Annotated in this window: 55 protein-coding genes and 1 tRNA gene (2 of these 56 running past the window's edge); 23 read left to right on the top strand and 33 right to left on the bottom strand. The window is 55.8% G+C overall.

The annotated features are described in order from the left end of the window. The 8 genes from ACR0AH_RS15575 to ACR0AH_RS15540 all read left to right on the top strand — a co-directional run. On the top strand, positions 1-268 hold the 3' portion of the coding sequence (locus ACR0AH_RS15575; protein ID WP_170424878.1) for an OsmC family protein. The gene continues 188 nt to the left of window position 1, outside the view; the window shows 268 of its 456 coding nt (coding positions 189-456); the start codon falls outside the window, past its left edge; the stop codon is at positions 266-268. Positions 269-303: 35 nt separating this feature from the next. Next, positions 304-1,377 carry a C4-dicarboxylate TRAP transporter substrate-binding protein gene (locus ACR0AH_RS15570; RefSeq protein ID WP_170392798.1) on the top strand — a complete coding sequence of 358 codons (1,074 nt, stop codon included), beginning with the start codon at positions 304-306 and terminating at the stop codon, positions 1,375-1,377. A gap of 30 nt (positions 1,378-1,407) precedes the next feature. Then, entirely contained in the window at positions 1,408-1,959 is a 552-nt protein-coding gene (locus tag ACR0AH_RS15565; protein ID WP_480592635.1) for a TRAP transporter small permease subunit, read from the top strand. After that, positions 1,956-3,260, top strand: coding sequence for a TRAP transporter large permease (locus ACR0AH_RS15560; RefSeq protein WP_170565456.1), 1,305 nt, complete (start codon positions 1,956-1,958; stop codon positions 3,258-3,260). Before ACR0AH_RS15565 ends, ACR0AH_RS15560 begins: the two co-directional genes overlap by 4 nt. A gap of 10 nt (positions 3,261-3,270) precedes the next feature. Beyond that, complete coding sequence (locus ACR0AH_RS15555) at positions 3,271-4,137, top strand: dioxygenase family protein (protein ID WP_170392795.1); 867 nt, start codon at positions 3,271-3,273, stop codon at positions 4,135-4,137. Between the two features lie 21 nt (positions 4,138-4,158). Then, entirely contained in the window at positions 4,159-4,965 is an 807-nt protein-coding gene (locus tag ACR0AH_RS15550; RefSeq protein ID WP_480592633.1) for an amidohydrolase family protein, read from the top strand. A gap of 68 nt (positions 4,966-5,033) precedes the next feature. Further along, a complete protein-coding gene (locus ACR0AH_RS15545; RefSeq protein ID WP_480592631.1) occupies positions 5,034-5,339 on the top strand; it encodes a hypothetical protein in 306 nt (101 codons plus the stop codon). Then, positions 5,336-6,460, top strand: coding sequence for a cytochrome-c peroxidase (locus tag ACR0AH_RS15540; protein ID WP_480537054.1), 1,125 nt, complete (start codon positions 5,336-5,338; stop codon positions 6,458-6,460). Before ACR0AH_RS15545 ends, ACR0AH_RS15540 begins: the two co-directional genes overlap by 4 nt. Positions 6,461-6,530: 70 nt before the next feature. On the opposite strand, the gene ureG is transcribed toward ACR0AH_RS15540, so the two are convergent. The 9 genes from ureG to ACR0AH_RS15495 form a co-directional block, all read right to left on the bottom strand. Continuing rightward, entirely contained in the window at positions 6,531-7,160 is a 630-nt protein-coding gene (gene ureG, locus ACR0AH_RS15535) for an urease accessory protein UreG (RefSeq protein WP_170392791.1), read from the bottom strand. Continuing rightward, positions 7,157-7,810 (bottom strand): urease accessory UreF family protein, encoded by a 654-nt coding sequence (locus tag ACR0AH_RS15530; RefSeq protein WP_170392790.1) that lies wholly within the window; start codon positions 7,808-7,810, stop codon positions 7,157-7,159. The genes ureG and ACR0AH_RS15530 overlap by 4 nt, the downstream gene beginning before the upstream one ends. After that, positions 7,794-8,246, bottom strand: a complete 453-nt coding sequence (locus ACR0AH_RS15525) for an urease accessory protein UreE (RefSeq protein WP_170392789.1) — start codon at positions 8,244-8,246, stop codon at positions 7,794-7,796. Before ACR0AH_RS15525 ends, ACR0AH_RS15530 begins: the two co-directional genes overlap by 17 nt. A 28-nt stretch (positions 8,247-8,274) precedes the next feature. Beyond that, the gene (locus ACR0AH_RS15520; RefSeq protein WP_170392788.1) at positions 8,275-8,499 is read right to left on the bottom strand and encodes a DUF1127 domain-containing protein; all 225 of its coding nucleotides are present in this window, start codon (positions 8,497-8,499) and stop codon (positions 8,275-8,277) included. Positions 8,500-8,620: 121 nt separating this feature from the next. Beyond that, positions 8,621-10,330: an urease subunit alpha gene (ureC, locus tag ACR0AH_RS15515; protein WP_480592629.1), complete on the bottom strand. Its 1,710-nt coding sequence runs from the start codon at positions 10,328-10,330 to the stop codon at positions 8,621-8,623. Beyond that, entirely contained in the window at positions 10,330-10,635 is a 306-nt protein-coding gene (locus ACR0AH_RS15510) for an urease subunit beta (protein ID WP_480592627.1), read from the bottom strand. Before ACR0AH_RS15510 ends, ureC begins: the two co-directional genes overlap by 1 nt. Beyond that, positions 10,632-10,793, bottom strand: coding sequence for a peptidase M23 (locus ACR0AH_RS15505; RefSeq protein WP_170392785.1), 162 nt, complete (start codon positions 10,791-10,793; stop codon positions 10,632-10,634). The genes ACR0AH_RS15510 and ACR0AH_RS15505 overlap by 4 nt, the downstream gene beginning before the upstream one ends. A 14-nt stretch (positions 10,794-10,807) precedes the next feature. Beyond that, complete coding sequence (locus tag ACR0AH_RS15500; protein WP_480592625.1) at positions 10,808-11,110, bottom strand: urease subunit gamma; 303 nt, start codon at positions 11,108-11,110, stop codon at positions 10,808-10,810. A 1-nt stretch (position 11,111) separates the two neighbouring features. Beyond that, entirely contained in the window at positions 11,112-11,879 is a 768-nt protein-coding gene (locus ACR0AH_RS15495) for an urease accessory protein UreD (RefSeq protein WP_480592623.1), read from the bottom strand. 443 nt (positions 11,880-12,322) lie between these two features. Between ACR0AH_RS15495 and urtA the strand changes: the two genes are divergently transcribed. The 5 genes from urtA (at position 12,323) to urtE (ending at position 18,287) form a co-directional block, all read left to right on the top strand. After that, positions 12,323-13,603, top strand: a complete 1,281-nt coding sequence (gene urtA, locus ACR0AH_RS15490; protein WP_170392782.1) for an urea ABC transporter substrate-binding protein — start codon at positions 12,323-12,325, stop codon at positions 13,601-13,603. A 62-nt stretch (positions 13,604-13,665) separates the two neighbouring features. After that, positions 13,666-15,618 carry an urea ABC transporter permease subunit UrtB gene (urtB, locus tag ACR0AH_RS15485; RefSeq protein ID WP_480592622.1) on the top strand — a complete coding sequence of 651 codons (1,953 nt, stop codon included), beginning with the start codon at positions 13,666-13,668 and terminating at the stop codon, positions 15,616-15,618. A gap of 3 nt (positions 15,619-15,621) precedes the next feature. Continuing rightward, positions 15,622-16,851 (top strand): urea ABC transporter permease subunit UrtC, encoded by a 1,230-nt coding sequence (gene urtC, locus ACR0AH_RS15480; protein WP_170597608.1) that lies wholly within the window; start codon positions 15,622-15,624, stop codon positions 16,849-16,851. Beyond that, a complete protein-coding gene (urtD, locus tag ACR0AH_RS15475) occupies positions 16,848-17,588 on the top strand; it encodes an urea ABC transporter ATP-binding protein UrtD (protein WP_170392779.1) in 741 nt (246 codons plus the stop codon). Before urtC ends, urtD begins: the two co-directional genes overlap by 4 nt. A gap of 3 nt (positions 17,589-17,591) precedes the next feature. Next, a complete protein-coding gene (urtE, locus tag ACR0AH_RS15470) occupies positions 17,592-18,287 on the top strand; it encodes an urea ABC transporter ATP-binding subunit UrtE (protein WP_480592620.1) in 696 nt (231 codons plus the stop codon). A gap of 265 nt (positions 18,288-18,552) precedes the next feature. Here urtE and ACR0AH_RS15465 read toward each other — a convergent pair whose 3' ends face one another. The 8 genes from ACR0AH_RS15465 to ACR0AH_RS15430 form a co-directional block, all read right to left on the bottom strand. Then, complete coding sequence (locus tag ACR0AH_RS15465; RefSeq protein ID WP_480592618.1) at positions 18,553-19,974, bottom strand: AMP-binding protein; 1,422 nt, start codon at positions 19,972-19,974, stop codon at positions 18,553-18,555. Beyond that, a complete protein-coding gene (locus tag ACR0AH_RS15460; RefSeq protein WP_480592616.1) occupies positions 19,967-20,812 on the bottom strand; it encodes a hypothetical protein in 846 nt (281 codons plus the stop codon). Before ACR0AH_RS15460 ends, ACR0AH_RS15465 begins: the two co-directional genes overlap by 8 nt. Continuing rightward, on the bottom strand, positions 20,809-22,140 hold the full coding sequence (locus ACR0AH_RS15455; protein ID WP_480592615.1) for a hypothetical protein: 1,332 nt from the start codon (positions 22,138-22,140) through the stop codon (positions 20,809-20,811). The genes ACR0AH_RS15460 and ACR0AH_RS15455 overlap by 4 nt, the downstream gene beginning before the upstream one ends. Next, a complete protein-coding gene (locus ACR0AH_RS15450) occupies positions 22,137-23,237 on the bottom strand; it encodes a BtaA family protein (RefSeq protein WP_480592614.1) in 1,101 nt (366 codons plus the stop codon). The genes ACR0AH_RS15455 and ACR0AH_RS15450 overlap by 4 nt, the downstream gene beginning before the upstream one ends. Then, positions 23,230-25,686, bottom strand: a complete 2,457-nt coding sequence (locus tag ACR0AH_RS15445) for a PEP/pyruvate-binding domain-containing protein (protein WP_480592613.1) — start codon at positions 25,684-25,686, stop codon at positions 23,230-23,232. Before ACR0AH_RS15445 ends, ACR0AH_RS15450 begins: the two co-directional genes overlap by 8 nt. Further along, positions 25,683-26,594 carry a UbiA family prenyltransferase gene (locus tag ACR0AH_RS15440; RefSeq protein WP_170733692.1) on the bottom strand — a complete coding sequence of 304 codons (912 nt, stop codon included), beginning with the start codon at positions 26,592-26,594 and terminating at the stop codon, positions 25,683-25,685. The genes ACR0AH_RS15445 and ACR0AH_RS15440 overlap by 4 nt, the downstream gene beginning before the upstream one ends. Continuing rightward, positions 26,591-27,829, bottom strand: coding sequence for a hydroxymethylglutaryl-CoA reductase (locus tag ACR0AH_RS15435; RefSeq protein ID WP_480444234.1), 1,239 nt, complete (start codon positions 27,827-27,829; stop codon positions 26,591-26,593). Before ACR0AH_RS15435 ends, ACR0AH_RS15440 begins: the two co-directional genes overlap by 4 nt. Positions 27,830-28,254: 425 nt before the next feature. Next, positions 28,255-28,935 (bottom strand): TetR/AcrR family transcriptional regulator, encoded by a 681-nt coding sequence (locus ACR0AH_RS15430; RefSeq protein ID WP_480592610.1) that lies wholly within the window; start codon positions 28,933-28,935, stop codon positions 28,255-28,257. A gap of 29 nt (positions 28,936-28,964) precedes the next feature. Here ACR0AH_RS15430 and ACR0AH_RS15425 point away from each other — a divergent pair, with 29 nt between their 5' ends. After that, the gene (locus ACR0AH_RS15425) at positions 28,965-29,909 is read left to right on the top strand and encodes an alpha/beta hydrolase (protein ID WP_480592609.1); all 945 of its coding nucleotides are present in this window, start codon (positions 28,965-28,967) and stop codon (positions 29,907-29,909) included. Between the two features lie 89 nt (positions 29,910-29,998). Here the strand turns inward: ACR0AH_RS15425 and ACR0AH_RS15420 are convergent, their stop codons facing one another. After that, on the bottom strand, positions 29,999-30,328 hold the full coding sequence (locus ACR0AH_RS15420; protein ID WP_480592607.1) for a hypothetical protein: 330 nt from the start codon (positions 30,326-30,328) through the stop codon (positions 29,999-30,001). Positions 30,329-30,429: 101 nt separating this feature from the next. On the opposite strand from ACR0AH_RS15420, the gene ACR0AH_RS15415 reads away from it, so the two are divergent. Continuing rightward, positions 30,430-31,527 (top strand): GlxA family transcriptional regulator, encoded by a 1,098-nt coding sequence (locus tag ACR0AH_RS15415; RefSeq protein ID WP_480439367.1) that lies wholly within the window; start codon positions 30,430-30,432, stop codon positions 31,525-31,527. Here ACR0AH_RS15415 and ACR0AH_RS15410 read toward each other — a convergent pair. From ACR0AH_RS15410 to ACR0AH_RS15370, 9 genes are all read right to left on the bottom strand, one after another. After that, positions 31,505-32,437, bottom strand: a complete 933-nt coding sequence (locus ACR0AH_RS15410; RefSeq protein WP_480592605.1) for a 3-hydroxyacyl-CoA dehydrogenase NAD-binding domain-containing protein — start codon at positions 32,435-32,437, stop codon at positions 31,505-31,507. The genes ACR0AH_RS15415 and ACR0AH_RS15410 overlap by 23 nt on opposite strands. Next, complete coding sequence (locus ACR0AH_RS15405; RefSeq protein WP_480592603.1) at positions 32,437-33,177, bottom strand: SDR family NAD(P)-dependent oxidoreductase; 741 nt, start codon at positions 33,175-33,177, stop codon at positions 32,437-32,439. Before ACR0AH_RS15405 ends, ACR0AH_RS15410 begins: the two co-directional genes overlap by 1 nt. After that, a complete protein-coding gene (locus ACR0AH_RS15400; protein WP_480592601.1) occupies positions 33,177-34,595 on the bottom strand; it encodes an aminobutyraldehyde dehydrogenase in 1,419 nt (472 codons plus the stop codon). The genes ACR0AH_RS15405 and ACR0AH_RS15400 overlap by 1 nt, the downstream gene beginning before the upstream one ends. Before the next feature lie 10 nt (positions 34,596-34,605). Further along, positions 34,606-35,538, bottom strand: a complete 933-nt coding sequence (gene kce / locus ACR0AH_RS15395; RefSeq protein ID WP_480592599.1) for a 3,5-dioxohexanoate:acetyl-CoA acetone transferase — start codon at positions 35,536-35,538, stop codon at positions 34,606-34,608. Further along, entirely contained in the window at positions 35,538-36,305 is a 768-nt protein-coding gene (locus ACR0AH_RS15390; protein ID WP_480592597.1) for an SDR family NAD(P)-dependent oxidoreductase, read from the bottom strand. Before ACR0AH_RS15390 ends, kce begins: the two co-directional genes overlap by 1 nt. Before the next feature lie 32 nt (positions 36,306-36,337). Further along, positions 36,338-37,864 (bottom strand): choline-sulfatase, encoded by a 1,527-nt coding sequence (gene betC / locus ACR0AH_RS15385; RefSeq protein WP_170776218.1) that lies wholly within the window; start codon positions 37,862-37,864, stop codon positions 36,338-36,340. Next, positions 37,861-38,982 carry a ring-hydroxylating oxygenase subunit alpha gene (locus ACR0AH_RS15380; protein WP_170733699.1) on the bottom strand — a complete coding sequence of 374 codons (1,122 nt, stop codon included), beginning with the start codon at positions 38,980-38,982 and terminating at the stop codon, positions 37,861-37,863. The genes betC and ACR0AH_RS15380 overlap by 4 nt, the downstream gene beginning before the upstream one ends. A 190-nt stretch (positions 38,983-39,172) precedes the next feature. Continuing rightward, entirely contained in the window at positions 39,173-40,483 is a 1,311-nt protein-coding gene (locus tag ACR0AH_RS15375; protein WP_480592595.1) for a sensor histidine kinase, read from the bottom strand. A gap of 53 nt (positions 40,484-40,536) precedes the next feature. Continuing rightward, positions 40,537-41,205: a response regulator transcription factor gene (locus tag ACR0AH_RS15370; RefSeq protein ID WP_480592593.1), complete on the bottom strand. Its 669-nt coding sequence runs from the start codon at positions 41,203-41,205 to the stop codon at positions 40,537-40,539. A 139-nt stretch (positions 41,206-41,344) separates the two neighbouring features. Between ACR0AH_RS15370 and ACR0AH_RS15365 the strand changes: the two genes are divergently transcribed. From ACR0AH_RS15365 to ACR0AH_RS15345, 5 genes are all read left to right on the top strand, one after another. Then, positions 41,345-42,433 carry a tricarboxylate transporter gene (locus ACR0AH_RS15365; RefSeq protein ID WP_480592591.1) on the top strand — a complete coding sequence of 363 codons (1,089 nt, stop codon included), beginning with the start codon at positions 41,345-41,347 and terminating at the stop codon, positions 42,431-42,433. A 78-nt stretch (positions 42,434-42,511) separates the two neighbouring features. After that, positions 42,512-44,542: a tripartite tricarboxylate transporter permease gene (locus ACR0AH_RS15360; RefSeq protein WP_480592589.1), complete on the top strand. Its 2,031-nt coding sequence runs from the start codon at positions 42,512-42,514 to the stop codon at positions 44,540-44,542. 92 nt (positions 44,543-44,634) lie between these two features. Beyond that, positions 44,635-45,723 carry a 4-oxalomesaconate tautomerase gene (locus ACR0AH_RS15355; RefSeq protein ID WP_480592587.1) on the top strand — a complete coding sequence of 363 codons (1,089 nt, stop codon included), beginning with the start codon at positions 44,635-44,637 and terminating at the stop codon, positions 45,721-45,723. A 51-nt stretch (positions 45,724-45,774) separates the two neighbouring features. Further along, positions 45,775-46,011, top strand: a complete 237-nt coding sequence (locus ACR0AH_RS15350) for a hypothetical protein (RefSeq protein WP_170391780.1) — start codon at positions 45,775-45,777, stop codon at positions 46,009-46,011. After that, the gene (locus ACR0AH_RS15345; RefSeq protein ID WP_170392732.1) at positions 46,008-46,988 is read left to right on the top strand and encodes a D-2-hydroxyacid dehydrogenase family protein; all 981 of its coding nucleotides are present in this window, start codon (positions 46,008-46,010) and stop codon (positions 46,986-46,988) included. Before ACR0AH_RS15350 ends, ACR0AH_RS15345 begins: the two co-directional genes overlap by 4 nt. On the opposite strand, the gene ACR0AH_RS15340 is transcribed toward ACR0AH_RS15345, so the two are convergent. Continuing rightward, entirely contained in the window at positions 46,957-48,021 is a 1,065-nt protein-coding gene (locus tag ACR0AH_RS15340) for an AbrB family transcriptional regulator (RefSeq protein WP_170625052.1), read from the bottom strand. The two genes, ACR0AH_RS15345 and ACR0AH_RS15340, sit on opposite strands and share 32 nt — an antisense overlap. A gap of 78 nt (positions 48,022-48,099) precedes the next feature. On the opposite strand from ACR0AH_RS15340, the gene ACR0AH_RS15335 reads away from it, so the two are divergent. From ACR0AH_RS15335 to tcuB, 3 genes are read left to right on the top strand one after another with little or no spacing between them, the layout of a single operon-like run. After that, entirely contained in the window at positions 48,100-48,780 is a 681-nt protein-coding gene (locus ACR0AH_RS15335) for a GntR family transcriptional regulator (protein WP_480592585.1), read from the top strand. 11 nt (positions 48,781-48,791) lie between these two features. Continuing rightward, the gene (gene tcuA, locus ACR0AH_RS15330) at positions 48,792-50,186 is read left to right on the top strand and encodes an FAD-dependent tricarballylate dehydrogenase TcuA (RefSeq protein WP_170565291.1); all 1,395 of its coding nucleotides are present in this window, start codon (positions 48,792-48,794) and stop codon (positions 50,184-50,186) included. Further along, complete coding sequence (gene tcuB, locus ACR0AH_RS15325) at positions 50,176-51,246, top strand: tricarballylate utilization 4Fe-4S protein TcuB (protein ID WP_480592583.1); 1,071 nt, start codon at positions 50,176-50,178, stop codon at positions 51,244-51,246. Before tcuA ends, tcuB begins: the two co-directional genes overlap by 11 nt. A 226-nt stretch (positions 51,247-51,472) precedes the next feature. Here tcuB and ACR0AH_RS15320 read toward each other — a convergent pair whose 3' ends face one another. The 5 genes from ACR0AH_RS15320 to ACR0AH_RS15300 all read right to left on the bottom strand — a co-directional run. Continuing rightward, positions 51,473-54,565: a hypothetical protein gene (locus tag ACR0AH_RS15320; protein WP_480592581.1), complete on the bottom strand. Its 3,093-nt coding sequence runs from the start codon at positions 54,563-54,565 to the stop codon at positions 51,473-51,475. Between the two features lie 834 nt (positions 54,566-55,399). Next, positions 55,400-55,474 (bottom strand) — tRNA-Phe (locus ACR0AH_RS15315). A gap of 79 nt (positions 55,475-55,553) precedes the next feature. Then, a complete protein-coding gene (locus ACR0AH_RS15310; RefSeq protein ID WP_170402469.1) occupies positions 55,554-55,736 on the bottom strand; it encodes a DNA gyrase inhibitor YacG in 183 nt (60 codons plus the stop codon). Further along, positions 55,733-56,755 carry a ribonuclease E/G gene (locus tag ACR0AH_RS15305; RefSeq protein ID WP_480592579.1) on the bottom strand — a complete coding sequence of 341 codons (1,023 nt, stop codon included), beginning with the start codon at positions 56,753-56,755 and terminating at the stop codon, positions 55,733-55,735. Before ACR0AH_RS15305 ends, ACR0AH_RS15310 begins: the two co-directional genes overlap by 4 nt. Then, a protein-coding gene (locus ACR0AH_RS15300; RefSeq protein WP_480592577.1) for a Maf family protein crosses the window boundary here: on the bottom strand, positions 56,752-57,134 show its 3' portion. 196 nt of this gene lie beyond the right edge of the window; 383 of the gene's 579 nt are visible here — the last part of the coding sequence; its start codon lies off the right edge, out of view; it ends in the stop codon at positions 56,752-56,754. The genes ACR0AH_RS15305 and ACR0AH_RS15300 overlap by 4 nt, the downstream gene beginning before the upstream one ends.

Here is a 57,134-nt window from a genome sequence, read left to right as displayed (position 1 = left end):
GCACAAGAATGCGCACCGCTTGGGAATTGATCTTGGCACCGTGACAATCGACGCGAAATGCAGGCTGGATCGGCGCGGTGTCCTGATGGAAGAGGAGATCGATGTTCCGTTTCCCGAAATCGAACTCACTGTGAAGTGCGATACGCCCGCCAGTCAGGAGGATCTGACACGCGTGGGCGAGGAGACAGCCAAGTATTGCGCCATCGCAAAACTGTTTCAAGCGGCAGGCACGGACCTGACCGTCAACTGGGTCAAAACCAACCAATAAAAATCGACAGGACCCGACTTTCTGGGAGGAGAGAAATGAAAAACTGGACTAAACGCAGCCTAATGGGATTTGCTCTGGCAGGCACCATGGCGTTGCCTCTTGCAGCAGAAGAGACCATTTCCGCCGTCGTGATTGATGGCTATCCCGATCGGGCCTTGTGGGTGAAAGAATTCACCAATTTCTTCATTCCAGAAGTGGATAAGCGGCTGGCCGACTCCGGCAACTACAAGATGAACTGGCAAGAGAACTATGGCGGTTCGATCGTAAAGCCGAAGGGCGTGCTGGAAGGGATCCAGCTTGGCCTTGGCGACATCGGCATTGTCACAACTATCTTCCATTCGTCCAAGTTGCCCAGTCAGGGGATATCGGGGTCGACCCCCTTCGTGTCATCGGACTCTCGCGCGGTAGCCAAAGCCGTGGATGAGATCGCGCGCGAATACCCAGCGATGCAAAATGAGTTCGCTGCGCAGAACCAAGTCTATCTGGCGACCGGTGTAGTGCTCGATACTTATCAGGTTTTTTGTACAGAGCCGGTCTCGGCTGTTTCTGATCTGGAAGGCCGAAAAGTGGCAGGGGCGGGACTGAACCTCCGATATCTCGAAGGTATCAAAGATGCAGCGGGGGTTCGCGGTGGCCTGACCGATTTCTACAATATGCTGCAAACCGGCCTTGTTGATTGTGCGATGCTGTGGCCTGAAGCCGCCAAGACCTTCAAGATCGCCGAAGTGGCTCCCTACATGCTCAAAGCTGACTTGGGTGCCGTGAACTCCAAGACGATCACGGTGAATTCTGACTATTGGGCAAAGTTGCCGGATGAAGTCAAAGGCGTTCTGCAGGCCGTCGCAATTGACTACCGTGATCATGTGGCCGGCATAGCTATGGACCGGGCTGCGGCCTCAAGGGACGCATACACCGAAGCCGGCGGGACGATTGTCGAAGTTTCGGACGAAGACCGAGCGGCCTGGGCCAACGCAATGCCAAATGTAGCACAGGAATGGGCAGCCACGCTGAATGAGAACGGTGAACAAGGCGACGCGATACTGGCCGCTTATCTCGGCAAGCTGCAGGACGCCGGTTTTACCGGAGTGCGTGACTGGACGGCCGAGTAACAGTCTGGCGATCCACGAAAGGGGCCTTTCATGCTGAAGACCGCAGTTGCTGGCTTGTCGCGGGTCGCCAATTCGCTTGCTATCGCCGCCAACGCATTGGGTACGCTTGTCGTCCTTGCGTTGGTGGTCATTCTGAATGTCGACGTCATTGCGCGCGGTCTGTTTTCGGCACCTCTGCGTGGCACCTATGAAATGGTGCAGTTTTCGGTCGTGATGATCGTTTTTTTGCAGCTGGCCGACGTAGTCAGAGTGGATCGGCTGACGCGCTCGGACGGGTTTCTGAACCTGCTACACCACCGCCGTCCTGGGCTAACGGCCAACCTGAGGCGCATTATCAATGCCATCTCCGCAATCTTCATGGGTCTGATTGCTTATGTAACCTTTCCCGAGTTCCTGCATATGTGGGAGACACAGGATTACTTCGGAGTTCCGGGTCTTTTCACTCTGCCATGGTGGCCGGTCAAACTGGTCATCGCGAGCGGTACTGCGCTTGCCTGCGTGATCTTCCTTCTCAAGGTTGTCACGGCGCAGGACCGCCCGCATCTAATTCGTGCACCTGAACATGACGAGGCCGCAGAATGACGCCGATTGAGATTGGCCTGATCTCGGTCATAGCCATCGTCTTTCTGATTTACGCAGGCGTTTACATTCCCATCGCATTGGGCGTGGTCTCGTTCGTGTCGATCTGGCTAATGCGGGACAATTTCACGCTTGCGCTCAACCTGCTGAAAGTGGCGGTCGGCGACAGCGCGATGGAATACAGCTTTGCAACCATCCCATTGTTTACTTTCATGGGGCTCATTGTCTCAAAAGCCGGGTTGGGCAGGGACATCTACGAAGTCATGACCATGCGATTTCGCAAAGTCAAAGGCGGTATCGGTATGGCAACCGTTGGAGCCAACGCCGTCTTTGCCGCAGTGACTGGGTCGTCAATAGCCTCCGCATCCGTGTTCACCAAGGTCTCGGTCCCGCAGATGATGGCGCAGGCTTATAACCCACGCTTTGCTGTTGGCGTGGTCGCCGGGTCTTCGGTTTTGGGGATGATCATCCCGCCCTCGGCGATGCTGATCATCTATTCCTTTGTCGCCGAGCAATCTGTGGGGGACATGTTCCTTGCGGGCGTTATTCCGGGGATCATGCTGGCGATCGCTTATGTAGGCGCAATTTGGGTTATGGGCCGTTTCACCCCAGCATTCGTCGGTGGCCGCGTTGTCGAAGACACCGAGTGGATGTCAGGGCGCGAGATAGCCTCCAAAACACTGCCGACACTGTTCATCATTACCATCGTCCTTGGTGGTATCTACACAGGTTGGTTGACTGCCGTAGAAGCAGGGGCCGCCGGAGCTCTCGTTGCGCTAATCATCGCGGTTGCCCGTAAGTCGATGTCTCCACGCGCATTCTGGGACGCGTTGCTGGAAACCGGTCACATCACAGCCGCGATCCTGTTCCTGATCACAGCCGCTTCAATCTACAGCCGCATGCTGGGGCTGGCCGGGCTGCCCAATCAACTGCAGGATCTGCTTGCGGGGAATTCCGCATCTTTCTGGTCGATCATGCTGCTCTATGTTCTGTTGATGCTATTTCTGGGAACATTGCTCGACACCGCGTCGATCATTCTGATTGTGGTACCGCTGTTCCTGCCCATGGCCGAAGCGCTTGATATGTCGCTGATCTGGTTTGGCATTATCACCGTGGTCGGGGCTGAAATCGGTCTTTTGACACCACCTTTGGGTATATCCTGCTTCGTTATCAAATCCACGATTAACGATGACCGCATATCACTTAAGGACGTGTTCATGGGCGCGCTTCCCTTTGCGTTCGTGATGCTGATCGTTCTGTTCATTCTGATCGAGTTCCCGATCCTCAGCCTTGCCCTGATTTAAGGAGGACAAGATGCGCTCTGTCACCAAAGACAATATCACCGACGTCTTCATGGGGTACCTGTCCAAAGATACTGATCCACGGATGCGTGAAATCATGGGCTCCCTAGTCAAACACCTCCACGACTTTGCGCGGGAAACCAACCTGACGCATGACGAGTGGCGGGCCGGGATTGCGTTTCTGGAAGGCTGCGCTGCGGTGGAAACCGAGGATAGGCATGAATTCGTGCTAGCCTCGGACGTGTTGGGCCTGTCGTCATTGGTTGATATGCTGCATTCCAGTGCCGATGCGACCAGTTCGTCCGTTTTAGGTCCATTTCACGTCTCGGGCGCCCCCCCGCTGCCAATCGGTGGCGATATGAAGCGTCACTACGGCGGGCCGGTTCTACTTGCAGAGGGCGTGATCCGCGATACCGAAGGTAACCCTATTGCCGGGGCAGAACTGGATATCTGGCAAACGGCACCCAACGGCCTCTACGCCAGTCAGGATGAAGAACAGGACACCTATTCTTTCCACGGGCTGATGTCAGTTGGCGATGATGGCAGATATGCGTTCACCACAGTTAAGCCAGTTGAATACACCGTGCCGTCTGACGGGCCAGTTGGTGATATTCTGCGCGCTTGTGGTCGCCATCCATGGAGGCCCTCACACTTGCACTTTATCGTCAAAGCCCCCGGGTATCGCTCACTCGTGACGGAGATTTTTCCGGACAATGATCCCTATTTAGATCAGGATACTGTCTTTGGCGTTCGGGACGATCTGGTAATGACATATGTTGAACGACCTGCATCAGAATTTCCCGATGGCATGGAGCTTTCTGGTAAGATTGCCGAACCTTTCTTGCACGTGAATTTCGACGTGACGCTTGCCAGGGTCTGAATGATATTGAGGAGGCTTGAGGTGCTGAAACATATCTCCATTTTAAGTGCAGCGTTATTTTGCAGTACCGCCGTCGCAGAACAGCGACCGATCTTTGACGCACATATTCACTACAGCCACGATGCCGTCAAACTGGTTCCACCTGAACAGGTGGCCGAAATCCTTCGAGATGCAGGCGTGCGTAAAGCGCTGATTTCCAGCTCGGATGACAATGGCACTCAGCTATTGTTGGCCGTGGCACCGGACATCGTTGTTCCGGCGCTTCGCCCTTATCGTCGTCGCGGTGAGATCAACACCTGGATGCACGATGAAACTGTAATCGAGTATCTGGAAACAAACCTGGCAAAAAACAACTACGAGGCCATCGGCGAGTTTCACGCTTACGGAGATGACATCAAAACGCCGGTCATCCAACGTATGATTGCACTGGCGAAAGAGCGGAACCTAATCCTGCACCACCATGGTGATCGCGAGGCCGTTGATTTGATCTTCGAAACATGGCCGGAAGCTCGGGTATTGTGGGCCCATTCTGGGTTTGACGATCCAGCCAGTGTGGTCGATGCGCTAGACATCTATCCCGGGCTATGGGCCGATCTGGCATTTCGTTCGGACATGGTTTCGCGAGGCCGTGTCGACCCGGATTGGAGGGCTGCGTTCCAAGCCCATCCCGATAGGTTCATGGTCGGTACGGATACGTTCGCACCTGAACGTTGGTACTACGTAGGCCCTCATGCCGATTTTTCGCGTGAATGGTTGGATTTGCTGCCGGACCAGATTGCAGACAACATTGCCTATGCTAACGCAGAACGTTTGCTGGCATCAAAATGACCCACTGCGCTGCTTGGTTTCTTATATGGTCCAGCGCGGCGGTTGCTTGTGAAGCGACGGGGCAACGCATGAATTCGGAATTTCAAAACGCACCCAAGGTTTATCTGACGGTCGACGAAATTCCGTTGGCCCAACCGTTTTCGGTGTTGGTTTCAGTTTGTAGTGAAACTGCTGTGGGCCAAATGCGTGTGGATGCAATCATGCCCGCTCATCAACATGGTATGAACTATACTCCCAAGGTTACCGCATTGGACGGCGGAGTGTTCCGAATTGATGATATGTTGTTTCACATGCCGGGTTTGTGGGAGCTGCAAATCGATGTCGACGTCAGTGGCCAATCGGTTTTCTACACGTCAGAAATTGCGCTGAAATGAAGCTGTGGATGACAGCTGCGCTAATTTTTCTAACCGGGGCAGTACGTGCAGATGTCTTGTTGACCGAAGACGAAATTGAACAGACGTTGTCCTTTGGGCCGTGGCCACCATCCTTCCAGTCGGATCCAAGCAATAGGTTTTCCAAAGACGCCACGGCAATCAAGCTCGGACAGGCTTTATTCAACGATCCGGTGTTATCAGTCGATGGTGCATTTTCCTGTGCAAGTTGTCATGATCCTGATCAGGCATTTACGACGCCGGAGGCGCGGGCACTCGGTCGTGATTTGTTAAATCGAAACACACCATCACTGCGAAACCTTGCCGGGCTGCGCTGGTATGGTTGGGGCGGCAAAAGCGATAATCTTTGGGCAGCCAGCCTGCATCCGATCATCGAAGAACAAGAGATGGCGCATAGTGCCGAAAGCCTAAAGATAGCTATCTCTGAAAGTACCTACATTGATGATTTTGAAGCCATATTTGGTCACCTCCAGGATCAAAGCCCTGAACTTTTTCTGGTAAATACTGCAAAAGCTCTTTCTGCTTACTTGGAGACCTTAGCCACCGACCGGACGATATTTGACGATTTTCGCGATGCTTTGGAGCGCCGAGATATTGCAGCGGCTAAGGAATACCCCGAAGCAGCTCAGCGAGGTCTTCAGCTCTTTTTAGGGCGCGGAAAATGCGTATTTTGCCACAACGGTCCGAGGTTTTCCAACAACGAGTTCCATGACGCTGGTGTGCCATATTTTCTGAATGAAACCGAGGTTGACCAAGGTCGGTTCGGAGGATTGAACAATTTACTCTCAAGCCCCTACACACTGGACAGCGACTGGAACGACGATCCGGAAAAGAAAGGTGCCTGGGCCGTGCGAAATGTACGCAGGAGCCATTCTGATTTTGGAACCTTTCGGACGCCCAGCCTGCGGGGAGTGGCTGAAACCGCTCCTTACATGCATAACGGCAGCTTAGATGATCTGAAATCTGTGATACGGCATTACAGCAAAATTGATACTGAAAGGCTGCACGCCGACGGTGAAGCCATTCTTTCGGAATTGAATTTATCTGAGCAGGAGATTGCAGACTTAGTTGCGTTTTTGGTCACGCTCTCCAAGGATTCTTAATAAAGCACTGGTGTAAAGGGCTTGGGAATGGGCTAATTGGCGAGCTATCCTAGCCTCTTCGTCTCTGGGACTAATTCGCTTCCGAAATTCTTAAACCTCCGCCTTTCACAAGCAGATCCACAATTGCGTCGACCCCGCTTCTGTGACGAAGTGACGAAAACAAGAATGGCCTTCCTTTACGCATCATTTTCGCATCACGTTCCATAACCTGCAGCGAAGCGCCAACATGCGGTGCAAGGTCGGTCTTGTTGATTACGAGGATGTCTGATTTCGTAATCGCCGGCCCGCCTTTCCTGGGTATTTCTTCGCCTGCAGCGACATCTATCACGTAGATGGTCAGATCCGCCAGTTCCGGGCTGAATGTGGCTGATAGATTGTCGCCTCCGCTTTCAATCAAAACAATATCGAGATCCGGATGACGTGTCTGCATCTCGGCGACGGCGGCCAAATTGATCGAGGCGTCTTCGCGAATTGCTGTATGCGGGCAACCGCCAGTTTCGACGCCGATGATCCTGTCCCGCGGCAGGACCTGCATGCGCATCAGCGCTTCGGCATCTTCCTGAGTATATATGTCGTTGGTAATAACACCCACCGAACAGACATCGCGCAGCGCTTCAGACAAGGCGGCGGTTAACGTGGTTTTTCCGGCTCCTACCGGGCCTCCAATACCTACGCGAAGCGGGCCGTTCATACTGGTCATGTGCGGAAAATCCTCGAATATTGTGTTTCGTGTTTCATGGCCGCAATGTCCCCCAAGAACGCAGTAGAGCTTAACTCGTCCAGACTCGCCCTGTTTGCGCTTTCAGCAATCTGGGCACACAGCGGCGTCAGCTGGCGGATCAACCGCTGAGCATCGGTCTGCCCCAGTGGCACAAGGCGCGTCGCACAGGCGACAAGGTTGCTTGCGAATGCTTGCAGAAACATCTTGGTCGTCAGCAGCAAAGGAAGGTTTTGTAGTCTTGCAGCCCGTCCAATCGAGACGGGGTAGGTGAACTGCCCAAGGTCCAATTCCCAAACACCTTTGGTGACATTTCCGAAGGCCTGTCCCAGCAACTCGGTTTCCATGAGCCTTTCGGATGTCGCGCAAAAGGCGCGCGCCGCGATATCGACGTTGATCAGTTCTTCTTTGTCATGCGCGTTGAAGGCCGCCACAACGAACACAGCATCATTCCACCCAGAGCCATGTTCAAGCACATCTGAAATCCAGGCTTCAGTATCCCGAGAATTCGCGACAGTTCCCCCGTCAATCGCAGCTTCAAGCCCGTGAGAGTAGGCAAACCCTCCAACAGGATAGGCAGGGGACAACCATTGTGTCAGCGTCAGGATGTCGGCGTCAGTGGGTGTGGCCATGGGTCCTGCCGTGGCCATAGGCCCCGCCTTCGGGGTTGAATGGTTCATTCACCTCTCGCACCTTTGCTCCGATTTTAAGAAGCATATCACGGATGACGTGATCGACTTGGATCAACAGGCGGGTCTTTTCGATCTGACAAGGCGTGTGCCGATTGCCGATATGCCAGGCGATACGTGTCAGGTCCGGTGCTTTTACCTCCAGCAACACTTCCGGTGCTGCCTGTATTTCCACTTCGCGACCGTCGTCCAAAACCAACGCGCCACCGTGGTTCAGTGAGGTCGTTTGCGCGAGATCGATGAGAATCTGTTCGCCGCTTTCGCAGGTAAGAACCTTACGCCGCAAAAAACGGTCGTCGTAGGTCAACGAGAGACAGTCTGCCGGATCGCCATGCGTGTGATCCGAATACTGGCGCGCAGTGCAGAGCAGGGCGGTCATACCATCACCTCCTCTGCAGCGGGAATAGTCAGAGCCAGATTGAGTCCGAGAACACTCGGTGCACGATCCGTTCGCGCGTCAGACCGCGGTTTTTCAGCTCTTCGTCGCTGAGCGATTGCAGGAATTCGACTTGCCGGACGCGAGATTGTGCTTCGGCTACGCTGATCAGGGCCGAGTAAATTGACGACCCGATGGATACGATTAAACCGGCCAGCGAAAAGCGCGTGTTTGTATGTGTTGCTGAGTGTGCCATTTGGACCCTCGTAAACGTTGGTCCTCCCATGGGTTTTTATATCTGTCATATTGGCCTCACTTAGAAGTGCATATTTGGTCATTGCTGCCTTGCACGCGCCGCAACGCAGCACATTTTTTGATCAGAATAAAAAATATCGTTGCGCCATCGGCAGCGTTTCGGCGGGTTGGCAAGTCAGCAATTCGCCATCCGCACGCACCTCGTAGGTTTCCGGGTCGACCTCGACATGCGGTGTCGCGTTGTTCAGCAGAAGATCCTGCTTGCCAATTTCTCGTGTGTTTTGGACGGCGACGGTTTGCTTTGCCAATCCCAGTGTATCACCGATCCCATCCGCGTGGGCCGCCTGCGAGACAAATGTGATCGCCGAGTTTTCCACCGACCGTCCGTAAGCGCCAAACATCGGCCGACTATAAACCGGCTGCGGTGTAGGGATCGACGCGTTGGGATCGCCCATTTGCGCGCAGGCTATGGTGCCGCCTAGCAGAACCATCTCGGGCTTCACGCCGAAAAAGGCCGGGTTCCAAAGGACGAGGTCAGCGCGTTTGCCTTCCTCGATGCTCCCGATCTCGTGGCTGAGCCCATGGGCAATAGCAGGGTTGATCGTATATTTGGCGATATAGCGACGGACGCGAAAGTTGTCGTTCTCACCGGTTTCTTCGGCCAGGCGCCCGCGCTGTTTCTTCATCTTGTCAGCGGTTTGCCACGTGCGGATCAAAACCTCTCCGACCCGACCCATAGCCTGACTGTCAGACGCGATGATGCTGAATGCGCCCATGTCGTGCAGTATATCTTCGGCTGCGATCGTCTCACGCCGGATGCGGCTTTCGGCAAAGGCCACGTCCTCGGGGATGGATTTGTCGAGGTGGTGACAGACCATCAGCATATCCAAATGTTCCTCAACCGTGTTCACGGTGAAGGGCCGCGTGGGATTGGTGGAGGACGGCAGAACGTGGTTCTCGCCGCAGATCTTGATGATATCCGGGGCATGGCCTCCGCCTGCGCCTTCGGTGTGGAAGGCGTGGATAGTGCGACCCTTCATGGCCGCCACGGTGTTTTCGACAAAGCCTGATTCATTGAGCGTGTCAGTGTGAATCATCACCTGCACGTCCATCGCGTCGGCCACCGACAGGCAGCAATCAATGGCGGCCGGGGTGGTTCCCCAGTCCTCGTGCAGTTTCAGGGCACAGGCTCCGGCTTTGACCTGTTCTTCGAGCGCGGCAGGCAGCGAAGCGTTGCCCTTACCCGCAAAGGCCAGATTCATCGGGAAAGCATCCGCCGCTTGCAACATCCGCCCGATATGCCATGGACCGGGGGTGCAAGTGGTGGCCAATGTCCCATGCGCAGGACCTGTGCCACCGCCCAGCATGGTGGTCAGGCCGGAATGTAGTGCGTCTTCAATCTGTTGCGGGCAGATAAAGTGGATATGACTGTCGAACCCACCTGCCGTCAGGATACGACCCTCGCCAGCAATGGCCTCGGTTCCGGGTCCTATGATGATGTCGACACCGGGTTGTGTATCGGGGTTTCCCGCCTTGCCGATCTTGGCGATCCGCCCGTCTTTCAGGCCAACGTCGGCCTTGTAGATGCCCGAGTGATCAACGATCAGAGCATTGGTGATGACCGTATCCACAGCGCCTTCGGCGCGCGTGGTCTGAGATTGCCCCATCCCGTCGCGGATTACCTTTCCGCCACCAAACTTGACCTCTTCGCCATAGCTGGCCAGATCACGTTCGACCTCGATCACAAGATCGGTGTCGGCCAGCCGCAGCTTATCCCCGGTGGTGGGACCGAACATCGCGGCGTAGTCTGAGCGCTTGATTTTTGTTGGCATCAGAGTGCCCCCATGACCTTTTGATTGAAGCCGTAGACCCTGCGCGCACCACTGATCGGGATCAGCGAAACTTCGCGGGCCTGCCCCGGTTCGAACCGCACAGCGGTACCTGGCGCAATGTCCAGGCGCAGGCCACGCGCGGCAGTTCGGTCAAAGTCGAGCACCGGGTTGGTTTCGGCGAAATGGTAGTGTGAGCCTACTTGAACCGGGCGGTCGCCGGTGTTGGCGACCATCAAAGTGATCGCATCAGTGTCGGGGTTCAGGGTAATTTCACCATCAGCCGGGAACAGCTCCCCGGGGATCATTTGTTCAGCTTTGTGATCAGCGCGACAGCAGCCAGCGCAACAACCGCCAGCCCAACCCCCATCGCCGCATAATCGGTGCCGTGCGCGTGGATATGCGTTCCATTATGGGCGGCTGCCGGGCCAGCGAAGATCAGGGCGGGGAAAAGCATGCGTGTCATATTGGTTTCCTTTTTCAGCGAATGGGGTTGTGGACGGTCACCAGCTTGGTGCCATCTGGAAAGGTGGCTTCGACCTGAACTTCGTGGATCATTTCGGGCACACCTTCCATGCATTGCTCTCGGGTGATCACCTCGGCCCCGGCTTGCATCATGTCAGCAACTGAACGCCCATCGCGTGCACCTTCGACCACGGCGTCCGTGATCAGGGCGATCGCCTCGGGGTGGTTCAGCTTGACGCCTCGGTCCAGCCGTTTGCGGGCGATTTCGGCGGCCATGGCGACCAACAGTTTGTCTTTTTCACGAGGGGTCAGGTTCATGTCAAAGCATCCAGCATCGAGGCAGCGTGTCTTTGTTCAACTGACGCAAGATCGGCATCAATGTGCGACGGAGGGCAAAGCTATTTTCGGCAAGAACACGAGCAACCAACAGGTCATTGCGGATCATAGTCGCACCTGCGGTGTCGGGCAGCATCTGACGAATGGCATTCAGATGACCTTCGGCTGACTCCGATACAAAAACGATCAACGCCATCGCACCCGCGCCGTTTGCAATATGCGGTTTGGACAGATGTTTGTGCCAATCACCCGAGAACTGGATCGCGTCAAGGAACGCCTTTTTTCCTTGGTACCGTATCTCGATCCGATCGTTTAGACGGATATCGGTCAGCGTCTCGCCCATCGCAATGCGGCCGAAGACCAGCGGCTCTACCATCAGCATCTCGGCATCTGGCGCCATCTCGATTTTCAGGCGTCGCTCCAGAGCGCTGCCATTGAACAGAATAGTCTCTTGCGGCAACCAGTTCAGCCGGGCTTCAGTCTCAACAGTCAGATGATTGGTAATCTGGCCACATTCTTGCGGCTTGGCCTTGTAGGCGCGCTCGCAGGCTTGTGTTGTCAAAGTCAGCGCCGTTCCTTTTGCTGCCTTACCGGAAAGTCGAAATGAGTCGCCTCCGGTTACGCCGCCTGCCGTGTTAAGAAGAACCGCGTCAAGATCAGGTGTGTTGGTTCTGGGGAACAGACATTTATAAGACCCGGACTGGCGAAACTTGTTCAGCACCGTCCTGTCACCCAATTGCTTGGTACTCAAACTGACGGCACCTGCAGCGCGCGGTGGAATAGCACTGTGCGTAGGCAATATGGCTGCAACGTGTGTAATAGGGCACCTATGGAGCTTTGATTGGTGCCACTTGTTTCTCTGTTGAAGGGGCGGAACACTAATCTACAGTGTCGAAATCTGCTTAATTCGACATCGCGCGGCTAAATTTTAGACAGCGACCTCGGTCTTGGATGAAAAAATAGGCGGATCGCGCCGATTTTCCGAATTGGGTTAAAGGTAAGTTGCCAAGCTTGCTGCGATGCAGAAACCGTATGGGTGCCACCGCGGAAACGACCCGGGGGTGTGTGACGGCTGCGCGAATTGGACCTCGAACACAACCGCCACACGGAACGCAACAACAGTTGCGGGGATCAGGTAGAAGAAGAGTGTGCCTTTGTGCAAGCCCTCTCTCCCGGCCCCGCCAGGAGGATCACATGAAATCGCTCAAATCCACACTCGCCGGATCGGCAGTATTTGCTGTCATGGCCACCGCCGCCTTGTCGACCGAAGACACGATCAAGGTTGGAGTGCTGCATTCGCTTTCCGGTACGATGGCGATCTCGGAAACGACGTTGAAAGACACCATGCTGATGCTGATTGACCAGCAAAACGCCAAGGGCGGTCTGCTGGGCAAACAGCTTGAAGCTGTCGTGGTCGACCCGGCCTCTGACTGGCCTCTGTTTGCCGAAAAAGCGCGTGAGCTGCTAACCGTCCACGAGGTGGATGTAATCTTTGGCAATTGGACTTCGGTGAGCCGCAAGTCGGTTCTGCCAGTGATCGAGGAGCTAAACGGTCTTCTGTTCTATCCGGTCCAGTATGAGGGCGAAGAAAGCTCTAAAAACGTCTTTTATACCGGTGCTGCTCCGAACCAACAGGCCATCCCCGCCACGGACTATTTCCTGGAGGAACTGGGGGTCGAGAAATTCGCTCTGCTCGGCACAGACTATGTCTACCCCAGGACCACCAACAATATCTTGGAAAGCTATCTGAAGCAAAAAGGTATCGCGGAAGCAGATATCTTCGTTAATTACACGCCTTTCGGCCATTCCGACTGGTCCAAGATCGTGGCGGACGTGGTCGCGCTGGGCGCGGATGGTAAAAAAGTCGGTGTGATCTCGACCATCAATGGTGACGCCAATATTGGTTTTTACAAGGAATTGGCAGCGGCTGGTGTTTCGGCAGATGACATTCCGGTCGTGGCCTTCTCGGTCGGTGAGGAAGAACTGTCCGGTTTGGACACCACCAACCTCGTCGGTCACCTTGCCGCTTGGAACTACTTCCAGTCGGCGGATACTGAGGCCAACGCGGAATTTGTGGACACCTGGAAAGCCACCATGGGTGATGAACGTGTGACCAATGACCCGATGGAGGCGCATTACATCGGCTTCAACATGTGGGTAAACGCCGCGACCGAGGCCGGTTCGACCGAGGTCGATGCCGTGCGCGCCGCGATGTATGGGCAGGAATTCCCGAACCTGACCGGAGGCACCGCTGTGATGCTGCCGAACCATCACCTCGCGAAACCGGTTCTGATCGGCGAGATTCAGGAAGACGGCCAGTTCGATATCATCAGTGAGACTGATGTCGTGCCGGGTGACGCCTGGACCGACTTCCTGCCGGAGTCGGCTGTGCTCGTCTCGGATTGGAAAGAGCTGGGTTGCGGTATGTACAACACCGAGACCAAGACCTGCGTTCAGACCCTGTCGAACTACTAACAAACCACGCAAGGCGGGTTTGTTTGCCCGCCTTGCCACAAAAGACATTCGGGTTTCACCACATGGTACGACTTTTCCTTGCGGGCCTCGCAATCCTGTGCGCCTGCCTGACTGCCAACGCTCAAGAGGTCGGTCTACAACCGATCCTGCAAGAGCATCAGGAGATCATCGCCAAAAGCTCGCGCAAGACGATCAAACCGGCGATTGATGCGATTGCGTCAAGCGGCTTGCCTCAGGCGCAAGTGATGCTTGAGACATGGGCAGCCAAGAACATGTGGATGCGCAAGTCGGACGGTCTGTTCTTCGCTGGCCAGAAAGGAGAGGGGCGGTCGTATGAATTGACCGACTTCGATACCGGAGAAGTCGTCGGTACATTTGAGAAATCCGAGCTTAGGCAGCTGAAGCCCAACAGCGGTATCCGCGCGATGATCGGGACCGCTCTGGTCCAGTTCCAACTGACCGATCCGGATCGCGCAAAACGTCTGGCCGCATTGCAATCCATCCAACGTGATCCCGAAAGTGCACTCTTGGAGCCACTTCGCGCTTCGATAGGGGATGAACCCGAAGCAGAGTTGAAGGCGCAAAAGCAGCGGCTGGAACGGTTGCTGACGATTGGTTTTGACGAAGATACCGCAGCCCGCGTGGCGGCGATCAAAGAAATGTCCGGCGATCTGGGCGTAGACGTTCGTGCGGCTCTGAACCCGTTGGTCGTCACTGCCCGCCAAGCCGCTACCGAATTGCCCCAGGACCTGAACGTCGCCGTTATTCTTGAAGCGGGGTCAGACGCCTTAAAATCTGACGAAGCATATGACTTGCTCGTTGCAGGAAACCTGGCCGCACCGCGTGTTTCGGCGGAAGATATCAGATCGGCACTGGCGGCCAATATAGAAGGTGGTCGTGTAGGTGGTACTCCCGTCGCACAGCTGAATTCAGATGCAATGCGCGCGCGTGCGTACACCTCTCTGGCAGAGGCGGGGACTGTGCCAGCCTTGGTCACGAACGCGGATGTCAACGCTGCAGTTAACACGCATGTATTCTTCGAAACCTACAGTGAGCCATCTGCCGAGGTCACTGAAGCAGCAGAGAAAGCCCTGCAACAGATCGAACTGAAGGTCGGCCTGAACCAAACACTCGACCTGACGCTGGATGCGATCTCACTGGCGTCGATCTATTTCCTCGCCGCCATCGGTCTGGCCATCACCTTCGGCGTGATGGGCGTGATCAACATGGCCCATGGCGAGTTCATCATGATGGGTGCTTATACCGGCTACGTGGTGCAGCAGATTATCCCTGATCATACGCTTTCGATCATGGTCGCTATTCCAATGGCTTTTGCTGTCACCTTCGCGATGGGCGTTGCTATGGAGCGGTTGGTGATCCGCTGGCTTTACGCTCGCCCGTTGGAGACGTTGCTGGCGACGTTCGGCATCTCTATTGCCCTACAGCAGCTGGCCAAGAATATCTTTGGCACGCAGGCGCGCCCGCTGACTGCTCCCGATTGGTTGGATGGTTCGTGGATGCTGAATGACGTGGTTTCAATCAGCTACATCCGCATTGCGATCTTCGTTCTGGCGCTTATTTTTCTGGGACTTTTCCTCTACATCATCAAACGGACGAGGCTAGGGCTTGAGATGCGTGCAGTAACGCAGAACTCGCGCATGGCGGCGTCAATGGGGATTAATCCCGGGCGAGTGAATATGCTGACCTTTGGGCTTGGCTCCGGCATTGCCGGCATCGCCGGGGTCGCGATTGGCCTATTCGCCAAGGTCACGTCCGATCTGGGCAGCGACTATATCGTGCAAAGTTTCATGACAGTGGTTGTGGGTGGTGTTGGTAACATCTGGGGCGCGCTTGCAGGTGCGGGCATGATCGGCTTCCTGCAGAAGGGGATCGAGTGGATGAACCCGTCGAACACCCTCGCGGCCCAAACCTACATGATCATCTTCATCATCATTTTCATCCAGTTTCGGCCGCGGGGCATTATCGCCCTCAAGGGTCGCGCGGCGGGGGATTGAGCCATGGAACGCAGCTTTATCGCCAAGAACCCATCCGTGCTGGTCTTTCTTGCCATCCTGTCCCTGTTCACCCTGAGCGTAACCATCCTGTCCGAGGGTTTCGGGATCGGTGTAATCTCGACCAGTTTCGTCAAAACGCTGGGCAAAACCCTGTGCCTTTGCCTGATCGCAGTGGCGATGGACCTGGTCTGGGGCTTCACCGGCATCCTGTCACTGGGTCACTTCGCCTTCTTCGGGCTGGGGGGCTACATGATCGGCATGTGGCTGATGTACGAACGCACCCGCCTGATCGTGGTCGACTCGCTGGCACAGGCCGAAATTCCACCGACGTCGTCCGAAGTGGTGGACGCGATTGGAACACAAGTCTTTGGCGTTGTCGGATCGTCGGAGTTTCCGTTGATCTGGGCGTTCTCCCACAGCCTGACCCTGCAACTGATCCTGGTTGTGCTGGTCCCGGGTCTGTTGGCGCTGGTCTTCGGATGGTTGGCTTTCCGGAGCCGTGTCACCGGTGTATACCTATCGATCCTGACACAGGCGATGACGTTGGCACTGGCCCTGTATCTGTTTCAGAACGACAGCGGGTTGCGTGGGAACAACGGCTTGTCCGGCCTGCAGAACCTGCCAGGTGTCACCGCCTCGCAGGACGTGGTGTCGATCTGGTTCCTCTGGGCCTCGGCGCTGGCCTTGGGTCTGGGCTATATGCTGGCAGCCTGGATCGTGTCAGGCAAGTTCGGCTCGGTCATCCGCGGCATTCGCGATAACGAGGCACGGGTGCGCTTCCTTGGCTATTCAGTCGAGGTATTCAAGCTGGCTGTCTTCACCCTGACTGCTTGTATCGCAGCCATTGCTGGCGCGCTTTATTACCCGCAAGCTGGCATCATTAATCCCGAGGAGATGGCCCCCATCGCCTCGATCTATTTGGCCGTCTGGGTCGCCATCGGTGGACGAGGCCGCTTGTATGGTGCGGTAATTGGTGCAGCTTTTGTAAGCCTTCTGAGCACGTGGTTCACGGGTGGGCAGGCCCCCGATATTCCGCTTGGGTTTTACACGATCAAATGGGTCGACTGGTGGCAGGTGCTACTGGGCGTAACTTTTGTGTTGGTTACGTTGTTCGCTCCGCAGGGCATCGGAGGATTGTTCGACTTGTGGACCGACAGCCGCCACCCGGACAGGCACGGGGCAAATCTGGGACCGGATGACGGCGCTCTGCGCGAGAAGGAGGCCATCGAATGAGCACTTTGCTTGAGGTTAGCGGCGTTTCGGTCACTTTCGATGGTTTCCGAGCTATCAACAACTTGTCGTTTCAGATCGGCGAGGCCGAGCTTCGCGCCGTGATCGGCCCAAACGGGGCAGGCAAGACCACGTTCATGGACATCATTACAGGTAAAACCCGGCCCGATGAAGGACGTGTCATCTGGGGGGAGAAATCGGTATCTTTGTTGGGGCTGTCCGAGGCAAAGATCGCGCAGGCTGGGATCGGAAGGAAGTTTCAGAAACCCACGGTTTTCGAAGACCAGACCGTGCAGGAAAACTTGCTGATGGCGCTTCAGAACAAACGTGGCTGGCTTCACGTGCTTTTCTATCGAACCTCCACTGACGATTTGCAGAAAGTTGAAGATCTGGCTGTCGAAATCGGCCTGTATCAGAATCTAAGCCGCAAAGCTGGTGAACTGAGCCACGGTCAAAAGCAGTGGCTGGAAATTGGCATGCTGCTGGCTCAGGAGCCACGACTTTTGCTCGTGGACGAACCCGCCGCCGGCATGACACCGCAGGAGCGCGAACACACCACCGACTTGCTAGTACAAGCCGCCAGAACCCGTGCCGTTGTTGTGGTGGAACACGATATGGAATTTGTCCGACGCCTGAATTGCAAAGTCACGGTTCTACATGAAGGGTCCGCCTTGGCTGAAGGCAGTCTTGATCACGTGACATCTAACCAGGACGTCATCGACGTATATCTAGGGCGCTAAACAATGCTGAAGCTAACAGATCTGACTTTGCATTATGGGCATTCGCAAATCCTCAACGGGATTTCCATGGAAGCCAGACAAGGTGAAGTGACTTGCGTGATGGGGACCAATGGTGTCGGGAAAACCAGCCTGATGAAAGCAATATCAGGTACGCATCCGCGATCGGGCGGCAGTCTGGAACTGGACGGGGAAATTCTGGGCGTCCTGCCTGCTCATCAAATGGCGTGGAAAGGTGTGGCCTATGTCCCACAAGGTCGTGAGATATTTCCTTTGCTCACAGTTCGCGAAAACCTTGAAACGGGGTACGCCTGTCTGCCTGCCAGCGAACATTTCATTCCAGGTGATATATTTGATATGTTCCCGGTCCTCAAACAGATGCAAAACCGTCGCGGAGGTGACCTTTCTGGCGGTCAGCAGCAACAGCTGGCGATTGCACGGGCATTGATAACACGACCACGCCTGCTTCTGTTGGACGAGCCGACCGAAGGTATTCAGCCCAACATCATCCAACAGATAGGCGAAGTCATCCGACACCTCAGAACCACGAGAGGAATGGCAATCATTCTAGTGGAGCAATACTTTGACTTTGCCTATGAACTTGCCGACAGATTTATCGCGTTGCGACGAGGAGAAGTCATAATCAACGGCACAAGGGAAGACGTGACACGCGATGAGTTGCTGCAGGCTGTAACAGTCTAGTGCTGATACTTGAAATTGCTTTCGGAATTGAAGGATGAAATCCAGATTTAGTTCGGGAAATAGTTTGACCCTACGAACATGTTAAGTACTAACAGTTTTTCCTTTTGAGATACCGTCGTTCGCTGACCCCAGCCTTGAGCGGAGAATAGTTTTGATCAAGTGAAGGACTTCATATCGTACTGAGGTTAAGCTTGGCCTTTCTCCCAATTTGTATCGCAATTTGGGTAGTGGCGTGCAGGCTCAGTGGCCTACGAGCTATATTGCGTCAGGTTTCCATCATGCGTGCAAGTTTCGTACGATCGACTTTGGAGGCATGACGCTTGTCCATAGGGATGTTCTTAATCGAAATCACATTTGGAACGCCAAAACCAAGCGCAGATTTAGTCCAATCGTCGATGTGATCCGCGGAACCTTGGACGCAAAGTGTGGGGCCTGCTTTGGTATTGACGAGCGCGCATCGATCTACACCTGGCCATCTCTGTGCCGCGACTTCGATAGCAAAGGGGAAGAGCGTACCTGAAAAGAACTCAATTTCGGACCCGACGCGCCCCCATAACCATAAACGCCCGTCATCATCCAGCGCGCCAGCGTCACCGGTCCGGTGCCATATGACACCACCTTCTTCGATTTTGTTGTTCTTCGAATGGGTCGGGTCCAAATACCCGTCATTCACATGTGCGCCGGCGACCTGAATTTCATTGTCGCGGATGCGGAGCGTGATTTCGGGCACCGGGTATCCCACAAGAAGACCCCTTCCAACAGCCATGTCGCGGTGATCCTTCACCGAGATATCCGCGGCGTCGAGATGGGCAATCGGTTCAGCCTCGGTCGACCCATAAATGCACACAACCGACAGATTGTGCCGGGTTCTCAACGCCTCGACAAGATTCGGAAACACCGGACCGCCGCCGGTGAACACCGTGTGCAACGGACCGGTATCGTCGGATTGAACCAGTTTTTCACATAGCGATGGTGGGATGAGGGCCCGGGTGATCTGTTGCGTTTGGAGCCAGCTTTCCAACTGCACAGTCGACAGGCGGTCCGGCTTGCTGAACCTCCAGTTGGGTAGAACACTTGTGCGCCCGGCCGCCAGATTGATCAGGGTGAACACCGGAAAGGCCACCAGATCGCGCTCGGCCTTGCGGCTGTCGAGGAGGGGTGCGATGGCATCGTGCTGCGCCATCAGAAACGCATGTGAGCGCGGAATGGCCTTGGGCTGGCCAGTTGTACCAGAGGTAAAGGAAATAAGGGCGATATCGTCCGGTTGTACCTTTTGCGCCACCGGGTTACTGCGGTTTTTACCAGGCGTCAGCAGGGGCAGGGCCCAGAGATCCGGAACCAGAAACTTCAGCAAAGAATACGCACCCGCTGCACAGAACGCTTTTGGCTTCGTTGTTCGGGCGGCGTGGCGCAGACCGGCCAGCCCCAAGGCTGGCTCTGGTAAGACAACGGTTGCGCCAAGGGTCCAAAGCGCAGCCAGACTCGCATATAGGTCCGCGTTGACAGGCATGGCCAACAACACGCGATCACCTGACTGGATACCTTTGTCCTGCCACCGACCTGCCAAGTGCTGAGCGCGCGTGTGCAGGGTTTGAAAGGTGATCTCGCGGCCCTTGCTGTCCACTATGGCTGTCCGGTCAGGAACCCGTTTAACCGCCGCGGCGAATTGGGACAGTAGGTCAGCCATTCAGTTTCCGTCCAAGCAAAGTATAGCGCCGGAATATTGTCGCACCTTCCGCTGCACTGCGCTCGGCGGAGGTGTTGTCATCATGGATCAGCGCATGAATGGCGGTTTCGTACCCCATCCTGAGCGCCGCCTTGTGAAACCCGTGGGCCAGATGCCGTCCGGCGCCCGGTTCGAGACTTGCATAGGTCTTGAGGATTGCGGATGCCGGATTGGGGCCTTCAGCATAATTGGGAATGCCAAACAAAAACCCGGCCAATGTGCCGTCATGGCGGCGCGCAAAAAGGATCAGGTCGCGCTTCATCATCGGCACAACTGGCATATACATGGCCAGGAAATCTGCCTCGGATATCGGTTTGTAGAACGCGTTGCCGGAAAATGCGCGGGTTGACAGGTCGAAGACCTGACGAAACAGCGCCTCGGGGTCTGTTCCGTCCCACTCTTCCACCACGAACCCATCGCTTTCCGGCGGTGCTGACCCGGTTGCGGCTTGCAACGACACCCGGGCCGAAAAATACCGGCTGATCTCTGTAAATCCTGCCGACTGGAAAACCCCCGGCTCATGAAGTTTATTGGTAGGCTCCATCAGGAACGGAGCGGACCCGTCGCTATCCGAGACGAACCGGTAACTGTGCCAGGTGTCGCCCGACATTGGCCCAATAATGCGGTTGAGGCCTGCGTCTTGCACCCTCTCGATCCCTTTGCGCAGGATTTCGGCACCGGCTTCGGACGTTTTGCAGGAAAAATCGCCGAAGGTCGCGGCGCGCGCGCCTTCCCAGTTCGGACCGTTCAGATAAACGGTCAGCTTTGCATCCGCCGTTCTGATGATCTCTTTGGTCATGAAAAAACTCCGGCAAAGAACCCAGCACTTAGCGATCCAGCAACGATCCAAACGTAGTAAAGCAACGGCGGCGCGAGGGCCAATAGCGTCAGCCTGAGCACCCTATCTTTTTCGAACCAATGTGGTCGGAGCAACGGCGCAGCGACTGAACAAGCTAATGAGAACAGGACCAGTACCGTCAGCGGCTCGGCCCAGTTCGACTGTTCAGAATTCTGGGAAACAGCCCATGTCCGAATAAGAAACAGGACAGCCGCAGCAAGTGGTATCACAATAGGAATGGGACGCAGCGCCACAGCAGCGAGGCCCATAGCCAGCCCCATCGCGCTGAGCCCAAAGAAGGAAACCGCATCCCATCCCGTTGCATTTCCAGCCGCAAGCCAACCGAACCCCAAAAGCCCCAAGGCGGCTATGATATCCAGATCGGGGTACCTACTGTCACAAGGAGAAGCGGTACGCGCCCAGCCATGTGCGGCAAGAACCATGATCGGCAGTACTGTGTTCTGCAGCTTTGCGGCGGCCAGCAGCAAAAAAACCGCGACAACATAGACACGGGTCGCATGTTTGGTCAGGCCCAGTTTGGTTCCCACTACGCCGAAACTGGCAAGGGCGGCAAAGAACATGGCGGCCAACAGGGCGAGCTCTGCCAAAGAGCTGAAATAGTGGCCGTTTAGGAAAATCAACAAGCCAAGCGGCAGGAACAGGTTGTCAAACCCGCGCCAGCTTTGTGCCTCGACCAATGTGCCAAAAGCCGCAACCATAAGGCACAACATCATGATGTTAGATGGCGGGAGTTTCGATAAGAACAAGAAGCAGATGATCGCAACCAATAGCGTTACGACAAAAAACACCACGGACCCTTCTAAGCTCTTGTCGCCATCTTCTACCACGTAGCGTTTGGTTCCATACGTAGTCCCGGCAAGCGCAGCGGCTGCATCCGCCAGTGTTAGAACGGCGATTGGCAGGATGTAGAACAGCGTGTTTTCCCCGGCTAGCAGAAAGCATAGCCCAACTGCCAGGGCGAGCAGAAAGTCGCCGTAGGACGTACGATCCACACCATGCAAAGTTGCACCCAGACCCGATGAAAAACGAGGCAGGCGCAGCACCAGCATCACCAGGATTGTGGCCGCAATCAGCATGTAAACCGGCCAGCGATCGGGAAACAACCAGGGCAGCAGCAACGCAAAGAGGCCGGTGCTGACATGCATAAGCTTGCGCTGCACTTCGGGTTTCAAGCCCGCTGTATTAGCCAGATTGCGTATAATCATCATTACGCCGACCAGAGCCAGCACCGACCCCGCCGCCAGCAGAATCTGCCCAATAACAGTCACGGTTGAAACTCTTCGACGACGAAATCCGAATAGAAGAATGCCATGTCGCGGGCCTTCTGCTGTGTTTCGATGTCGGTCAGGGTTTCAACCTTGTTTCTGAATTCCGGCGGAACCCTCCGGGGTGCCATCATGTTCCAATAGACTAGTCGGGCATTTGGCTCTGCAGCGGTCAGGATCGACCCGTAAACCTGATGGAAGGTCTCGGGCGACATGTACTCGAAGATGTCGGACAGGTTGAATCCTCTGGCTTTTTCGTCGGTCGACACAAAAGCCTCAAGCGATCCAAGGCGGATGTCGAGACGATCCAACCGGGATCGGATTGTCTCATAATGCTCGGAACGCCACGCCATTGGCAGCGCGTCGCCATGATCGCCTTTGAGAATCCAGTGCAGATAGGGATTTTGCGAGGGATCGGTGGTGACTCCCGCATGACGGATGCGGCGGGCGACATGTTGGGCCGGGCTACCCTCGACATGGTCGAAAAACGCACTGTCCCGGCCCATGCGACCCATGACGAGGCGAGAGAAGAAGATGTTCAGCAAAAGACGCCATCGCACCGTGTTGAACCGTGTGTCGAAGAACGACTGTCGCTCTGCGGGCGAGCGGGGTACAAACACTGCGTCAATCGTTTGGCGTGAATGCACAAGAGGCAGTAGCCAAGTTCGAAAGATGCGAAAATAGCGCTCGAACTTGCCGACGCCACCGATGCCGTGTTTTTCGACTTCCGTGATCAGAGTCCGCCAGAAAGCGCGCGTTTCGGCATCTGTGGCTTCCAAAACCTGGTTCAGCAATGCGCCCCGTCGGGTACTTCGCCGCGAGCCGGTGAGTTCAATGAATTCGGGATGGGTCAGCACTTTATAGGCCGCGATCCTGAGCTTAAGGCAGGCGATCTGGGCCGGTGAAAGATCCAGAACGACAATGCGCGCGGGATCGAGTGTCAGCATTGCCAGCGCATTATCCCCGGCAGAGCAGATGGAGACCAATATCTTGCCCGCACAATCGCCCAAGGCGGAGGTAAGAACATCCGCGTCTTCCCACAGTTGGGCATAGCGGATATGGTCGAAATCCGCCTTTTTCTCAATCTCACTGCTACCCATCGCAGCGTTCCACCGCACCGCTTGCCCCGTCGACCCGGATCATCTCGCCATCTTCGATCCAGTTTGTGGCGCCTTTCAGGCCAACCACGCAAGGGATACCCAGTTCGCGCGCGACAATCGCAGAATGTGACAGCAGAGACCCCCGTTCGACGACGATGGCGGATGCGTTCGAGAATACGGCGATCCAGCCCGGATCGGTGTGGCGCGCCACAAGTATATCTCCGGGGTTCAAGGCCTCGGTGCGCGGGTCGCGGATCACACGCGCGGGCGCCTTGATCTGACCTGCAGAACAACCTGTGCCGTGCTTCATCCGTGCAGGGTCCACCTCGGCTTCTGCGCTCTCTGACCAGACCGGCGCGATGGCGGGGCCACGGATTTCGATGCGTTCCGGCGGGTCGGGGCGTCGGGACGAGGCTTCGTCTTCCAGTTTGCGCCGCGCAACGATGCCTTTCAGATCAGGTGACAGGCTATGACCTTCGACTGCTCCGAGAACTTCATGTGTTGTCAGGAAGAATACATCCTTTGGCGATGAAAGCAGGTCACGCGCAGCGAATTCGCGGCCGATGCCCAGAAACACGCGCCGCGCATAACCAAATATGCGCGTGCGTTCAAAGCGCAGGTTTTCTCGGTCGCGCACCCGCGCCTTGGTCCAGCCCAAAATCCATTTGGCGAAGTGCCGTTTGAGTGGGTTTGACGGAAACAGAGCCTTCCAGTCCGGTTCATCGCCGTCCTGACGCCCGGAAGGTGGACGTTCAGCGCTGGCTGCAATGGCCAGCAACAGACTGGTCGGGTCATCGCGTAACGGAACGCTTTCCAGCTTGAGCTCTTCCGTACACCGGTCGCCGAACTTCTCAAGATACGCATCAACCTCAGCTTCGATTTGCCGGTGTTCTGACAAAACCGACAGATGTGCATTGGCTTTCAAAGGAGCGGCAAGCCCTGCCTGCCGAACCAACTCTCCCATCCGGGCGATGCGTTGCGCGGGTTCCGCCGAAACGATATCACCTTGCCCGATCATGAGGTCGTTGTGCAGGGTCAACCCGGCCTCGCCCAGCCACTTTTGCAGCAGGTTGCGCGAGCCGCCAAAGGCAATCATGCACAGGAAATCGTTGATCAGCGGGGCATCCCACCGATCCAGCAGAGTGCTTTCAATGCGCCGGTATTCCGCGGCCAGTTGGGTCGCGTTAGAGGCGTTCACGTTCAGCCCCGTCTGTAATATGTCGTTCAGCCTACGGTAAAAATCACGCCGGGTCTGCGGTAGTCGGATGGCCTGCCAGATCAGACCGCCCGCAACCTTGGCCAGTTTCGCGTACTCCACGACCTTGCGCCAGCCGGTAGTGGGGGGCGGGGCAAGAGCATCCGTGACCTCAGGCGGCATCGGTACAGAAACGCCCATCATCGTTTCCATATAGTCGCGGTTCAGCGAAAACCCGGGCAAAAGCGCCAGCGCGCGATACCAGTTGATCAGATTGTAATAGGCGCGCCCGTCCACCCGCCCCAGTAAATTGTCAAACACAGTGGGGTTCAGCGCGACCGTGTGCCGGGACACGCCCAGCAGCCTAACGAAAGCGCGATATACCTGAGAATACACGTGCAGGGCAAAGGAATAAGTCAGCGGGCTGACGATGCCCGGATAGCTTTCGACGATATTGGAATTGTCGAAAATGGTAAGCGTCTGATCTTCGAGCGGGGCAGGGCGCAGGGTCGTGGTGATCGGGCGGGCCTGCAGAATATGCAGCCCTTGCGCATCAATGGCCCATTCGATGTCCTGAGGAGAAACGAATAGCACCTCGGCCTTTCGGGCTAGGGCTGCGATGGATCGCGCCTCCGTGACGGTCAAATGTGCAGGGGCGTCAGGAGCGCTTTCCGGTACGCCATCTGCATCGATGACCCAGTCTTCTCCGTCCGCTTCCCCCGACACAAGCTGCTCTGCAAGCCCGTCAATCGCTGAGATCACGACCACATCGCGCCGGCCACTGACCGGATCGGCGGAAAAGGCTACCCCGGCCGCTTTGGCATCGATCATGCGTTGCACGATGATTGCGGGGGCCTCGGCCTCGCCACCGGATTTGACCGCGCGGTAGGTTTCGACCGTTGATGAGAAACCGGATTGCCAAACCTGCTTGGCCGCCGCGATCACACTCTTGCCGGGAACATTCAGGACCGTTGCGAACTGTCCTGCATGGCTGTGGTCCACGCCATCTTCGGACTGGCCAGAACTGCGTACCGCGTAAGGCCCGGACCCGAGTGTTTCAAGCGCGGTGGACACCGCCGGTCGCAGGCCTTTTTGCGCGATCGGGCCCGATTGCCCCATACGAAACGCGTCATTTGTGATGACAAAGAATGCGGGCGGGGAAAACCCGTGCTGTGACAGATGCGACAGGGCTGCCGCTTTGCCTCCAACCACAGAGATGTCGTTGGCATCCATTTGGTCGACGATGAAAGTCATGCTACGGCTCCGATCAGGTAGGGTAGGAAACCAGCCGTGGCATAGCTGAAAAATACCCACAGACCGGAAACAGCGTCCATCCTGTTTTGTGCTTTCTCAGTGGGTGTCTGACTGTAGTGGAATACAGCAACCCCGCAGGGAACCAGCGCCAGTGTGCCGATCAGGGCGCTTGGCCAGCCAACCCCGGTGGCGCTTCCTGTGCCGGCGAGAAGCGCGTAGGATAACAGAACGCAGCCGATCCAGATACGTCCCGCCGTACGCGGACCCCATAGGGAGGAATAGGTGTCGACCCCTTCAATCTCGTTTTCGGGCGCCCACAATTTCCGCCCGATCTCAAGGACGCAGCCATTCACAAAGGACAACGCCAGGAACAGCCATAGTGAGGGTGCTGCGCCGCCTGCCGGCAGCCATTCGAGGCCAGTCAGCAATAGATCGATCAAGGGCATGATTGCCATGTGGCTTAGCAGGTACAGAACCGGCCGGGCCTTCAGCCAGGCCGGGACACCGAATTCAACTGTCATCGCAGCGAGCCAGATCCAAACCGCGCCCAACAGCCACAAAACCGACGGGTGCCAGAACCAGGAAGCCGCAAGTGCAACTGGAATGGTCAGTAAGCCCAAGCTCAAAACTTCGCCTGGTGAGACCAATCCGCGTGGGATCGGCCTGTCGGGCCGGTAACGTCGGTCATCCTCGGCGTCCTTGAACTCGTCACAGACCCGCATCTGGAAGAACAGCGCCATGGCCAGCACAAAACCGGCGGCAAAGGCAGGCCACTCGGGCAAGGGGCGGTCTGCCAGACGGGCAGACACACAAATGCTGGCCGAGGAAAACACCAGCAGCAGGGGGACGGTTTTCTTAAGCGGAAAGCGCTCGGATTGGTAAATCCAAAATCGGTTCTGAAAGCTCATCTGTGGCGGGCCAGACTCTCATGGGCGCGGGTGAAATGACCGGCAGCAATCGCGGCGACAATGGAGATTTCGCCGCATAAGCACGTGGCCGCAGCAACTTCGGCTAAAGCCGTGCCACACCCGCTGCCCCGTAGACCGAGTATGTTCAGCGCTGCTGCCTGGCTTGGCAAACCGGTTCCGCCGCCGACCGAGCCGACAAGGATATTCGGAAGCGTGACCGAGCAGAATAGATCGCCGCCCCTAGGTTCCATACGCGTGACGCCCATTGCACTTTCGGCAACGCAGGCCGCGTCCTGTCCGGTTGCGATATAGAACGCAGCCAGCCCGTTGGCATAATGCGCCTGTGCGCCAAACTGGCCAGACAAATGTGCGCCCAGATTGGCGACACGGCCATAGTCCAGCATCGCCTCGACCGTCGTTCCCAGTGTCTTTTCGACAATCTCAGCCGGAAGCGTAACCGAGGCGCTGACTTTCCGCCCGCGCCCCGTCACCAACCCCAGCGCCGAGGCCTTCTTGTCGCCCGAGAAATTACCTTCGACATACCAGTTCTCAATCGCAACAGGACAGCTATCCGTGATTGCGTGGCAAAGGGCGTCGGTGGCGATGGTCACCATGTTCTGACCTGCAGCATCACCAGTGGTATAGCGGCAAATCAGGAAAACGACGTTGGTGTCAATGAATGGCTCCAGCGATACAAGCTTGCCATGACGGGTCGTCGCTTCGGCCGCAGATTTGAGCCTGTCAACATTGGTCACCACCCAATCCACAAATTGCCCCGCTCTTAGCAGGCTATCGAACACAAAGGCCGGGGTCCGCAGCACGCCTTCGTATAAAACAGCGGTACTGATACCGCCCGACCGAGTGGCGGCGTAGGCGCCCCGGGCATAAGATGCGACCAGCGCTGCCTCGGTTGTTGCGAGGGGGACATGAAAGTCGCCGTTGGCGTTCATTCCGTTCAGGCGTAAGGGGCCAATAACCCCGACTGGAAGCTTAACCGTCCCGATGAAATTCTCGATATTGGCGCCATAGGTTTCGGCATCTTCGATAGCCGCCAAATCTGCAATTTGTGCCTGATCCTTGTCGCTGGCCGTTGGTTTCAACTTTTCCCAGAATCGTGCGACCATCTCCTTGGTCGGCTTGCGAGATGGGCGTAAGGTTGAAAACTCAGCATCGCTTGGCGCCATCTGCTGAGGTATCTGGTCAGCATCAAATCGTGCTTTTATGCGTTGAAGCATTTCCCGGACATGAAACGGAATTACCAATAGCACGCTCCAATAGATTTTCTGTGCAACGCTGTTGCAACCAAAAACCGCTGCGAGGCAAGTTATCAGTCGTTTGATCGAAATCCAGTCAAATGTTCATCGATCAAGTGTTTGATCCCAAAGGGTCTCGCATTTGTCGCAGTTGAAAGTTCCGGTAGGCCTGAGGACGATGATCTTGGCACGACACGCATCGCAAAAAGGGAGTGTAACCCTTTTGGAACTAAACGCTAAGCGTTCAAACTGGGGGTGCTTTTCAGATGCCTTGCTCTTTACCTGAGGTACAACCAGATCTCGCATCAGACATTATGACCAGCGAGCTACTCGGTTCATCACTATGCCGTCATTCACCCGGTGGGTGCAAGAACCCGCCATCCAAGATCTGTTTCGGTGATGATCGATCAAACGTCTGCTTTGTAGTGTGCCAGAAACATCGCGACGCAATCGTCCAATATATCTTTGGGCGTCGGGTTCTCGCCAAGGAAGAACTCTGGCCAGAAAAAGAAGTTTTTTACAAGCGCCAGAAGCTGGTTGGTCGCAAGAACCGGATCAGCCTTTCGGATCACGCCTGCATCCATGGCTTCGCTGATCAGCCTCGTTATTGGGTAATCATGTGTTGCTGTTTCAGTGAAGAATTGCCGGGAACGTTCAAGGTCACGGATCAATTCTGAGATGACCATCCGGTTCAATCCGATGGCGGTCTCATCGGTGATCACCCCAATGTAGCGCCACAAGGCGTTCTTCAGTTGCTCAACGAAGTCTCGATCCGGATCATAAGGCACTGGCTCCATGCTCCGGTTCTGCTCCAGCATGATCTGTGAGATCGCCTCGAAAAGGGCCTCCTTGCTCTCGAAGTGATTGTAGAGCGTGCGACTCGATACGTTGGCTTTTTTGGCGATTGAAGTGGTCTTTGCCCCCAGAAACCCCTGCTCTTTGAACTCATCGATGGCCGCATCGATAATATCTTTTCGTTTTTTTTCAGTGCGTTTCAAGATTTCTACCTCAAAAAGTAAAAAGATGTGTTTACAAGCGCCACCTCCCCACCATAAGTAAACACAACGATTTACTTTAGCAAGGCGCAAAGCTGCCTGACCCCGAAAGGACCAAGACCATGACGACCCAAAATCTCACCGCGGGCAAAAACGAAGTTACCTTCAAATCCTTTGGCGTGGATCTGGCGGGCGATCTCTACCTGCCCGAAGGCTTTGATGAGACCAAGACCTACAAGGCCATCGTGGGGGCCAGCCCGTTCCCTCAGGTCAAAGATCAGATCCCGGCTACTTACGGGCCGGAAATGGCAGCACGGGGCTTCATTTACCTCGGTTTCGATTACCTCGGCATGGGCTCGTCCCCTGCGCTGCCCGGAGAGTACAAGCAATCCCGCTACATGTTCCGGCTGATCGAAAACACCTGGGACGCCGTGTCTTACCTCGGCACTCTGCCGTTCGTTGACGAGATTTACGGTCTGGGTGTTTGCCAAGGCGGCTCGATCATCGCATCCGCCGCCGTGACCGATCACCGGATCAAGAAGATTGCCATGGTTTCCGGCATGATGGCCGCGGACGCTTTCCAGTGGACCGACCGCAACATGGTTAATCAGCAAATCGCGGCCTCGAACGCCTCGATGCAGAAGATGTATGAAACCGGCGAGCCGGATTATGTCGCACCATTTGGGCTGAATGATGAGCAAACCCGAGAAGAATTTGTTGGATCGGGTGTCAACCCGATGGCAGGAGAATCCTATGACTACTACGGGCGCGATGGAGTCAAAGGCCCGGTTGCGGTTCCGACCTATACCAACATGCATATCGGCGATCAGGGCATGCAGTCTCTGATTTCCATTGGAGAGGCTTATGCCGATAAGATCGTGCAACCGTCCCTGACAATTTACAGCAGCACGGCCTTTACAGCGCCGTGCTCCACCCAATTTGTCGCGAAGTTGACGAATGAACATGAGGAGTTGGCTTTCGATGAATTCAGCCACGTGGACTTTTACTACAAGCCGGAGGCTGTGAAAGCGTCGACCGATGCAGTTGCTGAGTTCTTTGGCAGATAAACTGATAAGGCAGAGGTCACTACGTGACCTCTGCCATTTTGAATGATGAATTTCGGGATTGCTTGGCCGGTTCCGAAAGAACCTTGACGTCACCGCATGTGCTTGTCGAAAAACTCAATCGTTGTTTCAGGATGTTCACCGAAGAAATTGTATCCAATGAAGCGTCGCGTATCGCCGTTTTCAATCCAGTGTAGCTTCTTTTCTTCACCCGGAATCAGGTCAAAAGTGGTCTGAACGTCTCCGGGGATCGTCCAGGCATCATCTTTGTTCTGCACAATGTACGTCGGCATGGTGACGTTTTTGGCGTGAAGATGAGGGGTCATTTTGTCCAAGGGCAAGCCTCTAATCTTTTCAATCTCTTCGGCCAGAACGTTATGAAACGCAGCCAGCCCCATCGCGTCCATCGATACCTTTGACATGACATTGATGGACGCGGGTTGCGTGCAAACAAACGCTTTCACGTCATCAATGTATTTGAGGCATTCCGTTATGGTGTGCATCACGACACTGAGCCCATGAATTGGTAACTTTTGCACTCCTGCGAAACACAATTGACAATTTTGGACTCCATTTTACAGAATCGGCCATGATCCATCCAATTGATCGCAAGCTAGATATCGTTGTCCTGGTGAGTCCGCATTTCAATGTTTCGGCGACTACGTCTTTCGTGGATCCTTTCAGAATAGCCAATTACCTGACAGGTTCGGCTCGATTTTCTTGGACCTATGTCTCGGACCTCGGTGGACCAGTCGAGTCTAGCAGCGGCCTAGTCGTTGATACTGCCCCATTGGCGGCCGTGACGGGGCGCAAGCCCTGGTTGGTTCTGGTGAGTACAAGTTGGTCACCTGAACGTCACGGAACATCTCAGTTTAAGGTGGCCCTTCAGAAGTGGGAGGCGTGCGGAGCAATCGTTGGCGGCTTGGATACTGGTGCGATTGTTCTTGCGGCTGCTGGACTGCTTAAAGGCAAGACAGCGACGGTTCACTATGAGCACATCGATGCCTTTGCTGAAATGGCCCATGATACCACAGTGTCAGAGAACATGATTGTTATGGATGGAAAGATGTTCACTTGTTGCGGGGGTTCCGCAGCGACCGATCTGGGTTTGCGGTTTGTGCATTCTGTCGATGGTGAGAGTATCGCCAATGCATCTGCGCGATATCTTTTTCATCACAATGTACGCGGTGAGGGCCAATCACAGAACCCCAAAGACGTGGAGCCACTGGGGTATGTCACCTCTGGGGTGGTAAGGGACGCAATCGACTTGATGGAGGCACATTTGGAAGCCACTTTGTCGATCCCTGAAATATCAGCGAGGTTGAAGATTTCGCAACGACAACTTAGCAGATTGTTTCAGCAATATGTCCAGAAGTCGCCGATCGAGTACTACCGTGACATACGCCTTGATCGCGCGCGTGGACTAGTAACCCAAACAGAGTTGAAATTCAGCGAGATTGCAGAAGCATCAGGATTTAACGGGCAAGTTCATTTCAGCCGGGCATATCGAAGCCGTTTTGGCCTCACACCAACTGCAGACCGTATTGAAGGCCGTACTCCATTCGAGTTCCGCGCGTGGCCAATGTTCAAGCCTGATATTAAGTCCGAAGGTGTTGGGTAGCTTTTTGCATCGCCGTAAGCAGCTTGTCGCGTTGCGCTGATAACTCTTCGGTACTTTGCCCCTGAGTTTGATCGTTAATGCCATCGACCAGTTTATTGATGACATCCTCATCAAGACGAGGGTTGCCCAGGTCATCCCACCAGCCATTGAATGTATCCTTGAAATGGTCACAGAAGGCCCGCAGACCGCCGTCGCCTGCACCCAGGTGGAAAAGCGTCGTCGGACCCATCGCGGCCCACCGCAATCCGGGGCCGGCCCACATCGCTTTATCGATGTCTTCGACACTGGCAACGCCTTCAATCGCCATATGGACGGCCTCGCGCCATACTGCAGCTTGTAAGCGGTTTGCGACGTGTCCGGGCATGCCCTTCTTGATCCGGATCGTGACTTTGCCCAGGTCTTCGTAGAACGTCTCTGTTCGGTTCAGAACATCTGAACCGGTGGCGTCGTTCGCCGTCAACTCGACCAGCGGAATGAGATGTGGCGGGTTGAACGGATGACCTAAGATGAGCTTACTCGGATCGCGCCATCCCTGTTGGAGAGCCTCGAGTGTTAGGCCGGATGTTGAGCTTGAAACTATTGCATCAGCGCTCAACTCTGGCTCAACTTCCGCATAGGTGGAATGTTTGATCGGCAACCGCTCCGGCACATTCTCCTGAATGAACTGCGCGTTTCGCACGGCCTCAGCTGCGGTCGGTGCAAAGGTGATCGCATCTCGGGTGGCGTGGCCAACTTGGCCCAATTCTTCCAACGCAGGCCACGCCTTTTCAATGTATTTACGGACGGATGCCTCAGCGTTCGGATCGGGATCAAATACGGTCACACTGCGACCCGACGCGAGAAACAGCGCTGCCCAGCTTGCCCCGATGACACCGGCTCCGAGAATGGCGGTTCTTTCGATTTCCGACATCAGAACAGTCCCGGATTCAGGGGGGATGCCGCAGTCATACCACCGTCTACAGTGAACAGTTGGCCAGTCGCAAAAGACGACTCGTCAGAAGCTAGCCAAACAGCCATCCCAGCAATGTCTGCGGGCTTACCAAAGCGTTTGACCGCATGGCGTGCCAGCGCGTCTGATCTAGCCTTTTCTGGGTCATGGGCGAGTTCGAATGCTGCGTCCAGCATGCCCGTCTCAATCCATCCCGGGCAGATTGCATTGCAGCGCACCGCAGGTCCATGGTCCACCGCGATAGAGCGTGTAAGCCCATGCACAAAGGCTTTTGAAGCATTGTAGAGCGCCATCGATGGGTCAGCGGCATTGCCCGAGATCGAACCAATGTTGATGATCGAACCACCCTGAGACATTTTCGGAATAAAGGCGCGGCAACAGTTAAAAACGCCTCGTGCGTTTACTCCCATCACCAAATCCCAATCCGCGTCTGTGCTTTCGGTCACTGTTTTTTCGACCTGAACGCCGGCGTTGTTTACCAGGATATCTACCAGGCCGATTGTTCGGGCAGTACGTGCAACCGCTTCGGGATTGGATACATCCAGCGTGTACCAGGTTACTTGATCCGGTAGAGCATCTGGTTGAGGGCCGCGCCCGCAGGTGGCGACAGCCGCACCTTCGGCTGCGAAGGCCTCAACGATGCCGCGACCAATGCCCTGTTTGCCGCCTGTAACAAAGGCGCGTTTCCCCGCTAACCGCATCAATGTGCCACCATAACGTGACGGACTGCGGTGTAAGCATCCAGCGCATAGACAGACATATCGCTGCCCGTGCCCGAGCCCTTCATCGCGGCCCATGGCATCTCGGGGGTCGCAACCCCATGCGTGTTTACCCAGGTGAATCCATAGCGCAACTTGGACGTCATTTGCATTGCTCTCCCAACATCTCGTGTCCAGACCGATGAGGCCAACCCGTAAGGTCCGTTGTTGGCGATCTTCAACGCATGTTCTGCCTCAGAAAACCGAGAGACAGTTACAACGGGTCCAAAAACCTCATTGCAGGCAATCTCGGCAGTGTTGTCGACATTGGCGATGACTGTCGGCTGGTAGAAAAAGCCGTCTTCTTCGCCAGACACCCCACCGGAAACGATTTCAGAGCTGCTGCGTGCGCGATCAACAAAACCCGCAACACGATCCCGCTGAGTCGCAGAAACAAGCGGACCCATTTCCGTTCCTTGAGCTTTCGGTGCACCGATCTGGATCTGGCCAACCTGATCGGCAATCGCGGCCACAAGTTTGTCGTAAACACTGTCTGCAACCATCACGCGGCATGGCTGTGCGCAGTCCTGACCGGCATTGAAGTAGCTGCCATATCGGATCGTCTCGGCCACAGCATCGAGATCAGCATCATCAAAGACAATGACTGGCGCCTTGCCGCCCAATTCCAGATGAACGTGTCTAATTTTCTGGGAAGCAGCCCGCATTGCAGCCATGCCTGTCGCCGGAGAACCCGTAACACTGATCCCTTCCATCTGTGGGCTGTTCATCAGGGTATTTCCCACGCCGAGCCCGCGACCATGGATCACGTTTAGCACGCCTTTTGGCAGAACATCTTGTAACAATTCTGCAAGTCGCAGAGTAGATAGGGGCGTTATCTCGGACGGTTTCAACACAATGGAACATCCTGCCGCAATTGGTGCGGCAATCTTCCAGGACGCCATCATCAGCGGATAGTTCCAAGGCGCTATGGCCGCTACGGGACCAATTGGATCACGCCGGATCATCGAGGTATGACCCGCAACATATTCGCCAGCAGCAGATCCCATCATGGTTCGCGCAGCACCAGCGAAAAAGCGAAAGACATCAATCGTCAGCGGCATCTCGTCATCATGAGCGGATGGCCAAGGCTTTCCCACATCCAGGCTTTCAAGTTCTGCCAACTCCTGGCTGTTCGCCTCGATAACATCAGCTATGTGAAGCAACATCGCGGCTCGTTCTGCAGGGGGCGAGGTTGAAAAAGCTTCAAATGCCTCTGTCGAGCCGCGCACGGCCGCCTCGATCTGTGCATCGCTGGCCTCTTTTACTTCGCCTATAGTCTCGCCTGTTGCAGGGTTCAGGATGTGCAAGGCTTCTCCGGTACCTTCCACCATTTCACCGTTGATCAACATTTTGGTCTGCATATGCGTCTCCTTAGAACCCAACCTGATCGCCGCCCTTAAGTGCAAGCCGCACGCGCGCCTCAGCTGGGGTCGCGACCGTTAGGCCAAGGTTTTCAATAATTGATCGGATGCGCGTGACCTGCTCCGCGTTAGATCTGGCCAACTCACCTTTGCCGATGAACAGGCTGTCTTCGAGACCCACCCGAAGGTTTCCGCCGCGCAATGCGCTTTGGGTTGCAAAAGGCATTTGGTGACGGCCAGCGGCAAGGACAGACCATTCGTAGTTCTCTGCCCCGAACAGCTTGTCCGCTGTGTTGTGCATGTGGGTTAGATGGTCTGCATCCGCGCCAACTCCACCCAAGATGCCGAACACCATCTGAATGAAAAAAGGCGGTTTGATCAGGCCTTGATCCACGAACCATTTGACGTTGTAGAGATGGCCAAGATCATAGCATTCGAACTCGAACTTGGTGCCATGATCACCACCAAGTTTTTCAATGGCGTAACGAATTGTTTTGAAGGTGTTGGGAAAGATGAAGTCCTCTGTCATCTCCAGGAATGGCTGTTCCCATTCGTGCTGAAACTCGGTGTATTTCTGCAGCATCGGAAAGATGCCAAAGTTCATAGAACCCATGTTGAGAGATGCCATCTCTGGGCTAGTCGAAGTTGCGGCCAGCAGGCGCTCATCCATCGACATACCCAAACCGCCGCCGGTAGAGACATTCATCACCACATCAGTGGACTGTTTGATCACAGGCAGGAACTGCTGAAATAGCTCGGGTCGGGGGTCGGGTTTGCCGGTCTCTGGATGCCGTGCGTGCAAGTGAATGATCGACGCGCCGGCTTGTGCCGCTTCAATACTTGCTGTCGCGATCTCGGCAGGCGTAATCGGCAGATGTGGTGACATCGACGGCGTATGGATGCCTCCTGTGGGTGCGCAGGTGATGATGACGGATTTGGGCATCAGAGCTTCATCTGCTGCACTTGTGCAGACAGCCCCCCGTCCAGAACCCACAACTGGCCAGAGGCATAGCGCGCCTCGTCCGAGGCAAGCCAGTTGACCAGATTTGCAATATCCTCGGGCGTCCCGTAGGTCCGCATTGGATGAACATCGCGCACGGCCTTTTGCAGCGTTTCAATGTTGCCACCTCCTCCGCCGGATCCATCGCCGTTGAAGAAGCTCTGCAGCATTGGAGTGTCGATATAGCCAGGGCAGATGGCATTCACCCGGATACCTTCTGGGCCATGATCGCAAGCCATTGCGCGGGTCAAAGCGTGAACTGCACCCTTGGTCGCGCAATAGGCCGCAAGCCCAGGGTCTGCGATGAACCCGTCGTAGGAGCCAAAATTGATAAGGCTTGCGCTATTCCCTGTCTTCGCCGCTTCGCGCATCAATGGGATGGCGTATTTCGAGGTCAGGAACGTGCCCGTGGAATTAACCGCAAAGCTTTGATTCCATTCCTCCAACGTGGTCTCTTCAACCGTTTTTTCGATCTCGATCCCCGCCGCGTTCACTAGGATGTCCAACTTTCCGTGTGCGGCGCGCACATGATCCATCGCCGCAACCGAGTCTGCTTCTTGAGTCACATCCAGCTTAACAAAATGACTGCCATCATCATTGTGCTGATCTAACGACCCTTCCGGTGTGAGGTCAGCGGCAAATACCGTTGCGCCTTCTCTTAGAAACCGAGCGACAATCGCGCGCCCGATTCCACCGCGGGCACCAGTCACGAGAGCAACTTTTCCGTTCAGCATCATTGGTTTCAATCCTTCAATGGCGGATAGCGGTAGCGGCGTGCAGCCACTGTCCAATCCAAATTGTTGCGTACATACTGCTGACTTGCATCGGACGGCGGGTTGTAGTCCCAAGGCTCGCTGGCACCGGCCTCCATCGCGGCATGTAATGCACGGCGCGATTTTTGCGTGGCGATTATCTTCTTTCGCAAAGCACTGCCGTCCCAACGCTCGACGACTTCAGCTGCAAAACGAGTTTTCGCGTCAGAGTAGCTTGGGTCCGAAGCTAAATTCTTCGTTTCCATCGGGTCAGCACTCAGGTCATAGAGCTGCGGTGGGTCGCTATCACAATGAATATATTTTAAGGGCCCGCGCCGGATCATGATCACAGGATAGCCCGTCATCTCGGCACAGTATTCTCCGATCGCCTCATCAACTGGATCATCTTCACCCCGAGCCAGAGGCATAAGGCTACGACCGTCGATCGGCTCTCCGATCATCGCCTCATCACCGCCACCGAGGTCGATAAATGTCGGCAACAGATCGACCAGTGACACTGCATTCTGCGCCGTTCCAATCGCAATGCCCGGCCCGGCCATGACTAACGGAACTCGCGCGGAGTGCTCAAAGAAGTTCATTTTGTACCACAGCCCACGTTCACCCAGCATGTCGCCATGGTCGGCTGTGACAATCACAATGGTGCTGTCCAACTCGCCCGTTTCTTCGAGGGTTTGAACCAGCTCTCCGATTTTGCTGTCGAAGTAACTGACGTTCGCCAGGTAGGCATGGCGCGCGCGCAGGATTTCTTCCTCGGTCAGTGGCACATAAGACGCTTCGATCCCATCCAATAAACGTCGTGAAAAGGGGTCTTGATCCTCCAACGCGGGCACAAACGCGGGCAAGTCAATTTCATCATCCGCATACAGGTTCCACCATTCTGGTCGGGCTACATATGGATCGTGCGGGTGAATGAAGCTTGCAACCATCGCAAAAGGCGCGTCATTGCCAAGCGCTTTGTCTCGGGCCGCATCGAACAGCCAGCGTTTGGCAGCAAAACCGACCTCGTCGTCATAGTCGATCTGGAAAGTCGCGTGGGCAACGCCGCTTTCCTTGACCGTTTGCATGTTGTGATACCACTTGTCGATCCGCTCGTCCGGGGCCTCCCAATCCGGGGTCCACGCGAAATCAGCAGGATAGATGTCGGTTGTCACACGATCCTCAAATCCATGCATCTGATCCGGCCCGACAAAGTGCATCTTGCCTGCCAAACATGTACGATAGCCCAGCGATTTCAGATAATGCGCAAATGTCGGCACCGAAGCCTTGAACTCGGATGCATTGTCGTAAGCTGCGATGCGACTGATGTGCTGACCCGACATAAAGGAAAACCGTGAAGGCGCACAGAGAGGGGAATTGCAGTAAGCTGCATCGAAGCGCCTGCCGCGCGCGGCCAACGCGTCAAGATGTGGCGTCTTGGCGACCTTATGCCCGTACGCCCCTGTGAAATGCGGAGCCAATTGGTCCGCCATGACCACAAGGATGTTTGGCCGCGTCACGTGGCACCTTTTGCGTAAGCGTCCAAGACTAAGCCATGGAAGTGATGAACGGCGTGCTCGGACTTGCCGGACCCGTCCGGGTCATTGACGATCCGACCTTGGGTGAACGCAGGTGTATTCATCCCGCGCTGCACACTTTCGACAAGGCTGATATCTTCGACCTGAAGAACTTCGTCCAGATAGCGAATTGCGTCCAACTCCATCGGGTCGGGTTCCGGCGTCTCAAGGAAGAAGTCGTAAGTTTCAAGCGTCCGATCTGGCCCAACAGGTATGATGTTCAACACGATCATGCTGGACCGTCCGGGATATCGCATCAGGCAAGTGGTGGGATAGAGCCACCAAACCGCGTGAGTTTTCACCGTGGCGTTCGAGACGTCATAGGCGGTATTTGGACTGTTGCCTGCGTCAGCCATATGGCTGGAGTAGATGCCGTAGGTTGTAACCTTGTAGGTATCCATATCCACGAGGTCACAAAAATCCTTATGGGCCGTAGGGCAATGATAGCACTCAAGGAAATTGTCCACGACGTTCTTCCAATTCGACTTGATGTCGTAGGTCAGACGGTGGCCAAAAGTGAGTTGATCCACATCCGGTGCCCAATGGCGCACCTCGGTTTCCAGGTTTCCGGATTGCTCTGACAAAGAGGCAGCCGTCGGATCCAAATTGACAAAAACAAAGCCGCAAAATTCTTCAACCTGTACAGCATCGAGACAAATCTCATCCTTGTTGAAGTCTTCGAGGTTTTCAGTATGTGGCGCACGCGCCAATTGCCCGTCAAGTTTATAGACCCAGGCATGATAGGGGCACATAATCCGTGTGGTATTGCCTTCGCCTGATAGCAGTTCATGGGCACGGTGTTTGCATACGTTGTAAAAGGCGCGAAGCTTACCCTCTTTGTCGCGCACAACCGCAATAGGTTGACCGGCAACTTCCACCGTTACAAAGGACCCCGGCTCTCGTGTTTTCTCGACATGACACACCCATTGCCAAGTTTTGGAGAGGATGGAGCGAAGGTCAGTGTCAAACCACTTGTTCTGTGTGTATGCCGCAGCCTGTAACGAGCTAGAGCGTGATGGATCGACGTGATAGCCCAAGGAAATTGTTTCTGAATCGGTCATGCTGCCCTCTCCCGTTAAACTTAAACCTATTTCAAGTGAGATTTGGGGATATGCTTAATCGGCCGCTAGTTTGATCATTTTCGACAGTTATTTGACCTGCGGGGACTCTGTTTCAATCTCTCGAGCGCCGGATTTAGTCGAGGAGCAATTCAACCCTTATAGGTGTCGGACTTGTCAAAAACGAAACAATTCAGAGGATTATCGGAAGCTCAAGCGTAACGCTCGCTCCTCTTTTGACTTGGTTGATTAAGACTGATCCTTCGTGGCGCTGCGCCACCGCAGAGACGATTGACAAACCCAGACCACTGCCTTCGGAATATTCCAGCTGGGAGAACCGACTAAATGCAGCTTCGCTTTGGTCGGGCGAAAGGCCAGCGCCGTCATCAGCGACAGTAAGCCTAACGTTTCCGCCGTCAGAACGCAGCACGACTGAAATGCGGCTCAGTTTAGCGCCACCGTGCTTAACAGCATTGTCTAACAGGTTCTTTAGAGCTTCAGTTAGAAACACCCGATCACCTGATACTATGACCGCCGTCTCGGGCATAGTGACATCAAACTCGATGCCTTTTGCAAGAATGTGAACTCCCATTTCTGCGCAGGCTTCTTCGACAACCGAGCGGAAATCAATTTCAACCATTTGACCTTGGTGCGTCGGTTGCCTGAGCCGTTCAAGTGATAGCAGTTGTTCAGCGACTGTTGCAGAGTTCTTTGCCGCTGCGACAAGCTCGATGATGCGTTTATCGCGGTCTTCATCGGTTTTCGCATCTCGAAGCGCTTCGGCCATCGACTGAACGGCGGCCGCAGGGTTCCGTAGCTGATGTGCGGCTTCGGATATGAACACCTGGTGGGCATTGATACTTTTTTCCACCTGTCCAAAGAGTCGGTTCAAGGTTTTGACGACACCTTGAACTTCGACCGGTACAGGGCGTTTGATCTCACTCAGGTCATCTGGGGAGCGCAGGTCGATTGCGTCCTGTAAATCCAGGAGGGGCCGCAGGCCGCGAGCAACTCCGAACCATACCACAAATGCAAGAGTGGCAAGTAGGATTCCCATGAGAATTCCTGCGCGGATTGACAGCTCATTTGCAAACGCGTTGCGATCCGCCATACGTTGCCAAACTGTGACCGTCGCATCTCCTATCAAATTTTCTATGGTCACACGTTCTGTCAGCTTAAGAACTCGTACCGGCTCGTCGCGATAGAGTGCTTCGAAAAACTGCGGCCTGTTCGCCTCTTGAGCAGACGGGTTCGCGGGTGCCGGAGGGTATGCATAGCCGGTCACGTAGATGCCACCCGGGCCCGTAACATGATAAAAGATCTCTCCGCCCGACGCGTCGCGGATCAAGCTGCGCGTGGTGGGCGAAAGTGCGTCACCTCCTGAAATCGCGACATCTCGTGAAATTGCAAGACCGGCAGATAGCAGGCTGTCGTCAAACAGCTCCTGAGCCGTTTCCTGGGCAATCATGAAGCGCCAAAGCCCAAGAAGGATCGCAAGCAACACCAAGGGCGTCAGGATAAGAATGAAGAGTCGTAGCCTGAGGGAGCCGTGCCTGATCACTTCTGCACCTCAAGAAGGTACCCCAGACCGCGCGCTGTCTTGATCTTAATGCCGAGATTCTGAAGGCGTTTTCGTAACCGCGACACATGAGGTTCAACAGCTGAGTCATCGACATCGGCCCCAACGCCATAGACATAATCTGTGAGTTGGCTTTTAGGAACAATTCTGCCCCGACGCTCCAACAGGCATTCAAGCACCGCTATTTCCCGTCTTGGTATATCCATGACCTCGCCCTGAACACTAACCTGACGTGCGGCGCGGTCGAATTCTAGGCCACCGATGCTCTCCCGTGCTCCGTATTCAAGCTCTTTGCGCCGAGAAAGTGCTCGGACGCGTGCTTCTAACTCGTCCATTTCGAAGGGTTTGACCAGATAGTCATCTGCGCCCATATCCAAGCCGGTCACCCGGTCGCTTGTCTCAGTTCGCGCTGTCAGCAGGATCACCGGCGCACTGTCGCCACGATCGCGCAGTGATCTCAGGATGTCCAACCCTGACCGGCCCGGTAGGTTGATATCCAGAACGATCAGATCCGCGCCTTCTTGTTGAAGGTACAGGTCAGCGGCATCCCCGTCGGTCAGTATATCTGCCGCATGACCTCGGTCACGTAGGCGATAAGCAATGGCATTGGCGAGTGGCTCATTGTCCTCGACTATTACGATCCGCATCAGGTCTCCCGCAAGTTTCGCGCAAGGTTGGCACTCCATGATTGCCAGATGGGAGGGGGAATCAACCCCACAGTTCTATTTGCGATCACGGTAGCGCGGAGGGCGTTGACGTGGTTGTCTGGTCTATAGGGAGGAACCAATGGCCATTTCCAACTTCACCCGTCGCACCGTCGTGGGGCTGATCGCCGCCGCCGGTATCGCCGCGCCTGCCGCAGCCGAGGTCGACTTCTCGGGCAAGACCATCGAGTGGGTCATCCCGTTCTCGGAAACGGGCGGGTCCGCCAAATGGGCCAACTTCTTTGCGCCGCTTCTGTCCGAAGCTCTACCGGGTCAACCGACTGTGGTCGTGAAATTCATGCCGGGCGCTGGTTCGACCAAAGGCGCGAACTGGTTCCAGGAGCAGAGCCATGACGATGGCACGCTGTTGTTTGGCACCTCCGGTTCAACTCAATTCCCATATCTGCTGAGTGATCCGCGCGTGCGCTATGAATACAACGACTGGATTCCAGTTATGGCGTCGGGAACAGGTGGTGTTGCCTATCTGAACGCCGAAGACGGAGCAAAGTTTGATGGCTCCGCAAACGCGTTGAAAGACACCAACTTCATTTATGGCTCGCAGGGCGCGACCCGACTGGACCTCGTGCCGCTATTGGCCTGGCAGATGCTGGGTATGAACGTTGAGCCAGTCTTTGGCATCAAAGGCCGTGGCGATGGTCGTCTGATGTTCGAACGTGGCGAAGCTAATATCGACTATCAGACCTCGTCTGGCTATCTGGGTGGATCGGCCCCGCTGGTTGAATCCGGTCAGGCTGTGCCGATGATGACCTGGGGGGCGCTTGATGCGGATGGCAATATCGTCCGTGACCCGACCTTCCCGGATATCCCGACATTCAAGGAAGTATGCGAAGCCACCGATGGCTGTGAAACCAGCGGTGAGGCATGGGATGCGTGGAAAGCGTTCTTTGTAGCCGGCTTCCCGGTTCAGAAGCTGGCCTTCCTGCCGGGTGATACACCTCAGGAAGTGGTCGACGCATACACAGCAGCGTTCCAGGCTGTAACCGAGCGCGGCGACTTTGCCGACATCTCCTCGAAGCGCGTGGGCAAATACCCAGTATTCGTAGGTGACGGCTCTAAAGCGGCACTGCAAACCGCGACAAACGTCGACGACAATGCCAAGGGCTACGTTTTGAACTGGCTCAAAGAAGCCTATGGTGTCGAGCTGAACTAAGCTCAAACACCACTGCGCGTGCCCCAATGTCGGCGCGCGCTTTTCCTAACACAAGACAATTTATGAAAGGCGGCCGCTATGGAGGTTTTCGCCACCGCTCTTCCTGCGTTCAGTGATGCGTGGGGTCTGATCCTGCAACCTATTGTTCTGGGGTATCTTGTTCTCGGTGTCGTTATGGGACTGGCCGTAGGTGTTTTCCCGGGACTTGGCGGTATTGCCGGCTTGTCCCTGTTGCTCCCTTTCATGTTCGGCATGGACCCGATCCTTGGGTTGGCGCTGATGATCGGGATGGTTGCTGTTGTTCCAACCTCTGACACCTTCGCATCAGTTCTGATGGGCATCCCCGGCAGTTCCGCCTCACAGGCTACGGTGCTGGACGGCTTCCCGATGGCGAAAAAAGGTGAGGCCGCGCGAGCATTGTCAGCAGCTTTTGCTTCATCACTGTTTGGCGGTTTGGTCGGCGCAACTTTTCTGACCATGTTCATCCTGGTCGCGCGTCCCATCGTTCTGGCGTTCGGCCTGCCCGAGATGCTGATGATCACAATTCTTGGCCTTTCGATGGTCGCTATTTTAGCAGGGCGTATCCCTCTGAAAGGGGTCGCCGCCGCCGGGCTGGGCTTGATGGTCGGTACAATTGGTGAGGCCGACGCAGGCGGCTCACTTCGTATGGCGACTTATGACATTCCCTATCTGACGGACGGTTTGAAGCTGGTCATTGTCGGGCTGGGTATCTTCGCCGTACCTGAGATCGTCTCACTGCTGCGGCAAGATCGCTCGATCGCCAAAGGGGCATCACTGGGGGCCGGTTGGCTGGACGGTGTCAAAGACTGGTTCGCCAACATCTGGCTTTCGGTCCGTTGTTCGATCATTGGCGTGGTTGTCGGAGTCATTCCGGGCCTCGGGGGGTCAGTCGTCGACTGGATCGCCTACGGCCATTCGGTTCAATCCACTAAAGACAAAAGCAACTTCGGCAAAGGCGAAGTGCGCGGGGTCATCGGCCCGGAAAGCTCGAACAACGCCAAAGAGGGTGGTGGGCTGGTGCCAACGCTGCTGTTTGGCATTCCTGGCTCCGGCTCGATGGCAATCTTCATCGGCGCGGTGGCGCTGCTGGGGTCGGGTGATATCGAGGTCGGTCCGAGCATGCTCAAGGACAATCTCGACATCACCTATTCGATCGTTTGGCTTTTGGCGCTTGCTAACGTCGTGGGCACCATCCTGTGCATCGCGGCTTCCGGAGGCATCGCCAAGCTGACAACGATCCGCTTCACCTATCTGGCACCTTTCCTGTTTATGCTGATCAGCTTTGCAGCCTTCCAGTCCGGTCAGAACTTCGAAGACCTTCTGGCGCTGTTCGTGATCGGCCTGATCGGGATCTTCCTGCGCCGGTTCGATTGGTCGCGTCCGGCCTTTCTTATTGGGTTCGTGCTGTCGAACCCGGTTGAGAAGTTTACCAATCAGGCGTTCCAGATTGCCTCATTCCGGTTCCGCAAAAGCTTTGGTGAGGGCATGGAGTATGTCTTCAGCCCGATCGTGATTGTTCTGATCTTGGTCACTGTGGCTTCGGTCATTTTAGGAATTCGGCAGGCTAAGATGATCATGGCCGAAGGTGAAGTCCAGTCTGGCAGCAAGCGCGCGCCGTTGATCTTCCTGCTGGTGATCATGGCCTACCTAATCGCGGCATTGATCAACGCCAACATGATCCCAGACTACAACATGACCGACAAGATCATCCCGTTGGTGATCGGCGGTGTGTCCTTGTTCTGCTGCGTGATCCTGCTGACCCAGATGATGCGGAGACCCGAGGGTGATGCAATCTTTGCCGATAAGGAAATTGCCGGTGAAGATGCGAGCGCACCGCATGGGCTTTGGTCGACGTTGGCGTGGTTTGCAGGTCTTATCGCGGCAACGTGGGTTGTTGGTTTCATCCTAGCCCTGATCGGGTTTCTGATTGCCTTCTTCCGCATTCGAGCCGGTTCAAGCTGGCAGATGACGCTGATCCTGACAGCCTGCGGCATCGGTTTCATGTGCATCATGGCAGGCGCTCTGAACCGGGATTTCCCACCGGGACTGTTGCAAGACATGGTGAGCCTGCCATGGCCACTGAAATGAATGCTCCACTGAGGTCCGGCCTGCGAAGCAGACAGGTCGGACAAAGCTGAAAACACAACAGTTTTTGACGGTTTGTAGAGGAGGGGTTCGAGATGACCCAGACAGCAATCCCGTATATTTTTATGCGTGGCGGCACTTCGCGTGGGCCCTATTTTCGTCGCTCTGACCTGCCCGTGGATATGGACACATTGGCTGATGTGCTGGTCGCTGCCCTAGGGGCTGGGCAGGCGTTTAACATTGACGGAATCGGTGGCGGTACTGCTGTGACGACCAAGGTAGCCATCTTATCTGTCAGCGATGATGAATGGGCCGATATCGATTATTTCTTCGCGCAGGTTTCGGTTGAGGAAAAGCTGGTCGACTTCAAGCCAACTTGTGGAAACATTCTTTCCGGCGTCGCTCCGGCCGCAATTGAAATGGGTTTGTTTCAGCCTCAAGGCGATGAGACCGTGGTCCGGATACGCGCAGTTAATACGGGTGCGCGAGTGGTTGCCAAAGTGCAGACCCCGGGTGGTGAACTGGCCTATGAGGGCGATGCCGAGATTGCCGGAGTTCCTGGGCAATCTGCACCGGTACAACTGAGTTTTATGGGAGTTGTGGGTTCGGCAACGGGTGCATTTCTGCCCACCGGAAATCTGCGCGATACGGTGCAAGGGGTCGAGCTAACCTGTATGGATGTTGCCATGCCTATGGCTATGGCCCGCGCCACCGATTTTGGACTAACTGGGTATGAAAGCGCGGAAGAACTGGACGCCAACCGCTCTTTCTTTGCCCGGATGGAGGCAGTTCGGATCGAAGCCGGGGAACTGATGGGTATGGGGGATGTATCGAAATCGGTAACCCCCAAATTCGGGCTGTTGGCACCAGCCAAAGAGGGCGGAACCCTTGCAGTTCGGTATTTCATGCCATGGAAAACTCACCCGACAATGGCCGTTACGGGTGCGCAGTGCATGGCGTCTTGTGCTTTGACGCCCGGAACCGTCGCTGATGGGTTGTTGGACCGACCTAAGGCAAGCCCAGCTGAAGTTGTGCTGGAACACGCTTCTGGAAAGATTGATGTGCTGGTGGACTTCTCGAATGACGGGGACTTCAACGTAAACTCTGCTGGTCTGGTGCGGACTGCGCGAAAGCTTGCAGATGGGCATGTCTATATACCCGGATCTGTGTGGAGTGGCAGTTGAAACTGGGATCTCTGTTATGTATACTAAGGTATACAATATGAAGGTGCCACGATGAACAATTATTCTGAATGCCTCGATATTGCGCGTCAGGAATTAAGGCTGGCGCAGTCGGTCCTGCGGCGGGACATTGCGGAATACCCGACACCGATCGCCGGGTGCGATGAGCAGTTCAACCATTTGCTGGATCAAAGCGAGCGGGTCCGCAATGCGCTTGCAGCACTCGATACGCTGCATTTTGTGCCGACGCCAAGAAAACTGAACACCGGGCAGGGTGTGGAAAGTCGATGAAGGTTCACATTCTGGATGATTGGTTTGATACCCTGCAGGGCTTGCCTTGTTTTGGAAAGCTATCCGACCACGAAGTGAAGATCTGGACAGATCATGTCGAGGATACCGATGAATTGGCGGCACGGTTGCAGGAGGCCGAGGCGTTGGTTCTGTTTCGCGAACGCACCAAGGTAACCCGCGACTTAATCGAAAAGCTGCCGAACCTGAGATTGATAAGTCAGCGCAGCGTGTATCCGCACGTTGATGTGCAGGCATGTTCGGACAATGGTGTTCTGCTGTGTTCAAACATGCATGGTGGAACGCCTTCGTATGCTGCAGCCGAACTCACTTGGGCGCTGATCATGGCTGGGATGCGCGATTTACCGGCGCAGATGGCCTCGGTCAAAGCGGGGCGGTGGCAGGCAGGAGTTGGCAAGACGCTGAGAGGGCGGCAGCTGGGACTGTACGGCTATGGCCGTATCGCACGCGCTGTCGCGGGCTACGCCGAGGCATTTGGAATGAATGTAGTCTGGTGGTCCTCAGATGAAGGTCGGGTTCGGGCGCAGGCAGATGGTGTTCAGGTCGCCGCGAACCGCGAAGCTTTCTTTGCCAACAGCGATGTTGTCTCGATCCATGTTCGCCTGAAGCCAGGCACAAACGGCATCATTACTGCGTCGGACTTCGCGCACATGAAGCCGGGATCACTGTTTGTGAATACATCCCGTGCCGGCCTTATTGCAAAAGGGGCATTGCTTGGGGCGCTGAATGCCGGCCATCCCGGGAAGGCCGCAATCGATGTCTTCGATTCCGAACCCCTCAATGATCCGAAAGACCCCTTGCTTTCGCATCCAAATCTGATTGCGACGCCGCATATCGGCTTTGTGACCGAGGATGAGTTCGATCTGCAATTTTCGGACATTTTCGATCAAGTGAACGCCTACGCTGCAGGCGCCCCGGTTCACATGATCAACCCCGAGGTTTGGACCAGCGCAGGATAAGGTTGGCCGCTATCGGCGCACCGATGATTACCAACACGATCCTTGTCAGATGATGCGTGATCACAAAGCCCAGATCCGCGCCTGAGACGATGGCCAGAACTGTCATTTCTGCCTGCCCGCCGGGGGCAAAGGCTAAAAATGCCTCGACCGGTTGGCCCAGCCCCAAGGTGGTGACAACGGCGGTGAAAGCGGCTGCCAGAACGGCGAGGACAATGACATAGGCGAAGCCCGCCGCTACCACACGGCGTAGTTCGACCCATGTGACACCTACGAATTTCACGCCGATTCCGCAGCCGATAAAGAACTGAGCCGCAAGGATGGCCTCGCGAGGCGGTCGGGTGTGAATGAAGTCGCCCAGTGACAACGCAGCCGTCAGGATCATTGGTCCTAGAATCGACGCTCCGAACAAGCCGATCCGCTCACCGCCTTTCCAGCCGACAAAGGCAGCAAGAACCATCAGCGCCAATTCGTGTATCGGCAGGTTGCGCGCGGGCTCTCCGATTGGGTTGGTGAGTTGGGCGTCGTAAAACACCGTAAGAAACAGAGGGGCCAGCGTTACAATAATCAGAACGCGGGTTCCGTGGATCAGGGACAGCGTTCGCGGGTTAGCGCCAGCCTCGGCCCCGAAGATGATCATATCCTGCAATCCGCCGGGCATGGCCGCGTAAAACGCGGTCGTGGTATCAAAGCCCCAGACCTTGCGGAAGAATGGCACTCCGACCAGCGCGATCAGCAGGATAAAGAACGGGATCAGTGCAATCGACGCTGCCATCTTCGGCAGTTCTGCAAATAGGGCTGGGGTAATCGAAGCCCCTACAGCCACGCCGAGTATGGTGCGCGCAGCAATCGAGACCTGACCAAAGCCTTCCATTGGAGCATGAGCCAGAGCCGCGATCAGACACGCGCTCATCGGGCCGAACAGAAAAGGCAATGGCAGATTCAACGCCCAGAATAGCCCTGTGCCAAGAAGTGCCAAGCCCAGTGTTAGGGCCCGCTTTGCGAGGAGAGAAGGTGTTTTGTTCTGGGTGGGCAAAGTGCAGCTTCCAACAATATTGACTCACTATGTATCCAAATGTATACAAATGGACGCAAGAAGACAAGTGAGCACGCGATGACCATTCAGGACGACCCCTTACAGCCTGGCCCGCAAGGCAATTCGGCGTATCAACGCCTGTTGGATGAGATTCGCGAGGGCACCCTTCTGCCCGGCGAGCGCCTGCGCGAGATTGAGCTGTCTGAACGGTTGGGTGTCAGCCGAACACCGGTGCGCGAAGCGATCCGGCAGCTGGAGACCGACGGCCTGGTCACGCATGTACCGCGGCAGGGCGCGACCGTTCGCAGTTTGGATTACGCCGAGGTGATGGAACTCTATGAGATGCGCGCAGTGCTCGAGGGCACTGCGGCCCGTCTAGCAGCGCGTGCGGCGTCGGATGTCGAATTGGACGAGTTGGATGTTTTGAATGATCGTTTGGCAAAGGCTGGCACAGGTCCAGACGCGGCTCGGATCAACCGGATATTTCACGCCACGCTTTTGGATGCAGCCAAGAACCGATTTCTCGCGAAATCCATGTTGTCCTTGCAGAAGGCGCTGCTGATCCTTGGGCCGTCGCAATTGTTGGACGGAGATCGGGCCGAAGCGGCAGTCGCTGAACATCGGCGTATTATGGTCGCGCTGAAGGCACGTGATGGCGCGGCGGCCGAGACAGAAATGCGCGGGCATATTCAGGCCGCACAACGAATGCGTATCCGGGCGTTGCAGGAACGCGATCGGACAACCGACGAAAATCACTAGGTAGACAGGATATGGCCACCCAAAAGGAAGCTTACGATATCGCTGTGATCGGTGGCGGGAACGCTGCTTTGTGCGCCGCGATGACCGCCGCGGAAGCCGGTGCCCGCGTTCTGATACTGGAAACCGCACCAAAACCCTATCGCGGAGGAAACTCGCGCCATACGCGCAATTTTCGCTGCATGCATGGTGGCCCTTTGGGCCCGTTGATCGAAGAGTATAGCGAAGACGAATATCTCGCGGACTTGATGAAGGTCACCGGCGGCAAAACTGACGAGCATCTGGCCCGCCTCGCGATCCGCACTTCCGAGGAATGCCTGCCATGGATGGAAGAGCACGGTGTCAGGTTTCAACCCTCTCTTTCCGGAACACTTTCTTTGGCGCGGACAAATGCCTTTTTTATGGGAGGCGGGAAGTCTCTGGTGAATGCTTATTACCGAACTGCGGCGGGTTTGGGTATCGATGTTTTGTATGAAGCCGCCGTCACGCATTTGGAGCTGAACGGGGATCGGATCGAATGGGTCGACTATACCTATGAAGGTCAAAACCACCGGATAATGCCAAAGGCAGTCATCGTCGCCTCGGGCGGGTTTCAGGCCGATACGGATTGGCTGACCCGTGCATGGGGTGAGCCTGCAAAAAACTTTCTGATCCGAGGCACCCCTTATAACCGAGGCGTGGTCCTGGCTGATCTTCTGGATCAAGGCGTCGAGAGTGTTGGCGACCCGACCCAATGCCACGCCGTTGCTATTGATGGGCGTGCACCGAAATTTGACGGTGGTATTGTCACCCGTCTGGATTGCGTGCCGTTTTCGATCGTCGTGAACAAGGATGCCGAGCGCTTCTACGATGAGGGCGAGGATGTCTGGCCCAAGCGCTATGCAATCTGGGGGCGCTTGGTGGCAGCCCAACCAGATCAAGTTGGCTATGTGATCATCGACGCCAATTCGTTGAATCTGTTCATGCCGTCGGTGTTTCCACCGCTGAAGGCAGATACGTTGGAAGAACTGGCCGGGATGATGGGCCTGCCTGCCGAAAAGTTGACCGCAACAATCGCTGAATTCAACGCCGCCTGCGGAGACACCAGCGCCTTTCATCCGACAGAGCTGGACGGCGTTTCAACATCTGGCTTGAACCCGCCCAAGACCAACTGGGCGCGTCCGATCACCGAGCCGCCATTTTACGGTTATTCGCTGCGTACGGGCGTAACCTTCACCTATTTGGGCCTCAAAGTCGACGATGCCGCGCAATGTTCGAGCGCCGACGGCAAGATCAAAAACATGTGGGCGGCTGGCGAAACCATGGCGGGCTCGATCCTTGGGCAAGGCTATCTAGCCGGTTTCGGCATGACCATCGGAACCGTCTTTGGACGCATCGCAGGACGTGAGGCCGCCGCTTATGCAAACTGAATTGATACAGGAAGCCCGCCGTCAGGCTGAAATTTGCAACGCCTGCCGCTATTGCGAGGGCTATTGCTCGGTCTTTCCGTCGCTTCATGCGGAACGCGCGTTCTCGGATGGGGACATCACGCAACTGGCCAACCTGTGCCACAACTGCCGCGGCTGCTACTACGCCTGCCAGTACACAGCCCCGCACGAGTTCGACCTGAATTTGCCGAAGGCTCTGGCCGAGGTACGGAGGGACAGCTGGGAAAGCTTCGCATGGCCGCAGCCGCTGGCACGCCGATTTCACACCCAGGGCGGGGCGATTGCGCTGGCACTTGTGGTCGGATTTGCCCTGTTGTTCTGGGCAATTCGCGCGATAGGTTCTAGCGGAGGGGACGGGTTTTATGCCGTTCTGTCGCATAATGCGATGGTTGCGATTTTTGCTCCGGCATTCTTGCTGCCACTCTTTAGCATTGCCATCAGTCTAAGGCGCTATTGGGCCGAGGTGGGGGGAAAACCCATCAAAATGGCGGACCTGCTGGCCGCCTTCAAACGAGCGGGTAAAATGCAGGATCTTGCCGCAGGTCATGGTGAAGGCTGTAATTTTGAAGACGAAGACCGGTTCAGTCAGGCGCGACGTCATATTCACCACGCGATCATGTATGGCTTCCTGCTTTGCTTCGCGTCGACCTCGATTGCAACGGTTATGCATTATGGCTTTGGAATTCATGCGCCGTACGGGTTCTGGTCTTTGCCCAAACTATTCGGAATTTCTGGCGGTGTGATGTTGACAGTGGGTTGCTGCGCCATGGTAATTCTCAAGCAAAGGTCCGATCGTAATCTAGGTGATGCTTCGGCATGGGGCGGCGATATCGGTTTCATCCTGTTGCTGGGATTCGTCGGTTTTAGCGGACTTGCTCTTTACGCTTTCGGATCAACGGCTTTGATGCCCGCGTTGCTTGCTATTCATCTTGGATCGGTCCTGACATTCTTCCTGCTAACGCCCTACACCAAGATGGCCCACGGTTTCTATCGGCTTGCTGCTCTTATCAAAGATGCGCAACGGAAAAGAGATAGTTACTAGGCTGCGGCGACCCTGTCGCCCCTTGGGAAGCGGTAGAAAAGTATACTTAAATCGCAGCTTGAGGTCTGACTTTGGGATCAGACAGGGCGGTCCCACCTTGGTGTCGTTGAAGCAAATTGCCCTCCTGAATGTAGAGCGCAATCACGATCGTGACGCAGCCTAGCGACCGGCACCTCTAGATCGCGCAGCCCGGGCCGATAATGGCCCGGGCCACCCCCAGTTTGCTTTAGCTGGCCAGGCCGCAGGAGGAAGAGTCGCTGTTGTTGGTGGTGTCTGTTTCCGTCACACCATCGGCCGGATTGGCATTGACGGTGATCTTGAAGGGGATCTGCTCGCCACCTTTGACCTCGTCCGGGAATTCGAGCGATAGCGTGGTCTCATCCCCGTTTGGCCCCAGTGCTGGTGTCGGCAGATCGACCACCGCGCCGCTCTGGAAGAAATCGACCCGCGTGGTCGAAGGCCCGGCAGCCCCTGCACCAATGTTACGCACGATGATCCTCAATTTGCGCGGCTCCTCACAATACCAAGCCGGGAAGGGCGGCGGGCCGGGCGGGAAGGGCTGCACCGGGATTAGGTCCGGCTTGTCCTCGGGTGGGGGCGGCGGCGGAGGTGGCGGTGGCGGGGGCGGTACCTTTTTGATCAGCCGAGGCACGACCGGTTCGACATCGATGATTTCCACTTCGCCTTCACCATGGGCGGCGGTGTAGACCGCGACCACGTCCAGCGGTGTTTCGCTGTCGATAAAGACAAACCCTTTTAAGAAACAGCATTCGGCCACCCGCAGGTGTCGTACCACATCTTCGCAATCGATCTCCATCGATTCCCAGGGACCGAGTTTGTTCTTCGTTCTGGCCGAGACATTGCCCGGTTTTTCGTTTGGCAAGGCCGACGACACCCGTTTACGAAAACGCACAGCATCGCCGCTGCCGTTTCCGATGTTGATTGCTGTGTGATAGCGGCCCTGGGACAAAATGCGGCCCTTGGAACAGCCGCAGACGAACTTGACGGCGTAACGATAGGTCATCTTCGTTTCTTCCTCCTCGCAGCAAGGGGTGTCATCTTCGTCGCGGTTCACCTCCATTCGGCGAAGGGCGACGTTGTTGTCACCAAGCGCCAGTCGATCGACAGGCAGACTGCCTGCAATCGTCTCGACATTGCTGCGGTCTTCTGGCGTATCCACGCTGGCAAGAATGTATTCCTCGCACAGGTCCTCGGGGCACCATGGGATCGGGCCGACGATCACTTCGTCGCCATAATGCACTGACTGGCCGATAGGTTCGCCTACGATCAGCGGATTCCAGTCATCGGGCCATGTGGTGCCCTTGCCTTCCATCGCGCGGGCTAATGACAAAGTCACTGATTGGGCTGGGGAGTTGCCGCGATTGCCGATCCGGACATACAGATAATTCTCGACGCAGCGGCGCGGAGTCTCGTGGTCGGTGCCGCCGTCAGGGCGGTGCCGATTCCAGATGCCGGGAGCATTGTTGCCCGGTTGGTGCCAAGGGTATTCACCCTGTCGTCCGTCATCAATGAAGACGTCAACATCAGGCGGGGATCCGTTGTAGAGCGCCTGTTTCTCAAAGCCCCAGCGTACCACTTTGTGTGCCCAGCCTCCGGCTGCACCGTCGAATTGAGCAGTGTTCTCGTCTGATTCCTGCAAGGCGCGGGAAAAACCTTCGACTGTGTTGGGCACGATCCCGGCCAAAAGCGGCACCGCCTGCAGGATCAGATAGATCGTGTAGCGGCTGGCATGCAGCCTGTCGTCCAGTTCTGTGGAATCACCTCCGAGAGATCGATAGATTCGGCCCAAAGTAGTGGCATTGATCTCGGTCGACCGATATCCGCCCACGTCCATCGTGCCACCCCAGCCCCAACCCGAGGCGACCGACCGATCCCATCGCCGGGTGATTAGGTTGCTGAAGGGGAAGGTACGGAAACGATCCGGCGCAATACCTTGAGGATCGTAAAGTATTGCCGCCAGCGCGTCACCAAAGCCATGACAAAAGCCGAAATTGGGCCAATTGAGATGATCCCATAGCACCGCGTGCCCGAATTCATGCGCCGATACGCGCGAGTCTGTGGCCATGCCGACTGTGGAGCCATTTGCCGCAAGCGCATAACGAAAGCGTAGTACACCATTGCCTATGGCATTGCCTGGCGCCTGAGCATTCACCGGTCCTGCAATGGGATTGAACCAGCGGTGATCAACATCCACCGGGAAGGCCACCCCGTCGAAATAGCTGGGCAGATCGAAGCCCAAAGACTGGACGAAGCGATACAGGAAATCATGGTTGTAGTACGCACAGACCGCCGCGAAATCGTCGCTGTCGGCGGGATAATCAAAGATCGATGCGGCACCGGCGTTTTCAGTCGGTGGGGCGATGTTCGGTGTATCGAGATCACGTACCGCCACCAATTCGCCGCTTAGTTCCACCGGTGCGCCTCCGCCCGGTAATATCAACCGTTCCAGCGCCACCAGTTCGCGTTGCGCATCCAAAAGCGCAACCGGGGCCGTCGGATCAAGCTCTGAATCTCCTGAAAGTGATATCGGGTCGTCTGTGAAGACGTAACCCGAAACACACCCCACCAATGGCCGGATGTAAAGCACCGCGCCGGTCTCCCAATCGACCAATGCTCGCCAGTTCAGCTCTCCGTAGTCGGGAATTTTGCAGCCAAAATGCACAAGGCTTACGAAACGCCATTCGCCGTCCTTGATGCCCTTTGGTACACGACCGATCTCTGGCAGCGGGGTTAACTCGGCCCCTTCGATCTCGCCCGGTTCTTTGTGTGGCAGGCGATGTTCTGCGTCGTAGCGATAGACAAAGTCCCGGGTGTCATTAACCTTAAATTTTGTAAACTTGGCCCCTTTCACAGCTTCGCGCAGAATCGCGCCAGCTTGTTTGTCGCGGCCAGCAGGCGGAGTAGGGGCGTTGCTGAGTTCGATATCGGCAGCAACACTTGAGGACGAACCGGTGACCACATTGTCTGGGCCGGCCATGCGTAGTGTCAGACCTCGCTCCCAGACCGGGATGCCGTGATGTGTCTGACGAAATGTGTAGACCAGAAAGGACTGTACTGCCTTGGCTTCTTCCAGCCGCAGCTTGCTGCCCTCCTCGCGATTATACTTGCCTGAAACACTCTCGCCGAGCCTGTCAAGAAAATCGGGCTTTATCCGGTAAAGCCCCGCCACTTCGGCGGCATAAGCCTGCGCCACATCCAGCGCACTGGTTCCTTTAGAACGCCCTCGAAGAGGGTCGCCATGATGCTGAAGTCCAATGATTGCGCCGTCTGGCGCGCGTTCAAATACTGTTTCCGGCATGTCTGCCTCCGTTCAAAAGCATTCTGAAACGCTGACCCAGAGGCCCCGGATCGCCCGGCCGAACGGCAAAAAAAGAACTTGTTGTAATAAAAAAAGAATAACGAAGCGCGATGGCCGGAGAGACCCAGCGGCGATCCTGCCAACAAAGCTATCGTAGCATTTATTGCCGATTCCCGCAAAAATCTGCCAGCTAAGCCGGAAGGCGCGATCACCTTTGTTTTGCTATCGCCGCTCACCCGAGGCTCTCGGTCAATGCGGAGCTGTAGGTGCAGGTATGCAACGGTTAGCGCCTTACAGCTGGCATCGAATTTGCAAAGCCATTGCGGATGTAATCACTGTGTTGCTGAAGAAGAGGGTCATCAGACTAGGAAGCTATGAATAACCACACGCTCTCTCAGCACCCTTGTGAAATGTTACGGGGCGTCCTTGGCCCCTCTGTGTAAGGTATATCTCGACTGCCTCTGACAACAGTATAGAGGCAACAGAAGTCTCGTTCAGTACAACTGGCGTTGCGGCAGAATTGGCTGCGCCGAGTCGTAACATGTGCTTTCCAGGCACTTGCATATCCTGCGACCTCAGATGAAACCAATATTCATCCAGTTGATCAACTGCTCTTCTTGTTCTCGTCGCCTATACGTTTGCCGAGTGAGCACGCAAAGAAAATGCGATCCAAGAAGAAAAGTAATAGCGGCAAAGCTCCTTGTGGATGCGGTGACTGAAGAAAAAAACACCTTCTTTCACAAAGGTGTACTTCGGCGAAATGGTCTCTGAGATGGTCTACCGCTCCAACCTACGTTAAAAGCTGGAGTGAAACCAAGAGTTTACCTGAGGAAGTGGTGCCCGGGGGCGGAATCGAACCACCGACACGAGGATTTTCAATCCACTGCTCTACCCCTGAGCTACCCGGGCACGGGAATGGCGTTTGCCATTGGGTGGAGGCCTTCTATGACTTGCCACAGGCGGTGTCCAGAGGCTTTTTGACATTTTTTCAATGCGGGAGGGACGTGGGGCTTTCGGTTGGTTCCGAGGTCGTCTCGGCGTCTTCTTCACGTTGCGATGGCACCGCATAAGAACCGTTTAGCCATTTTGCCAGATCGATATCCGCGCAGCGTTTGGAGCAGAATGGTCGAAAAGCCTGCTGGGTATCTTCTCCGCAGATCGGGCAGCTCATTTCAGGATCTCCGTCAATGGGATACGACCACGTTTGCGCTGTAGTTCGAAATGGCCAAGCGGGGTCCAACCGGCCAGGATCGTCTCGTCAGGATCGGACTTGAATGCCGACCGCAAGGCCGATTCGAAACCCCTCCGGTCTTTCTTGGGCATCGGTGCAAGGTCCAGAGTGATCTGCCCCCCCAACCCGCGCACGCGCAGGGCGCGCGGCAGGGCTTTGGCGCAGGCGAAGTTAGCTTTGGTTCCCGCCGCGAGAGATGTGTCGGCGCCGGTGTTCACATCCACCGCAACCAGCGCGCGGGTCGGTTGGATATAGAGGTGTCCTCCACCGGGAAGCGTTTCGGAAACCCCCTTTGCTGTATCGAGCGCATCAACGACACCGTGGTCCTCAAATCCGCCGGATGTGGTCACGACCTCGGCCGGGTCCGTCCAATCACGCCAGGCCAGGATATGCGGACCATCGCCCTCGCTCAGCAATTCTGGTTCACTGCCCGTATCAGCCAATACCTGCTCGGCAAGTACCAGCATGGCTGAGATATCTTCAGCGATTTCATCTGCATCCGCCGCCTGGCAGCACGAGCGCAGGATCAGGCCGTGCGTGCTGTTTCCCATTTGCTCATGCGCGATTTCGAGAAGTTGGTCGCGCATATCTTCATCACGGATACGGCGAGAGATGTTCAGGCCGGGCGCGTCAGGTGTCACGATCGCAAAGCGGCTTTTGAACAAAATACGGTTCGAGACGGGTATGGCTTTGCCGGGCTCGGCATATCCGGTCACCTGCACCAGTAGCAAAGCACCGGGTGCCAACCCTTTGACTTGCCTCAGAAAAGCCGGGCCGTCGGGTGTGGTGAGAAACATGCCGCCCTGACCTTTGACCGAGCGATCGGCGCGGGCGCGGTAGATCGTACCTGGCGCAGGGGCATCTGTGGCGATCAGGAAATCGTCGAGAACACCATCCACCATCAGAGCTGCAGCTTCGCGTCCCTGAATATGATCCAGAATGATGGTACGACCCTTCATGATACCTCGCGATATAAGGGATAGCCGATGCCTTGCAGCAGTGCAGCAGTTTCGGACAGGGGTAGGCCGACGATACCGGTGAACGAGCCTGAAATCCACGGGATGAACGCACCGGCAGGGCCTTGTATCGCATAGGCTCCGGCCTTGCCCTGCCAGTCATCCGTCGCAAGATAGGCATTGATTTCGCTGTCGGACAGACGTTTCATCTTTACCTGAGAAACCACGTCACGCTGGAGGATTTTATCCCCGCGCCGCACAGCGACCGAAGTGATCACCCGATGGCGTCGGCCGGACAGGGCGTGCAGAAACTCAGCAGCTTGTCCCGCGTCTTCGGGTTTGCCAAGAATGCGGCGACCCAGTGCGACCGTAGTGTCAGCAC

The sequence above is a fragment of the Ruegeria sp. AM5 genome, from assembly GCF_056540645.1.
The sequence above is the reverse complement of the archived record's forward strand: the minus strand, read 5'-3'. Positions and strand labels throughout refer to the sequence as shown.

Bases quoted from the DNA above. Each gene is read 5' to 3' on its own strand.
- kce (WP_480592599.1), bottom strand. From the start codon at position 35,538: ATGCCCAAATCCGTCATCATCACCTGCGCACCCACAGGAGGCATCCAT.
- ACR0AH_RS15440 (WP_170733692.1), bottom strand. From the start codon at position 26,594: ATGAGCTTTCAGAACCGATTTTGGATTTACCAATCCGAGCGCTTTCCG.
- ACR0AH_RS15310 (WP_170402469.1), bottom strand. From the start codon at position 55,736: ATGAGCTGCCCGATCTGCGGAGAAGATACCCAGCAGGCTTTTCGACCA.
- ureC (WP_480592629.1), bottom strand. From the start codon at position 10,330: ATGCCAACAAAAATCAAGCGCTCAGACTACGCCGCGATGTTCGGTCCC.
- urtD (WP_170392779.1), top strand. From the start codon at position 16,848: ATGAGCACTTTGCTTGAGGTTAGCGGCGTTTCGGTCACTTTCGATGGT.
- urtC (WP_170597608.1), top strand. From the start codon at position 15,622: ATGGAACGCAGCTTTATCGCCAAGAACCCATCCGTGCTGGTCTTTCTT.
- ACR0AH_RS15570 (WP_170392798.1), top strand. From the start codon at position 304: ATGAAAAACTGGACTAAACGCAGCCTAATGGGATTTGCTCTGGCAGGC.
- ACR0AH_RS15305 (WP_480592579.1), bottom strand. From the start codon at position 56,755: ATGAAGGGTCGTACCATCATTCTGGATCATATTCAGGGACGCGAAGCT.
- ACR0AH_RS15460 (WP_480592616.1), bottom strand. From the start codon at position 20,812: ATGACCAAAGAGATCATCAGAACGGCGGATGCAAAGCTGACCGTTTAT.
- ACR0AH_RS15420 (WP_480592607.1), bottom strand. From the start codon at position 30,328: ATGTCAAAGGTATCGATGGACGCGATGGGGCTGGCTGCGTTTCATAAC.
- ACR0AH_RS15445 (WP_480592613.1), bottom strand. From the start codon at position 25,686: ATGACTTTCATCGTCGACCAAATGGATGCCAACGACATCTCTGTGGTT.
- ACR0AH_RS15520 (WP_170392788.1), bottom strand. From the start codon at position 8,499: ATGGCACACTCAGCAACACATACAAACACGCGCTTTTCGCTGGCCGGT.
- ACR0AH_RS15370 (WP_480592593.1), bottom strand. From the start codon at position 41,205: ATGCGGATCGTAATAGTCGAGGACAATGAGCCACTCGCCAATGCCATT.
- tcuA (WP_170565291.1), top strand. From the start codon at position 48,792: ATGGCCACCCAAAAGGAAGCTTACGATATCGCTGTGATCGGTGGCGGG.
- ACR0AH_RS15425 (WP_480592609.1), top strand. From the start codon at position 28,965: ATGACGACCCAAAATCTCACCGCGGGCAAAAACGAAGTTACCTTCAAA.
- ACR0AH_RS15435 (WP_480444234.1), bottom strand. From the start codon at position 27,829: ATGCTTCAACGCATAAAAGCACGATTTGATGCTGACCAGATACCTCAG.
- ACR0AH_RS15500 (WP_480592625.1), bottom strand. From the start codon at position 11,110: ATGAACCTGACCCCTCGTGAAAAAGACAAACTGTTGGTCGCCATGGCC.
- ACR0AH_RS15555 (WP_170392795.1), top strand. From the start codon at position 3,271: ATGCGCTCTGTCACCAAAGACAATATCACCGACGTCTTCATGGGGTAC.
- ACR0AH_RS15450 (WP_480592614.1), bottom strand. From the start codon at position 23,237: ATGGGTAGCAGTGAGATTGAGAAAAAGGCGGATTTCGACCATATCCGC.
- urtB (WP_480592622.1), top strand. From the start codon at position 13,666: ATGGTACGACTTTTCCTTGCGGGCCTCGCAATCCTGTGCGCCTGCCTG.
- tcuB (WP_480592583.1), top strand. From the start codon at position 50,176: ATGCAAACTGAATTGATACAGGAAGCCCGCCGTCAGGCTGAAATTTGC.
- ACR0AH_RS15335 (WP_480592585.1), top strand. From the start codon at position 48,100: ATGACCATTCAGGACGACCCCTTACAGCCTGGCCCGCAAGGCAATTCG.
- urtE (WP_480592620.1), top strand. From the start codon at position 17,592: ATGCTGAAGCTAACAGATCTGACTTTGCATTATGGGCATTCGCAAATC.
- urtA (WP_170392782.1), top strand. From the start codon at position 12,323: ATGAAATCGCTCAAATCCACACTCGCCGGATCGGCAGTATTTGCTGTC.
- ACR0AH_RS15530 (WP_170392790.1), bottom strand. From the start codon at position 7,810: ATGGCCACACCCACTGACGCCGACATCCTGACGCTGACACAATGGTTG.
- ACR0AH_RS15565 (WP_480592635.1), top strand. From the start codon at position 1,408: ATGCTGAAGACCGCAGTTGCTGGCTTGTCGCGGGTCGCCAATTCGCTT.
- ACR0AH_RS15345 (WP_170392732.1), top strand. From the start codon at position 46,008: ATGAAGGTTCACATTCTGGATGATTGGTTTGATACCCTGCAGGGCTTG.
- ACR0AH_RS15365 (WP_480592591.1), top strand. From the start codon at position 41,345: ATGGCCATTTCCAACTTCACCCGTCGCACCGTCGTGGGGCTGATCGCC.
- ACR0AH_RS15510 (WP_480592627.1), bottom strand. From the start codon at position 10,635: ATGATCCCCGGGGAGCTGTTCCCGGCTGATGGTGAAATTACCCTGAAC.
- ACR0AH_RS15350 (WP_170391780.1), top strand. From the start codon at position 45,775: ATGAACAATTATTCTGAATGCCTCGATATTGCGCGTCAGGAATTAAGG.
- ACR0AH_RS15320 (WP_480592581.1), bottom strand. From the start codon at position 54,565: ATGCCGGAAACAGTATTTGAACGCGCGCCAGACGGCGCAATCATTGGA.
- ACR0AH_RS15525 (WP_170392789.1), bottom strand. From the start codon at position 8,246: ATGACCGCCCTGCTCTGCACTGCGCGCCAGTATTCGGATCACACGCAT.
- ACR0AH_RS15360 (WP_480592589.1), top strand. From the start codon at position 42,512: ATGGAGGTTTTCGCCACCGCTCTTCCTGCGTTCAGTGATGCGTGGGGT.
- ACR0AH_RS15405 (WP_480592603.1), bottom strand. From the start codon at position 33,177: ATGCGGTTAGCGGGGAAACGCGCCTTTGTTACAGGCGGCAAACAGGGC.
- ACR0AH_RS15560 (WP_170565456.1), top strand. From the start codon at position 1,956: ATGACGCCGATTGAGATTGGCCTGATCTCGGTCATAGCCATCGTCTTT.
- ACR0AH_RS15400 (WP_480592601.1), bottom strand. From the start codon at position 34,595: ATGCAGACCAAAATGTTGATCAACGGTGAAATGGTGGAAGGTACCGGA.
- ureG (WP_170392791.1), bottom strand. From the start codon at position 7,160: ATGACCAGTATGAACGGCCCGCTTCGCGTAGGTATTGGAGGCCCGGTA.
- ACR0AH_RS15545 (WP_480592631.1), top strand. From the start codon at position 5,034: ATGAATTCGGAATTTCAAAACGCACCCAAGGTTTATCTGACGGTCGAC.
- ACR0AH_RS15380 (WP_170733699.1), bottom strand. From the start codon at position 38,982: ATGACCGATTCAGAAACAATTTCCTTGGGCTATCACGTCGATCCATCA.
- ACR0AH_RS15355 (WP_480592587.1), top strand. From the start codon at position 44,635: ATGACCCAGACAGCAATCCCGTATATTTTTATGCGTGGCGGCACTTCG.
- ACR0AH_RS15540 (WP_480537054.1), top strand. From the start codon at position 5,336: ATGAAGCTGTGGATGACAGCTGCGCTAATTTTTCTAACCGGGGCAGTA.
- ACR0AH_RS15465 (WP_480592618.1), bottom strand. From the start codon at position 19,974: ATGGCTGACCTACTGTCCCAATTCGCCGCGGCGGTTAAACGGGTTCCT.
- ACR0AH_RS15505 (WP_170392785.1), bottom strand. From the start codon at position 10,793: ATGACACGCATGCTTTTCCCCGCCCTGATCTTCGCTGGCCCGGCAGCC.
- ACR0AH_RS15410 (WP_480592605.1), bottom strand. From the start codon at position 32,437: ATGTCGGAAATCGAAAGAACCGCCATTCTCGGAGCCGGTGTCATCGGG.